The 56,286-nt window shown below is 65.4% G+C and carries 51 protein-coding genes and 1 tRNA gene (1 of these 52 only partly in view); 28 read left to right on the top strand and 24 right to left on the bottom strand.

Going from position 1 to position 56,286, the window contains the following annotated elements; genetic code table 11:
• The 3 genes in view from proS to SMD10_RS12205 are tightly spaced (each overlapping or abutting the next) and all read left to right on the top strand, a layout consistent with a single transcriptional unit that may run on beyond the window.
• Positions 1–465, top strand: partial view of a proline--tRNA ligase gene (proS, locus tag SMD10_RS12215; RefSeq protein ID WP_331685978.1) — the end only. The gene continues 864 nt to the left of window position 1, outside the view; the window shows 465 of its 1,329 coding nt (coding positions 865–1,329); the start codon falls outside the window, past its left edge; it ends in the stop codon at positions 463–465.
• Positions 455–1,753 carry a lipoprotein-releasing ABC transporter permease subunit gene (locus SMD10_RS12210; protein ID WP_331685977.1) on the top strand — a complete coding sequence of 433 codons (1,299 nt, stop codon included), beginning with the start codon at positions 455–457 and terminating at the stop codon, positions 1,751–1,753. Before proS ends, SMD10_RS12210 begins: the two co-directional genes overlap by 11 nt.
• On the top strand, positions 1,750–2,442 hold the full coding sequence (locus SMD10_RS12205) for an ABC transporter ATP-binding protein (RefSeq protein ID WP_331685976.1): 693 nt from the start codon (positions 1,750–1,752) through the stop codon (positions 2,440–2,442). The genes SMD10_RS12210 and SMD10_RS12205 overlap by 4 nt, the downstream gene beginning before the upstream one ends.
• 24 nt (positions 2,443–2,466) lie before the next feature.
• On the opposite strand, the gene SMD10_RS12200 is transcribed toward SMD10_RS12205, so the two are convergent.
• Positions 2,467–2,976, bottom strand: coding sequence for a heme-degrading domain-containing protein (locus SMD10_RS12200; protein ID WP_331685975.1), 510 nt, complete (start codon positions 2,974–2,976; stop codon positions 2,467–2,469).
• 650 nt (positions 2,977–3,626) lie between these two features.
• Between SMD10_RS12200 and dnaE the strand changes: the two genes are divergently transcribed.
• The gene (dnaE, locus tag SMD10_RS12195; protein WP_331685974.1) at positions 3,627–7,124 is read left to right on the top strand and encodes a DNA polymerase III subunit alpha; all 3,498 of its coding nucleotides are present in this window, start codon (positions 3,627–3,629) and stop codon (positions 7,122–7,124) included.
• 217 nt (positions 7,125–7,341) lie between these two features.
• Here dnaE and SMD10_RS12190 read toward each other — a convergent pair whose 3' ends face one another.
• Together SMD10_RS12190 and SMD10_RS12185 are read right to left on the bottom strand one after the other, a co-directional pair.
• A complete protein-coding gene (locus SMD10_RS12190) occupies positions 7,342–8,694 on the bottom strand; it encodes a DNA polymerase IV (RefSeq protein ID WP_331685973.1) in 1,353 nt (450 codons plus the stop codon).
• 85 nt (positions 8,695–8,779) lie between these two features.
• A complete protein-coding gene (locus tag SMD10_RS12185) occupies positions 8,780–9,079 on the bottom strand; it encodes a DUF3572 domain-containing protein (RefSeq protein ID WP_331685972.1) in 300 nt (99 codons plus the stop codon).
• Between the two features lie 138 nt (positions 9,080–9,217).
• Here SMD10_RS12185 and SMD10_RS12180 point away from each other — a divergent pair, with 138 nt between their 5' ends.
• Both SMD10_RS12180 and SMD10_RS12175 read left to right on the top strand, forming a co-directional pair.
• Complete coding sequence (locus tag SMD10_RS12180) at positions 9,218–9,589, top strand: response regulator (protein WP_331685971.1); 372 nt, start codon at positions 9,218–9,220, stop codon at positions 9,587–9,589.
• 10 nt (positions 9,590–9,599) lie between these two features.
• Complete coding sequence (locus tag SMD10_RS12175; protein WP_331685970.1) at positions 9,600–10,967, top strand: PleD family two-component system response regulator; 1,368 nt, start codon at positions 9,600–9,602, stop codon at positions 10,965–10,967.
• A gap of 329 nt (positions 10,968–11,296) precedes the next feature.
• On the opposite strand, the gene rpmG is transcribed toward SMD10_RS12175, so the two are convergent.
• The 5 genes from rpmG to topA form a co-directional block, all read right to left on the bottom strand.
• Positions 11,297–11,464 carry a 50S ribosomal protein L33 gene (rpmG, locus tag SMD10_RS12170; protein WP_331685969.1) on the bottom strand — a complete coding sequence of 56 codons (168 nt, stop codon included), beginning with the start codon at positions 11,462–11,464 and terminating at the stop codon, positions 11,297–11,299.
• A 294-nt stretch (positions 11,465–11,758) separates the two neighbouring features.
• Positions 11,759–12,958, bottom strand: a complete 1,200-nt coding sequence (locus tag SMD10_RS12165; protein ID WP_331685968.1) for an MFS transporter — start codon at positions 12,956–12,958, stop codon at positions 11,759–11,761.
• A 232-nt stretch (positions 12,959–13,190) separates the two neighbouring features.
• Positions 13,191–13,625 carry a DUF983 domain-containing protein gene (locus tag SMD10_RS12160; RefSeq protein ID WP_331685967.1) on the bottom strand — a complete coding sequence of 145 codons (435 nt, stop codon included), beginning with the start codon at positions 13,623–13,625 and terminating at the stop codon, positions 13,191–13,193.
• The gene (rnr, locus tag SMD10_RS12155) at positions 13,625–15,901 is read right to left on the bottom strand and encodes a ribonuclease R (protein ID WP_331685966.1); all 2,277 of its coding nucleotides are present in this window, start codon (positions 15,899–15,901) and stop codon (positions 13,625–13,627) included. Before rnr ends, SMD10_RS12160 begins: the two co-directional genes overlap by 1 nt.
• Positions 15,902–15,903: 2 nt before the next feature.
• Positions 15,904–18,615 (bottom strand): type I DNA topoisomerase, encoded by a 2,712-nt coding sequence (topA, locus tag SMD10_RS12150; RefSeq protein ID WP_331685965.1) that lies wholly within the window; start codon positions 18,613–18,615, stop codon positions 15,904–15,906.
• 245 nt (positions 18,616–18,860) lie between these two features.
• Between topA and SMD10_RS12145 the strand changes: the two genes are divergently transcribed.
• Positions 18,861–19,043, top strand: coding sequence for a hypothetical protein (locus SMD10_RS12145; protein WP_331685964.1), 183 nt, complete (start codon positions 18,861–18,863; stop codon positions 19,041–19,043).
• Here SMD10_RS12145 and dprA read toward each other — a convergent pair.
• Genes dprA through SMD10_RS12125 form a run of 4 tightly spaced genes read right to left on the bottom strand, consistent with a single transcriptional unit; the run spans position 19,029 to position 23,042 of the window.
• The gene (gene dprA / locus SMD10_RS12140; RefSeq protein ID WP_331685963.1) at positions 19,029–20,117 is read right to left on the bottom strand and encodes a DNA-processing protein DprA; all 1,089 of its coding nucleotides are present in this window, start codon (positions 20,115–20,117) and stop codon (positions 19,029–19,031) included. The genes SMD10_RS12145 and dprA overlap by 15 nt on opposite strands.
• 50 nt (positions 20,118–20,167) lie before the next feature.
• Positions 20,168–20,773: a glycerol-3-phosphate 1-O-acyltransferase PlsY gene (gene plsY, locus SMD10_RS12135; RefSeq protein ID WP_331685962.1), complete on the bottom strand. Its 606-nt coding sequence runs from the start codon at positions 20,771–20,773 to the stop codon at positions 20,168–20,170.
• Entirely contained in the window at positions 20,770–22,092 is a 1,323-nt protein-coding gene (locus SMD10_RS12130) for a dihydroorotase (protein ID WP_331685961.1), read from the bottom strand. The genes plsY and SMD10_RS12130 overlap by 4 nt, the downstream gene beginning before the upstream one ends.
• A complete protein-coding gene (locus SMD10_RS12125; protein WP_331685960.1) occupies positions 22,089–23,042 on the bottom strand; it encodes an aspartate carbamoyltransferase catalytic subunit in 954 nt (317 codons plus the stop codon). The genes SMD10_RS12130 and SMD10_RS12125 overlap by 4 nt, the downstream gene beginning before the upstream one ends.
• A gap of 163 nt (positions 23,043–23,205) precedes the next feature.
• Between SMD10_RS12125 and SMD10_RS12120 the strand changes: the two genes are divergently transcribed.
• A complete protein-coding gene (locus SMD10_RS12120) occupies positions 23,206–23,742 on the top strand; it encodes a hypothetical protein (RefSeq protein WP_331685959.1) in 537 nt (178 codons plus the stop codon).
• Between the two features lie 15 nt (positions 23,743–23,757).
• Complete coding sequence (locus SMD10_RS12115; protein ID WP_432757229.1) at positions 23,758–24,096, top strand: DUF6105 family protein; 339 nt, start codon at positions 23,758–23,760, stop codon at positions 24,094–24,096.
• Here the strand turns inward: SMD10_RS12115 and ruvX are convergent.
• A complete protein-coding gene (gene ruvX / locus SMD10_RS12110) occupies positions 24,045–24,527 on the bottom strand; it encodes a Holliday junction resolvase RuvX (protein WP_331685958.1) in 483 nt (160 codons plus the stop codon). The genes SMD10_RS12115 and ruvX overlap by 52 nt on opposite strands.
• 99 nt (positions 24,528–24,626) lie before the next feature.
• Between ruvX and SMD10_RS12105 the strand changes: the two genes are divergently transcribed.
• From SMD10_RS12105 to SMD10_RS12085, 5 genes are all read left to right on the top strand, one after another.
• Complete coding sequence (locus tag SMD10_RS12105) at positions 24,627–25,328, top strand: metal-dependent hydrolase (protein WP_331685957.1); 702 nt, start codon at positions 24,627–24,629, stop codon at positions 25,326–25,328.
• A 96-nt stretch (positions 25,329–25,424) separates the two neighbouring features.
• Positions 25,425–25,712, top strand: coding sequence for an Asp-tRNA(Asn)/Glu-tRNA(Gln) amidotransferase subunit GatC (gene gatC, locus SMD10_RS12100; RefSeq protein WP_331685956.1), 288 nt, complete (start codon positions 25,425–25,427; stop codon positions 25,710–25,712).
• A complete protein-coding gene (locus SMD10_RS12095; protein ID WP_331685955.1) occupies positions 25,712–26,221 on the top strand; it encodes a GNAT family N-acetyltransferase in 510 nt (169 codons plus the stop codon). Before gatC ends, SMD10_RS12095 begins: the two co-directional genes overlap by 1 nt.
• Before the next feature lie 15 nt (positions 26,222–26,236).
• Positions 26,237–27,718 carry an Asp-tRNA(Asn)/Glu-tRNA(Gln) amidotransferase subunit GatA gene (gene gatA / locus SMD10_RS12090; RefSeq protein ID WP_331685954.1) on the top strand — a complete coding sequence of 494 codons (1,482 nt, stop codon included), beginning with the start codon at positions 26,237–26,239 and terminating at the stop codon, positions 27,716–27,718.
• A gap of 16 nt (positions 27,719–27,734) precedes the next feature.
• On the top strand, positions 27,735–28,055 hold the full coding sequence (locus SMD10_RS12085) for a chorismate mutase (RefSeq protein ID WP_331685953.1): 321 nt from the start codon (positions 27,735–27,737) through the stop codon (positions 28,053–28,055).
• On the opposite strand, the gene SMD10_RS12080 is transcribed toward SMD10_RS12085, so the two are convergent.
• Positions 28,033–28,458 carry a DUF6455 family protein gene (locus tag SMD10_RS12080; protein WP_331685952.1) on the bottom strand — a complete coding sequence of 142 codons (426 nt, stop codon included), beginning with the start codon at positions 28,456–28,458 and terminating at the stop codon, positions 28,033–28,035. The two genes, SMD10_RS12085 and SMD10_RS12080, sit on opposite strands and share 23 nt — an antisense overlap.
• Positions 28,459–28,544: 86 nt before the next feature.
• Here SMD10_RS12080 and gatB point away from each other — a divergent pair, with 86 nt between their 5' ends.
• The 4 genes from gatB (at position 28,545) to SMD10_RS12060 (ending at position 31,475) form a co-directional block, all read left to right on the top strand.
• Positions 28,545–30,044, top strand: coding sequence for an Asp-tRNA(Asn)/Glu-tRNA(Gln) amidotransferase subunit GatB (gene gatB, locus SMD10_RS12075; RefSeq protein WP_331685951.1), 1,500 nt, complete (start codon positions 28,545–28,547; stop codon positions 30,042–30,044).
• Positions 30,041–30,523, top strand: a complete 483-nt coding sequence (locus tag SMD10_RS12070; RefSeq protein ID WP_331685950.1) for a GNAT family N-acetyltransferase — start codon at positions 30,041–30,043, stop codon at positions 30,521–30,523. Before gatB ends, SMD10_RS12070 begins: the two co-directional genes overlap by 4 nt.
• A gap of 82 nt (positions 30,524–30,605) precedes the next feature.
• Complete coding sequence (locus SMD10_RS12065) at positions 30,606–30,986, top strand: NADH:ubiquinone oxidoreductase subunit NDUFA12 (protein ID WP_331685949.1); 381 nt, start codon at positions 30,606–30,608, stop codon at positions 30,984–30,986.
• Between the two features lie 45 nt (positions 30,987–31,031).
• A complete protein-coding gene (locus SMD10_RS12060) occupies positions 31,032–31,475 on the top strand; it encodes a DUF2155 domain-containing protein (protein ID WP_331685948.1) in 444 nt (147 codons plus the stop codon).
• Here the strand turns inward: SMD10_RS12060 and aat are convergent.
• The 6 genes from aat to SMD10_RS12030 form a co-directional block, all read right to left on the bottom strand.
• Positions 31,412–32,083, bottom strand: a complete 672-nt coding sequence (gene aat, locus SMD10_RS12055) for a leucyl/phenylalanyl-tRNA--protein transferase (protein WP_331685947.1) — start codon at positions 32,081–32,083, stop codon at positions 31,412–31,414. The two genes, SMD10_RS12060 and aat, sit on opposite strands and share 64 nt — an antisense overlap.
• 7 nt (positions 32,084–32,090) lie before the next feature.
• Positions 32,091–33,443: an acetyl-CoA carboxylase biotin carboxylase subunit gene (gene accC / locus SMD10_RS12050; RefSeq protein ID WP_331685946.1), complete on the bottom strand. Its 1,353-nt coding sequence runs from the start codon at positions 33,441–33,443 to the stop codon at positions 32,091–32,093.
• 10 nt (positions 33,444–33,453) lie between these two features.
• Complete coding sequence (accB, locus tag SMD10_RS12045; RefSeq protein WP_331685945.1) at positions 33,454–33,930, bottom strand: acetyl-CoA carboxylase biotin carboxyl carrier protein; 477 nt, start codon at positions 33,928–33,930, stop codon at positions 33,454–33,456.
• Positions 33,931–33,962: 32 nt separating this feature from the next.
• Positions 33,963–34,406 (bottom strand): type II 3-dehydroquinate dehydratase, encoded by a 444-nt coding sequence (aroQ, locus tag SMD10_RS12040; protein WP_331685944.1) that lies wholly within the window; start codon positions 34,404–34,406, stop codon positions 33,963–33,965.
• A 184-nt stretch (positions 34,407–34,590) separates the two neighbouring features.
• Complete coding sequence (locus SMD10_RS12035) at positions 34,591–35,355, bottom strand: DsbA family protein (protein ID WP_331685943.1); 765 nt, start codon at positions 35,353–35,355, stop codon at positions 34,591–34,593.
• Positions 35,356–35,401: 46 nt separating this feature from the next.
• Positions 35,402–36,790: a M48 family metalloprotease gene (locus SMD10_RS12030; RefSeq protein ID WP_331685942.1), complete on the bottom strand. Its 1,389-nt coding sequence runs from the start codon at positions 36,788–36,790 to the stop codon at positions 35,402–35,404.
• A 212-nt stretch (positions 36,791–37,002) separates the two neighbouring features.
• Between SMD10_RS12030 and SMD10_RS12025 the strand changes: the two genes are divergently transcribed.
• Together SMD10_RS12025 and SMD10_RS12020 are read left to right on the top strand one after the other, a co-directional pair.
• Complete coding sequence (locus SMD10_RS12025; protein WP_331685941.1) at positions 37,003–38,151, top strand: pyridoxal phosphate-dependent aminotransferase; 1,149 nt, start codon at positions 37,003–37,005, stop codon at positions 38,149–38,151.
• 66 nt (positions 38,152–38,217) lie between these two features.
• Complete coding sequence (locus SMD10_RS12020; RefSeq protein WP_331685940.1) at positions 38,218–38,709, top strand: GNAT family N-acetyltransferase; 492 nt, start codon at positions 38,218–38,220, stop codon at positions 38,707–38,709.
• A 124-nt stretch (positions 38,710–38,833) separates the two neighbouring features.
• On the opposite strand, the gene SMD10_RS12015 is transcribed toward SMD10_RS12020, so the two are convergent.
• Entirely contained in the window at positions 38,834–41,632 is a 2,799-nt protein-coding gene (locus tag SMD10_RS12015) for an Rne/Rng family ribonuclease (RefSeq protein ID WP_331685939.1), read from the bottom strand.
• A gap of 610 nt (positions 41,633–42,242) precedes the next feature.
• On the opposite strand from SMD10_RS12015, the gene SMD10_RS12010 reads away from it, so the two are divergent.
• Both SMD10_RS12010 and SMD10_RS12005 read left to right on the top strand, forming a co-directional pair.
• Positions 42,243–43,475 carry an N-acetylmuramoyl-L-alanine amidase family protein gene (locus tag SMD10_RS12010; RefSeq protein WP_331685938.1) on the top strand — a complete coding sequence of 411 codons (1,233 nt, stop codon included), beginning with the start codon at positions 42,243–42,245 and terminating at the stop codon, positions 43,473–43,475.
• Between the two features lie 231 nt (positions 43,476–43,706).
• On the top strand, positions 43,707–46,163 hold the full coding sequence (locus SMD10_RS12005; RefSeq protein ID WP_331685936.1) for a penicillin-binding protein 1A: 2,457 nt from the start codon (positions 43,707–43,709) through the stop codon (positions 46,161–46,163).
• A gap of 85 nt (positions 46,164–46,248) precedes the next feature.
• Here the strand turns inward: SMD10_RS12005 and SMD10_RS12000 are convergent, their stop codons facing one another.
• A complete protein-coding gene (locus SMD10_RS12000) occupies positions 46,249–47,139 on the bottom strand; it encodes an ATP-binding protein (RefSeq protein WP_331685935.1) in 891 nt (296 codons plus the stop codon).
• 135 nt (positions 47,140–47,274) lie between these two features.
• Here SMD10_RS12000 and yajC point away from each other — a divergent pair, with 135 nt between their 5' ends.
• The 4 genes from yajC to SMD10_RS11980 all read left to right on the top strand — a co-directional run bounded on the left by yajC (position 47,275) and on the right by SMD10_RS11980 (position 51,560).
• Positions 47,275–47,583: a preprotein translocase subunit YajC gene (yajC, locus tag SMD10_RS11995; RefSeq protein WP_331685934.1), complete on the top strand. Its 309-nt coding sequence runs from the start codon at positions 47,275–47,277 to the stop codon at positions 47,581–47,583.
• A 129-nt stretch (positions 47,584–47,712) separates the two neighbouring features.
• Positions 47,713–50,283 carry a protein translocase subunit SecDF gene (gene secDF / locus SMD10_RS11990; RefSeq protein ID WP_331685933.1) on the top strand — a complete coding sequence of 857 codons (2,571 nt, stop codon included), beginning with the start codon at positions 47,713–47,715 and terminating at the stop codon, positions 50,281–50,283.
• A gap of 19 nt (positions 50,284–50,302) precedes the next feature.
• Positions 50,303–50,680: an Mth938-like domain-containing protein gene (locus SMD10_RS11985; RefSeq protein WP_331685932.1), complete on the top strand. Its 378-nt coding sequence runs from the start codon at positions 50,303–50,305 to the stop codon at positions 50,678–50,680.
• A gap of 31 nt (positions 50,681–50,711) precedes the next feature.
• Positions 50,712–51,560: a phytoene/squalene synthase family protein gene (locus SMD10_RS11980; RefSeq protein WP_331685931.1), complete on the top strand. Its 849-nt coding sequence runs from the start codon at positions 50,712–50,714 to the stop codon at positions 51,558–51,560.
• Positions 51,561–51,588: 28 nt separating this feature from the next.
• Here the strand turns inward: SMD10_RS11980 and trmFO are convergent, their stop codons facing one another.
• Positions 51,589–52,971 carry a methylenetetrahydrofolate--tRNA-(uracil(54)-C(5))-methyltransferase (FADH(2)-oxidizing) TrmFO gene (gene trmFO / locus SMD10_RS11975; RefSeq protein WP_331685930.1) on the bottom strand — a complete coding sequence of 461 codons (1,383 nt, stop codon included), beginning with the start codon at positions 52,969–52,971 and terminating at the stop codon, positions 51,589–51,591.
• A gap of 681 nt (positions 52,972–53,652) precedes the next feature.
• Positions 53,653–53,796 carry a DUF1127 domain-containing protein gene (locus tag SMD10_RS11970; protein WP_331685929.1) on the bottom strand — a complete coding sequence of 48 codons (144 nt, stop codon included), beginning with the start codon at positions 53,794–53,796 and terminating at the stop codon, positions 53,653–53,655.
• 370 nt (positions 53,797–54,166) lie between these two features.
• Here SMD10_RS11970 and SMD10_RS11965 point away from each other — a divergent pair.
• Positions 54,167–54,251 (top strand) — tRNA-Leu (locus SMD10_RS11965).
• A gap of 485 nt (positions 54,252–54,736) precedes the next feature.
• Positions 54,737–56,098 carry a trigger factor gene (gene tig / locus SMD10_RS11960; protein ID WP_331685928.1) on the top strand — a complete coding sequence of 454 codons (1,362 nt, stop codon included), beginning with the start codon at positions 54,737–54,739 and terminating at the stop codon, positions 56,096–56,098.
• Positions 56,099–56,286 lie beyond the last annotated feature (188 nt).

Genomic DNA, 56,286 nt, shown 5'->3' with positions numbered 1-56,286 from the left:
CATTTCGGCACCAAATACTCGGACCCGATGAAGGCCGTGGTGGCCGGCCCGGACGGCAAGGAGACGCCGGTCTACATGGGCTCCTACGGCATCGGCCCGTCGCGCCTGGTCGGCGCCATCATCGAAGCCTCGCACGACGACAACGGCATCATCTGGCCGAAATCGGTGGCGCCGTTCGACGTCGGCCTGATCAATATGAAGCCCGGCGATGCCGATTGCGACCGGCTCTGTGACGAGATCTACGGCAAGCTGGGCGCAGCTGGCCTCGACGTGCTCTATGACGACGTCGACGTGCGGGCCGGCGCCAAGTTCGCGTCCATGGATCTGATCGGGCTGCCGCTCCAGGTGATCATCGGGCCGCGCGGCGCCAAGGCGGGCGAGGTCGAGATCAAGGTACGGGCCACCGGAGAGCGACTGACGCTGCCGCTGGACGCGGCTCTCAATCGCGTTGCCGATGAGCACTGACGCGATTGTCGAAACGGCCGCGCCGGAGGTGAAGTCTCACCCCTTCGCGCGGTTCGAATGGATGGTGGCGGGGCGCTATCTGCGAGCCCGCCGGCGGGATGCCGGCGTTTCGGTGATCGCAGGCTTTTCTTTCGTCGGCATCATGCTGGGCGTGGCCGCCTTGATCATCGTCATGTCGGTGATGAACGGGTTTCGCGGCGAGTTGCTGACCCGCATTCTCGGCGTCAACGGCCATGTCATCATGCAGCCGATCGACACGCCGCTGACCGACTATGACGAAGTGGCCAAGCGCGTGTCGGCGGTCGATGGCGTCGACTATGCCGCGCCGCTGATCGAGGGGCAGGTGCTGGCCTCGGGCTCCGGCAGTGCAGGGACCGGGGCTCTGGTGAAGGGGCTGCGCGGCAGCGATCTCACCAAGCTGAAGCCGATCGCCGACAACGTCCAGTCCGGCTCGCTTGAGAATTTCGACGACAGCGGCGGCGTCGCCATCGGCAGTCGGATGGCGGCCAATCTGGGACTCGCCCAGGGCGATCGGATCACGCTGGTGTCGCCCGAAGGCGACGCCACGCCGCTCGGCATGGTGCCGCGGGTCAAATCCTATCCGGTGGTCGCGATCTTCGAGATCGGCCTGTCGGAATATGACGCGGCCTATGTCTATATGCCGTTTTCCGAGGCTCAGCTCTTCTTCAATCAGGAAGGACAGGCCCAGACGATCGAGATCTTCGTCGACAATCCCGACGATGTCGCTTCGCTTCAGGCACCGATCGAACAGGCGGCGGGACGGCCGAACTATACGGTCACCTGGCAGCGCCAGAACCAGTCGTTCTTCTCGGCGCTGGAAGTCGAGCGCAACGTGATGTTCATCATCCTGACGCTGATCGTGCTGGTGGCGGCGCTCAACATCATCTCCGGGTTGTTCATGCTGGTGAAGGACAAGGGGCGCGACATCGCCATCCTGCGCACCATGGGGGCGACGCGCGGCGCGGTCATGCGGGTGTTCCTCATCACCGGCGCCTCGATCGGCGTGGCGGGAACCGCCGCGGGGCTGGTGCTCGGCGTGCTGTTCTGCCTGAACATCGAAAACATCCGGCAGTTCTTCTCCTGGGTCTCCGGCACCACGCTGTTCGATCCTGAATTCTATTTTCTGAGCCGGTTGCCAGCAGAGGTCGATGCGCTGGAGGTCGTGGCCGTGGTGGCCATGGCGCTGGTGCTGTCCTTCCTGGCGACCCTGTTTCCGTCCTGGAAGGCATCGCGGCTCGATCCTGTCGAGGCTCTGCGGTACGAATGACCTCCACGAGCGCGCTTCGGCTCGACTGCGTCGAGCGCCATTATCGCGAAGGCGAGGGCCGGCTGACGATCCTCTCCGGTGCCGACTTTCAGATGGACAAGGGCGAAATGGTCGCCCTCGTCGCGCCGTCCGGGGCCGGAAAGTCGACGCTGCTCCATATCGCCGGTCTCCTGGAGCGGCCGGACGCGGGCGAGGTCTTCGTCAACGAGGAGCCATGCGGCACACTCGACGACGACCGCCGCACCGCGATGCGCCGCGAGGCCATCGGCTTCGTCTACCAGTTCCATCATCTGCTGCCGGAATTCTCGGCGCTGGAAAACGTCATGCTGCCGCAAATGATCCGCGGACTGCCGCGAAGCGTCGCGGCCGAGCGGGCGCGGCAGCTTCTCGACTATATGCGGATCGGCGCGCGGGCGGAGCATCGGCCGGCCGAACTCTCGGGCGGCGAGCAGCAGCGCGTCGCCATCGCCCGCGCCGTCGCCAACACGCCCTATGTTCTGCTGGCCGACGAGCCCACTGGCAACCTCGATCCGACAACGGCGGGCTATGTCTTCGATGCGCTGACGGCGCTCGTACGCCAGTCGGGCGTGGCCGCATTGGTGGCGACCCACAACCATGAGCTCGCCGCACGCATGGATCGCGCCGTGACGATCCAGGACGGCAAGATCGTTCCGCTTCAGATCGCCTGACCGGCCCCTTTTCCGCAAAACCGTTCAGCCTTCGGGCAGCGCCACCGTGTCCAGCGCGATGTCGAGGTGCTCGGCCAGCGCCCGCACCACGATCGCATGATCGTCGCGCTGCTTGAGACCTGAGACGGTCACGCACCCGACGATTCCGGCGCTGGCAACCCTGATCGGAAAGGCGCCGCCATGGGCGGCATAGTCGGCGTCGGCAATGCCGTAGCGTGCGGCCAGCGTGCTGCCCGTCCGCTGAAGATCGAGGCCGACGGCATACGAGCTGCGATAGAAGCGGGCGACGACCGCGCTCTTGCGCCGGACCCATTCGAGATTGTCGGGCTTGGTGCCGGCCAGCGCGGTGAAGAACAAGGGCTGGCCGAAACGGCGGACATCGATCGCGATCGGCAGGCCGGTGCCGAGGTCGCGCAGCCGGGTTCCCAGTTCCCAGGCCGTTTCCTCGTCGAACCTCGAAAACTGAAGCTCCTGTTCCTGCCGCGCGATCGCGGCGAGATCGCGTTCCAATGCGGCGCGGTTCTCTGGGGTCATGGCGATCGGGCTCCGTAATCTCTCGGTTCTCTGAGGCGTTCGCCGGTGCCAATCATATCCGGCCAGCTGAGGCAAGCTGAGGCCTCGGTCTTTGGCGACAACCATTCAAACGGCAGGGAGGACAATTCCAGCGGACAGCCGCTTGACGACCGAATGAAAATAGAACATAACAAGAACATAAGGAAAACGGAGTGAATATGATGACGATCGTCAAAGACATGGCTTCGCTGCTGGCCGTTTCGATGTTCCTGGTCAGTTTCTCCCTCGTCGCGGCTTCTCTTTAGGGCGCGCGCCCCGGCAAAGCAGGCCCGATACGGCTGCCCATAGGCGGGTCCGAGGGCCATCCAGTCGGCCCCGAAGCGGACTCTTCGCTGGCTGGCGTTGCCTCGTCGAAAGTGGTCGACACGGGCCTCTCGCGCTTCGGGTCGAGGATCGATCGCCCGCATTTCGGACGCTCTTCCGGTTAGAACAATTGTCCGGGCAGCCGGCGGTGCCATCGGTATGGGGCGGTTTCTTGTTGAAAGCCGTGCGCGAGCCCGGCGGCAGCCGGTGCCGGCTGCTATATCTCTTGGTTCGCGTGGGGCGTTCCGGAGCGGATTCATCCGTCGGCCGGAGTGCATCGCTTCCACGCTGCATGCCTACGGATGGAGATGTCGATGGACAATGCCGCCTCAGCCGTGTCGACGGGCGCGATATCGTCTCCGCGTTTCATCCATCTCAGGGTTCACAGCGCCTTTTCGCTTCTCGAAGGCGCCTTGCGCGTTGACCAGATCATCAAGCACGCCAAGGCCGACGGGGCGCCGGCGGTGGGCATCGCCGACACCAACAATCTGTTCGGCGCGCTGGAATTCTCGGAAAAAGCCGCCAAATCCGGCATCCAGCCGATCCTCGGCTGCCAGCTCGAGGTCGACTGGCAGGATGAAAGCGGGGAAGGACCCGGGCAGCGGGAGCGGGCAGGGCAGGCCGTCCATCCGCCGATGGTGTTCATCGCGGCGACCGAACGCGGCTATGAAAACCTCGTCGAGATTGTGTCGCTCAGTTATCTCGGCCATGACGGCGCCACGCGTCCGCATATCTCGGCCGACTGGCTGGACGGGCGGACCGAGGGGCTGATTGCGCTCACCGGCGGACCGCTGGGTCCGATCGGAACGGCGATCGCGGCGGGCAAGGGCGGGCTGGCGCGCGAACGGCTGGAGCGGCTGAAGGCGCTGTTCGGCGATCGCCTCTATGTCGAATTGCAGCGGCACGAGGGGCGCAGCCAGCGGGTCGAAGCCGAGACGGTGTCCCTCGCCTACGAGCTCGAACTGCCGCTTGTCGCCACCAACGAGCCGTTCTTCTTCTGCCCCGAGGACTTCGAGGCGCACGATGCGCTGATCGCGGTGGCCTCGAACAAGCTGGTGAGCCAGGAGGACCGGCGCCGGCTGTCGCGCGATCACTGCCTGAAGTCGCAGGCCGAGATGGCGATGCTCTTCGCCGACCTGCCGGAGGCGCTGCGGAACACCGTCGAGATCGCCCGGCGCTGTGCGTATCGCGCCCGCACCCGCAAGCCGATCCTGCCCCGCTTCGCCGGGGCCGATGCGGACCCCGACGAGGCGGAGAAGGCGGAAGCCGCGGAGCTGCGCAGGCAGGCCGCCGAAGGCCTGCAAAAGCGCCTTGCCTCGCACGGCCGGGCGCCGGGGACGAGTGAAGCCGACTATCACGAGCGGCTGGAATACGAATTGGGCATCATCGAGAAGATGAAGTTTCCCGGTTACTTCCTGATCGTGTCGGACTTCATCAAGTGGGCGAAGAGCCAGTCGATTCCCGTCGGCCCGGGCCGCGGCTCGGGCGCCGGCTCGCTGGTCGCCTATTCTCTGACCATCACCGACCTCGACCCGCTGCGCTTCTCGCTGCTGTTCGAGCGCTTCCTCAACCCGGAGCGCGTGTCGATGCCGGACTTCGACATCGACTTCTGCCAGGACCGGCGCGAGGAGGTGATCCGTTACGTCCAGGCCAAGTACGGGCGCGAGCAGGTCGGCCAGATCATCACCTTCGGTTCGTTGCAGGCCCGCGCCGTGCTGCGCGACGTCGGCCGGGTTCTGGAGATGGCCTATGGCCACGTCGACCGGCTCTGCAAGCTGGTGCCGGCCAATCCCGCGCACCCGGTAACGCTCGCCCAGGCACTGGAGGAAGAGCCTCGGCTTCAGGAGGCCCGTGAGAAGGAGGAGGTCGTCGACCGACTGATCTCCTATGCGCTGAAGCTGGAGGGGCTTTATCGCCACGCCTCGACGCACGCCGCCGGCATCGTCATCGGCGACCGGCCGCTGTCTCGCCTGGTGCCGATGTATCGAGACCCGCGCTCCGACATGCCGGTGACCCAGTTCAACATGAAGTGGGTCGAGCAGGCCGGCCTGGTGAAGTTCGACTTCCTCGGCCTGAAGACGCTGACCGTGCTGCAGCGGGCCGTCGACCTCATCCGGCGCCGCGGCATCGACATCAACCTGTCGACCCTGCCGCTCGACGACGCCAAGACCTACGAGATGCTGACCCGCGGCGAGACGGTCGGCGTATTCCAGGTGGAATCGGTCGGTATGCGCAAGGCGCTGATCGGCATGCGTCCCGACTGCCTGGAGGACATCATCGCGCTGGTCGCGCTCTACCGGCCAGGCCCGATGGAGAACATCCCGACCTACAACGCGCGCAAGCACGGCGAGGAGGAGGTCGAGATCATCCATCCGATGATGGAGCCGGTCCTCAAGGAGACCCAGGGCGTCATCATCTATCAGGAGCAGGTGATGCAGATCGCCCAGGTGCTCGCCGGTTATTCGCTCGGCGAAGCGGACCTGTTGCGCCGCGCCATGGGCAAGAAGATACGCGCCGAGATGGACAAGCAGCGCGTGCGCTTCGTCGATGGCGCCAAGAAGAACGGGATCGACAAGGCGCAGGCGAACACGATCTTCGACCTGCTCGCCAAATTCGCCGACTACGGCTTCAACAAGTCGCACGCCGCTTGCTACGCGCTCGTCGCCTACCAGACCGCCTTTCTCAAGGCCAACTATCCGGTCGAGTTCCTGGCGGCGTTGATGACGCTCGATTCGGGCAACACCGACAAGCTCAACGACTTTCGCCAGGATGCCCTGCGGCTCGGCATCGAGGTGGTGCCGCCCTCGGTGCAGACCTCGTTCGGAACTTTCGAGGTCGAGGGCAACCGGATCTTCTATTCGCTGGCGGCGATCAAGGGCGTCGGCGAGCATGCGGTCGAGCACATCGTCGCGAAGCGCGGCGACAAGCGGTTCAAGAGCCTGGAGGACTTCTGCGCCCGGATCGATCCGAAGATCGTCAACAAGCGCACCATGGAATTCCTGATCGCAGCCGGCGCCCTCGACTGCTTCGGCCAGGATCGGTCGCGGCTGATGGCCAATATCGAGCGGATGGCCGCCTATGCCCAGCGCCTTCACGACGGGCGGGCCACCGGCCAATCGGACATGTTCGGCCTTGCCGGGGGCGAACCGGAGCCGCTGCACCTCGCCGACGCGCCGCTGTGGACCTCCTCGGAGCGCTTGCTCAAGGAGTTCCAGGCGGTCGGCTTCTATCTGTCGGCGCATCCGCTCGACGAATATCGCGAGACCCTCAAGCGGCTGCGTGTACAGACCCACGCCGAAGTCGTCGCCAGCGTGAAGCGCGGCGCCAGCGCCGGCCGGCTGGCCGGCACGGTGACGGCGCGCCAGGAGCGCAAGACGCGCACCGGTGGCAAGATCGGCATCGTGCAGATGTCCGACCCGAGCGGCCAGTACGAGGTGGTGCTGTTTTCCGAAACGCTGTCGACCTATCGCGAGCAGCTGGAAGCCGGCGCGTCCGTCATCGTGACGGTTGCCGCGGAGGAGCGGCCGGAAGGCATCTCGCTGCGCGCCCAGTCGGTCCAGTCGCTGGAGGACGAGGCGGTGCGAATGCAGAAGGCGCTCAGGGTATTCCTGCGCGACGCGGCGCCGCTCAAGACGTTCCGCTCGCAGCTCAAGGACGGCGGCGACGGCGAGGTCTCGCTGATCCTGGTGCGTGACGAAGGCGAGCGTGAGGTCGAGATCGCGCTGCCGGGACGCTATCGGATCTCGCCGCAGATGGCGAGTGCCATCAAGGCGGCACCGGGCGTGGTCGACGTCGAGCTCGTCTGACGCAAGCGGGCCGACGGCAGGAATTGGGCGGCGGCTCAAGCGAACGGGCGCCTTGGCCATGAAGGCGACGGCGTGAGTCGTTTGGGCCGAGGTCGGATAGGACCCTGCGTTGCGATGTCGGCGGCCTCTATGCGGGGCCTGTTGCAGCAGGCGCCGCTCGCTTTCGGGGGCTTCCCCGGCGGGGCGACGGGAGTAGTCCAGAAAGGCCCGGCTCTAGCTATCGTTTCGGCGGCACGTCTCTAGCGCTTCCCTCGGTGCCCGGAGCATTCGATCCAGGCAGAGCCTCTGGTCTCGGTCCCGCCTCCGGCTTGAAGGTATAGCCTGTCTCGATCGCGCCGGTGCCATAGCGGTCGCGCAGCCGGTCCAGGGCTGCCTCCGCCTTGGCGCGCTTAGCCAGCGAAGGATCGACGAGATCGTCCGGATCGGCCAGCGACGACGGAGCGAAGCCGCTGCAGCCGATGCCGATCAGCCGGAAGGCGGTGCCGTCGATCTCGTGCGCAAGCAGCGAGCGGCCGACCTCGAAGATGCGATCGGCCAGGCGCGTCGGGTGTGCGAGCCTGCGGCTCCGCGTCCGTGTCTTGAAGTCGGCGGTCTTCAGCTTCAGCGTGATCTCGTGTGCGGCGAGGTTGGTGGCCTTGAGGCGACGCCCGACCGTCTCGCTCAGCTTCCGCAGCAGCGGTATCAGGTCCTCGGCCTTGCGCAGGTCCTTGTCGAAGGTCGTCTCGCCGGAAATGCTCTTGGTCGGGCGTCGCGGGTCGACCGAGCGGCTGTCGAGCCCGCGCGACAGCCGCGCCAGGCGCTGTCCGATGACGCCGTAGCGGCGCATCAGATCCTCTTCCTTCATCTCCTGAAGCTGACCGATAGTGCGCAGGCCGTCGCGTTCCAGCTGCCGGTCGAGAGCCGCGCCCACACCCCATATGGCGGTGATCGGCCGGGCCGCGAGAAAGGCGAGCGTCTCGGCACGGCCGATCACCGAAAAGCCGCGCGGCTTTTCGAGGTCGGAGGCCATCTTGGCCAGGAACTTGTTGTGCGACAGGCCGACCGACACGGTGACGCCGAATTCCGCCTGGATGGCGTTGGCGAGCAGGGCGAGCGTCATGGCCGGCGGCATCTTGTGCAGCCGTTCGGTGCCGGATAGGTCGAGGAACGCCTCGTCGATCGACAGCGGTTCGACCAGCGGCGTGATCGCCCGCATCTTTTCGCGGATGGCGCGCCCGACCTCCACGTATTTCGCCATGTTCGGCCGGATGACGACGGCCTCCGGACAGAGCTGCAGCGCCTTGAACATCGGCATGGCCGAGCGCACGCCGCTGATCCGCGCGATGTAGCAGGCGGTCGAGACGACGCCGCGACGGCCGCCGCCGACGATCACCGGCTTGGTGGCAAGCTCCGGTTTGTCGCGCTTTTCGATCGACGCATAGAAGGCGTCGCAATCGATATGGGCGATCGACAGGTCGAAAAGTTCGGCATGGCGCAGGACGCGCGGGCTGCCGCAGCGCTGGCAGCGGCCGACGCCTTTCGACTGGACCGTCATGCAATCGCGGCAGAAGCTTCGAAGGGACTGGCTCATCTCGATGGTTCGCGCCTGATCGAGATCCGATGCTACGTCAGCCCGATCCCAGAAGAAATCGATTCTGCCGCATCGTCCCGCAATCTCAGTCCTCGGTGACCCCGTATCCGTCGGCAAGCGCCGCTCGCGCCCGACGAACCACCTGCGGGTCGATTGCCGCATCGGCGGAGAAGGCCAGAAGCGTCGGCTCGTGATTGAGGAGAAAGTCGAGCAGGCCGGCAAAAAAGCCGGGCTCGCGCACGCGCGCTCTGAGCTGGTCGGCTTCGAGGCCGCTCAAGGCCAGGAAGCGACCGAGGAGCTGGGGATCGGACGCGACGAACTGCAATGCTCGCACGCCGACGAGTTCCGCTTCCTCGCGGTCGATGGGTGCATTCCGGTTCTGCATTGCCGGGTCTCTTTTGCCTCTTTGCCGCTTTCGGCGGCTCGATTCCGATTCGTAAATGAAAATGGGTTATGGTTCGACTATGCGGCGCCACAAAGGGCGATCCACAGACAGGATCGGTCTCACTCTGGAGGATCGCGGATGACCAAGACCGTGATGATCGTGGAAGATAACGAGCTGAATATGAAGCTCTTCCGCGATCTCATCGAAGCGCATGGCTATCGCACGGTGCAGACCCGCAGCGGCCTGACGGCCGTCGACCTCGCGCGCGAACATCGGCCGGACCTGATTCTGATGGATATCCAGCTGCCGGAGATTTCCGGCCTCGATGTCACCCGGCAGCTCAAGAGCGACAGCGAACTCCACAAGATTCCGGTGATCGCCGTCACTGCGTTCGCTATGAAGGGCGACGAGGAGCGAATCCGCAAGGGGGGGTGCGAGGCCTATATATCGAAGCCGATCTCGGTGGCGCCGTTCATCGCCATGATCAAGTCGTTCCTCGGCGACACTTGAGGAGGCCGGGATGTCGGGCCGCATTCTCGTTGTCGATGACGTTGACGCCAACCTTCGGCTGCTGGAAGCCCGTCTGACGGCGGAGTATTTCGATGTCGTCCTGGCGACGAGCGGCCCCGAAGCGTTGCAGATTTGCCAGAGCGAGCCGATCGATCTGGTGCTTCTCGACATCATGATGCCGGCCATGGACGGCTACGAGGTGTGCCGGCGACTGAAGGCCAATCCGAAAACCATGCATCTGCCCATCGTGCTGATCACGGCGCTGGACCAGCCGTCGGATCGCGTGATGGGGCTGGAGGCGGGGGCCGACGACTTCCTGACCAAGCCGGTCGGCGACCTTCAGCTGTTTTCCCGCGTGAAGAGCCTGACGCGGTTGAAGCGTCTGACCGACGAACTGCGCGTGCGCGCGGAGACCACCGTCGATCTGGTGTCGCGCTCGGACCTGATCGAACAGCTTACCAGCGCCGGTCGGGCCGGCCAGCTTCTCGTTCTCGATGAGAATGCCAAGGCGGCCGAGCGCCTGGCGCGGCTGCTGCGACGCGAGCACGCGGTGACGGTCATCGGTGGCGCCGACGAATTTCGCGAATCGGCCGCGATCGGCGGCCACGAACTGCTGATCGTCAATCTGACGGCGGAGGGTTTCGATCCGCTGCGGCTCGTCTCCCATCTGCGCTCGTCCGAGGCGACGCGGGCCGTTCCGATCCTTCTCGTCGCCGAGCTGCACGACGAACAGCGCGTCGCGCGGGCCCTTGAACTGGGCGCCAACGACTATCTGCTTCGTCCGGTCGACGGCAACGAGCTGTTGGCGCGCACCCGTACGCTGATCCGCCGCAAACGCTACGAGGATGGCCTGCGGCAGAGCCTCACCGAAACGATCGAGATGGCGGTGCGCGATCCGTTGACGGGCCTCTATAACCGGCGTTTCATGGAAAGCCACCTCGAAAAGGCGATCGCTCGCGCGCGACTCGACGGCAAGCCGCTGGCCGTGCTGATCGCCGATATCGACCACTTCAAGAAGATCAATGACGGTTGGGGCCACGACGCCGGCGACCTGGTGCTGAGACAGTTCGCCGCGCTGATCACGCAGACCCTGCGCGGCAGCGACCTGGCTTGCCGTTATGGCGGCGAGGAGTTCGTGATCCTGATGCCGGAGGCGGACGGGCGCGCGGCGCAGCTCATTGGCGAGCGGCTCCGGGCGAGCGTCGCGGAAACGGCGGTCGATCTCAAGGGAGAGCTGATCTCGATCACGGTGAGCGCCGGCTGCGCGGTCTTCAATCCTGCGAGCGACGATGCGTCGAGCCTGCTCAAGCGGGCCGATCAGGCTCTTTATGCGGCTAAGCGGGGAGGCCGCAATCGCGTGGTCGGAATGGCCGCGTAAGGCACTGAAATCCCAGCTTGCTTAACGGTTGTTTACCAAACATCCATGCTTTCGAAGTGATTCGTTGATTTTGTTCCTGTTTTGAGCGAGGCTAGAGCCACACAACAAGCCAAGGCGCTTGGCGAGTTACCCCATGGAATGCTCAGGTCCGCCGCATCTCCTGGGTCCCGTGGGGCGGCCGGTCGGTATCCCGATCATCGCGGTTTCCTCGTACCGCGTCGGGTATGCCGGCCGGCCACTTTTATTTGGACCTTCTCTACGCTCTCGCATCACCGAAAACAAAAACGCCGCCTCAAGGGCGGCGTTTGAGCATTCGGTCGTCGCGACGACTACTTGATCTTCGTCTCGCGAAATTCGACATGCTTGCGCGCGACCGGATCGTATTTGGTCTTCACCATCTTGTCCGTCATCGTGCGGCTGTTCTTCTTGGCTGTATAGAAGTAGCCAGTGTCAGCGGTGCTGAGCAGCTTGATCTTGATCGTTGTCGCCTTGGCCATCGTGTTCCATCCGCGGTGCGTCTTGAGGCGTCTTGTGATTAGCCGGCATCACGCGGCGCCTCTGTCATCCAAATTTGTCCGCATGAGCCCCGAAAGGACTTGCCTTGCCGGGATCATGCTTCGGGCTCCGCGAGTCGCCGACAGGCCGGACATCCGTACCGCAGCGCTTGCGCTTGAGTTTGAGGAGCGGCGGATCCGCCGCCGGCCGGACTACCGACCGACCAAACCAATCGGCGCCACCGGCGGGAGCCGATGACGCTTTGGCGGCGGACACTAGCGATCCCGCCAGCCAAGTCAAGTCCGGCGGCCACCAAACAGCAGCCTCAACAGCGTCAAAAGCAGGTAGGCGCTGAAAAAGAAGGCCAGGGCCCAGGCAAATCCACTGGGGCCGAAGGCGTCCATGGACGCGCCGATGGCTTGGGGCCCGAGCAGCATGCCGAGCGAATAGCAGAAGATGAAGGATGCGTTGGCCGCCGCCAGTTCGCCGCCGGACAGGCGCGAACCGAGATGGGTCAAACCCACGGTGTAGAGCCCGGCGACGACGCCACCCCAGACGAACAGCACGCAGGCCATGACCCACCAGTTCTCGATGAGCAGCGGCAGGCAGAGAGTGCCGCCGAGCCCGACGAAGGCGCACAGCGCCAGCAGCGATCGCCGATCCTTGACGCGGTCGCTGATGAGCCCGATCGGGATCTGCATCAGCACGTTGCCGAGGCCGACCGCACTGAGCAGCTGCGCCGCCTCGGCTTCGGAAAAGCCCACCCGGACGCCGAAGATCGGAAACAGGGCAAAACCGCCGGCTTCCACGGCGCCGAAGATAAGCACGGCGCCGGTCGCCGTCGGAACGGCGAAGAGATGGCGCCAAAAGGCGCCGCCGGTGCGCTCCGAGATCACCGGCTGCCTGTTCCACGCGAGGAGGAGGGGGATCGCCGAGGCGACGATGATGCCGGAGCCGACAGCGAAGGGCAGAATGCCGTCCGCGCCGAGTTGAGAGAACAGCCAAGGGCCGAGCGCAAACCCGAGCGACAGAACCGAAGCGTAGATGCCGAGGACCAATCCGCGGCGACCCGGCGGTGCGGCCGCGTTGATCCAGAATTCGGACAGTACGAAGAGCGCCGTGATCGAGAAGTGGAAGACGAGGCGCAGGGGAAACCACGTCCAGAACGGCACGAAGAAATAGAAGCCGAGGCCGGACAGGCTGGACAGCACGATCGCGATCAGCATGCTCATGCGCACGCCCAGGCGCCGCGCGATCGAGGTGACGAGGGGGGCGGCGATCAGCGAGGCGATGCCCGCCACCGCGGTGTTGGCGCCGATCAGCGTCGCCGGAATGCCGCGGCGCTCCAGGATGACGCTCAACAACGGAAGGCCCAGGCCGAGTCCGGCCCCCACGGCGGTGATCGAGGCGATGGCGGCGCTCGCCGACAGCCAGTCCACCGATTCGACTTCGCGCTTGGCGTCCTGGATCAGATTGTCCGGCGTGCTTTGTTCCATGTCCAGGCTCAGATCGTCTCCGGCGTTGCGACGCCATCTCGGCAGATTGAGAACGCTACGCGCGACTCGAAGGCCAAGCGACCTGCGGTCGCTCTACCATCCGAAGAACGATTCCGGCCAGACGCGACTGCCGGAAAAGCCGGGAAAATGAGGCGAACTTGATGGTGGATCGGCGTCGCCGGAAGCATTCCGGAAGCCGTGCATGCGTCGAAAGGACGATCCCGACGGACGATCAGCCGAGTTCGTCGGACGGCGCCGGCTCGTCTCCGCCGAAGCCGTGCATGCGCATGGCCCATTGGAGGCCGATCGTAGCCCCCTTCAGCGGGCGCAGCAGGGCCAGGCACATGGCCAGGGTGACGAGCGGCCAGACGATGCTGTGGACCAGCAGCGACCAGCCGAACAGGTCGTCGGCCGTCATGAACAGCCCGACCACCACATGCCCGACGATCAGGATCGTCAGATAGGGCGGCATGTCGTCGGCGCGGTGGTGATGGATCTCTTTGCCACAGACCGAGCATTCGTGCACGGTGGTGAGATAGCCGGCAAACAGCTTGCCTTCGCCACAACGCGGGCAGCGGCAGCGCCAGCCATTCGCCAGAGCGGGCCAGATCGGCCGCGCCGCCGGTGAGGCACCGAACACGGCTGTCGTGGGATTGCGATCGTCCATCATCGTCTCTTGCGCGGCTTGCCGGGTTTGGTCGCCTTGCCGACGCGCTTGCCCGGATGCGCCGGTTTGCGGCGGCGGGCCTTGTGGAACGATTGGGTGGAGCGGGGCAGTGCGCGCGGCTCGGTCAGCATTTCGAAGCGCATCGAGCCGGCCAGCGGAACGGCCTCGACCAAGCGCACCTCGACGCCGTCGCCCAAACGGTAGCCGCGTCCGCTGCGGTCTCCGATCAGCGTGTGGGCCGCCTCGTCGTAATGGAAGAATTCGCCGCCCAGTGTCGAAATCGGCACGAACCCGTCGGCGCCGAAGGTCGGCAGCGTGACGAACAGGCCGGCCTTGGTCACGCCGGTGATGCGGCCCTGAAAGCTGTCGCCGACACGGTCGGCCAGATGGTGGGCGATGAGCCGGTCAACGGTGTCGCGTTCGGCCGCCATGGCGCGCCGCTCGGCCCGCGAGATTTCCTCGGCGGTCGCTTCCAGGTTCTCCTCGTCCTCGCGGCTGAGACCGCCTTCTCCGAGATGCAGCGCGGTGACGAGCGCGCGGTGGACGACGAGGTCGGCATAGCGCCGGATCGGCGAGGTGAAATGCGCATAGCGCATCAGGTTCAGGCCGAAATGACCGATGTTGTTGGGCGAATAGGCGGCCTGGCTCTGCGAGCGCAGCACGACCTCGTTGACCAGGCTTTCGTGCTCTCCCGCCTTCACCTGGCGCAGGATACTGTTGAAATGCGAGGGGCGCAGCGTTCCCGCATTGGCCAGCGAAATGTCGAGCGAGCGCAGAAAGTCGCGCAGCGATTCGAGCTTGGAGAGCGACGGCGCGTCGTGGGCGCGATAGATCAGTGCCTGGCGGCGCTCCTCGAGCGTCTCGGCGGCGGCCACATTGGCCTGGATCATGAATTCCTCGATCAGCCGGTGGGCGTCGAGGCGCTCCGGCACGACCACGCGATCGATTTTACCGACTTGGTCGAGGACGATCTTGCGCTCGGGCAAATCGAGATCAAGCGGCTGGCGGCGGTCACGGGCTTCCTTCAGGACGGCATAGGCGTTCCAAAGTACGCGCAGATGCGCCACCACCTCGGGCTCGATATCGTTCGCCGCACCATCGATGGCCGCCTGCGCCTCCTCATAGGCGAGCTTGGCGCGGCTCTTCATCATCACGCGGTGGAAGCTGTGGCGGCGCTTGTCGCCCTGGGCGGACATCGTCATGCGCACCGCCAGGGCAGGGCGCTCCACGCCCTCCTTCAGCGAGCAGAGGTCGTTGGAAATCCGCTCGGGCAGCATCGGCACCACCCGATCGGGAAAGTACACCGAGTTGCCGCGCGTCAGCGCCTCGCGGTCGAGCTTGGAACCGGGGCGGACATACCAGGCGACGTCGGCGATCGCCACGGTGACGACGAAGCCGCCCGGATTGCCCGGATCGTCGTCCGGGGCCGCGTAGACCGCGTCATCGTGATCCTTGGCGTCCGCCGGATCGATGGTGACGAGCGGCAGCGCGCGCCAGTCCTCGCGATTCTCCATGGTGGCGGGGCCGGCCGCTTCGGCTTCGGCCAGAACGCCTTGCGGGAAAATGTGGGGAATGCCGTGAGCATGCAGTGCGATGGTCGAGATCGCCCGCTCGCTCTTCATCGAGCCCACCACCTCGATCACCGTGGCGAAGGGCAACCCGGCGCGCCGCTGGCGCCCGGGCTCGACTTCCACCAGATCGCCGTCGACGGCGCCGGCCGCGTCGCCGGGCGCGACGGCATATTCGAGCTGGCGGCGCTCGACCGGCTCGACGCGTCCTCCGCCTCCGGGCATCGAACGGAAGACGCCGAGCGCGACGTTGGAGCGCTTTTCCAGGACACGAATGACGCGGGCGATCGGGCCTTCCGGATCGTCCGGGCTGAGGCGGGCCAGGATGCGGTCGCCGATCCCGGCGGCCGGCCCCGAATCGCGCTTCTGACGCACGGAAAAGCGTGGCCTGTCGCCTTGCTCCGCTTCGTCCCAGCCCGACGGTTCGGCCAGCAGGCCGCCGTCCTCGTCACGCCCGCGGATCTCCAGAACGGTGACGCCGGGCAGTGCGCCCGGCTGGGCATAGCGTCTGCGGCCGCCCTCGATGACGCCCTCGGCCTGGAGGTCAGCCAGGATGTCCTTGAGCGCCAGCCGATCTTCGCCCTTGGCTCCGAACGCCTTGGCGATGTCGCGCTTGCTGGAGCGCGAGGGATTGGCGGCAATGAAGCGAAGAACCTCTTCCCGCGTCAGTCCGGGGCGTGTCCCGATCGCTCTCGCCCGCCGCGCCACGTCTAGTCGCCGTCCCAGGGGGCGGTGTCGGAGGGAGCCGATGCGGTCTTCTTGCCCGCGCTCTTGGAGGCGGCGACCTTCTTCTTCGGCGCGGCTTTCTTCGGCGCGGCCTTGGTCTCGCTCTCCTCGGCGCCGTTCGCCGTCTTGGCCGTCTTCGACTTCGAAGCCGCAGCCTTCTTGGCCTTCGGCTTGCCCTTGCCGGTCTTCTCGGCGCGCTCGTTGAGAAGAGCGATCGCCTCTTCCAGCGTCACGCTGGCGGGCTCCTTGCCGCGCGGCAGCGTGGCGTTGATCTTGCCGACATTGACATAGGGGCCGAACCGGCCGCTGCGCACGGTGATCTCGCCGCCGAAGTCGGGATGTTCGCCCAGCGTCGCGATCGCCGCGGGCTTGGCCCGGCCGCCACCGCGTTCCTTCTTTTCCGCAATCAGGCTGACAGCCCGGTTGAGGCCGACGGTGAAGACGTCGTCGATCGATTCGAGGTTGGCGTAGGTGCCGTCGTGCTGCAGGAAGGGGCCATAGCGGCCGAGTCCCGCGGTGATCGGCTTGCCGCTTTCCGGATGCGTTCCCACCTCGCGCGGCAGGTTGATCAGCCGCAGCGCCTTCTCCAGGTCGATATCGGCCGGCGCCCAACCCTTGGGCAGCGACGAGCGCTTGGCCTCCTTGCCTTCGCCGCGCTGCACATACGGGCCGAAACGGCCCGAGCGCAGCGTCACCGCCTCGCCGGTGTCGGGATCGATGCCCAGCTCCTGCGGGCCGTCGGAGCCGGCGTCGCCATTGTCGTCCGCGGCCAGGCTCGTCCCGAGCTGCCGCGTGTAGTTGCACTCCGGATAGTTGGAGCAGCCGACGAACGCGCCGTAGCGCCCCAGCTTCAGGCTGAGCTGGCCCGCGCCGCACCGCGGACAGGCGCGAGGATCGGTGCCGTCCTCGCGCGGCGGAAAGACGAGGGGCGCGAGTTCCTCGTTGAGCGCGTCGAGAACGTCGGAGACCCGAAGCTCCTTGGTGCCGTCGACATGGCCGGAAAACTCGATCCAGAAATCGCGCAGCACGTCCTTCCAGGACAGTTCTCCGGCGGAGATGCGATCGAGTTTTTCTTCCAGATCGGCGGTGAAGTCGTATTCGACGTAGCGCTCGAAGAAGTTCTGCAGGAAGGCGGTGACGAGGCGTCCCTTCGCTTCCGGCAGCAGCCGGCGCTTTTCTTCGACGATATAATCGCGATCGCGCAGCGTCTGCAGGACGGCGGCATAGGTCGATGGACGGCCGATGCCGAGCTCCTCCATCTTCTTGATGAGAGAGGCTTCCGAATAGCGCGGCGGCGGCTCGGTGAAGTGCTGCGAGGCCTGAATGGCCTTGCGCGCCAACGCCTCGGCCGGGCTCATCGCCGGCAGCCGGGCCGAATCCTCGTCGTCCTCGCCATCGTCCTTGTGGTCGATATAGGCGGCGATGAAGCCGTCGAATCGGACGACCGAACCGGTCGCGCGCAACAGTGCCGTCTTGCCGCTGCCTTCGGCATCGATCTCCACGGTGGTGCGCTCGATGTCGGCCGACGCCATCTGGCTCGCGATGGCGCGCTTCCAGACCAGATCGTAGAGGCGGAGCTGGTCGCGATCGAGAAACCGCTCGACATCCTTCGGAGCCCGTGCGAAGGCGGTGGGGCGAATCGCCTCGTGCGCCTCCTGGGCGTTCTTGGCCTTGGTCGAGTAATGCCGCGGCTTCTCGGGCAGATAGCGTTCGCCGAAGCCGGCGCCGATGGCCTGGCGCGCTTCGGTGATCGCCTCCGGCGCCATCTGCACGCCGTCGGTTCGCATATAGGTGATGAGACCGACCGTCTCGCCGCCGAGCTGGATGCCCTCGTAGAGCTTCTGCGCCACGGACATGGTGCGCGAGGCGGAAAAGCCGAGCTTGGCGGAGGCCGCCTGCTGCAGGGTCGAGGTGGTGAAGGGCGGTCCGGGGTTCCGCTTGGTGGGTTTCGCCTCGACACTCGACACGCGGAAGGCCGCGTTCTCCAGCATCGTGCGGATGGCGGTGGCGTCGTCGCCGTTGTTGATCGACAGACGCTGCAGCTTCTTGCCGTCGAAGGCGGCGAGATTGGCCGTGAACTCGTCGCCGCGCGGCGTCGCGAGGCGGGCGGCGATCTGCCAGTACTCTTCCGGCTTGAAGCGCTCGATCTCGGCTTCGCGGTCGCAGACCAGACGCAGGGCGACCGACTGGACGCGGCCGGCCGAGCGGGCGCCGGGCAGCTTGCGCCACAGCACCGGCGACAGGGTAAAGCCGACGAGGTAGTCGAGCGCGCGGCGTGCCAGATAGGCGTCGACCAGAGGCTCGTCGATCAGCCGCGGATTTGCCATCGCGTCGGTGACCGCCTGCTTGGTGATGGCGTTGAAGACGACGCGCGAAACCGGCTTCTTGCCGAGCGCTCGCTTCTGCCGCATCACTTCCAGCACATGCCAGGAGATGGCCTCGCCCTCGCGATCCGGGTCGGTGGCGAGAATCAGCGATTCGGATTCCTTCAAGGCCTGGGCGATCTCGCTGAGGCGTTTCTGGGAAGGCTTGGCCACCTCCCAGCTCATGGCGAAATCCTCGTCCGGGCGAACCGACCCGTCCTTGGGAGGAAGGTCGCGCACGTGGCCATAGGAGGCGAGAACCTTGTAGTTCTTGCCGAGATATTTGTTGATCGTCTTCGCTTTTGCAGGCGACTCGACGATGACCAGATCCATATGCGGTGGGTCCCAGACCAGTGGTATGCGGAAAGGCTGATACGTTCGACGGCCGGTGCCGGCAGGTAGCTGCCGTCGACCGCAAGCGCTCACATGGACAGTGCGAGCCGGCCGGTCAAGCCCGATCGCCGATCCGAGCGTTTCACGTATTGCAACCAATCATGCAAATATCCTAAATATTGCAACCTTAAGGTTTATGAGGCTATCGCCGATTGCTCATGAGCCTGCGATCGCCGCGAGGAGCCATGCATACCAGTGACTCGGATGAGGACGAAATTGCAAAACTCGAATATGTTCACGATTTGCTCGATGAGCTGAAAAAACTGGTCGGATCTCGTACGTTGCTCGAATTTCTGATCGACATGGCTCGACAGGAGGCGGTCGCGACAGTCCGGCAACTCAACCTGGATGTCTCAAAAAAGGAGTGAGATGCGACCGTCCAAATGCCGTTCGAGCCGGCCCGCGAGGTCGAGTTCGAGCAGCACCAGCTGCGCCAGGGCCGGGCGCAATCCTGATTGTTCCAGGATCTCATCCACCGCCACGGGGGTGACCCCGAGCAGTTCGACGATTCGGCCGCGATCTTCCTCGGCCGGGTCTTCGTCGGCAATCGCCGCTTCGGGTTCGCTGAGGCTCAATTTCGTCTGCATCGACAGGCGGCCGTCGAGAGGGCGCAGCGCCTCGACGACGTCGGCGGCCTCGGTGACGAGGATGCCGCCCTGCTTGAGCAGCTTGTTGGTGCCGCCGGCGCGAGGGTCGAGCGGCGACCCTGGTACGGCGAAGACGAGCCGCCCCATTTCGGCGGCGAGCCGTGCGCTAATAAGCGAACCCGACCGCTGTGCTGCCTCGACGACGACAAGGCCGAGAGCGAGGCCTGCGACGATTCGGTTGCGCCGTGGAAAGTCGGCCGCGCGGGGCTCCCAGCCAAACGGCATTTCGGAGACGAGGCATCCGTCGGCGCTGTCGACGATCTGGCGCATCAACGGCTTGTTTTCGGGCGGGTAAGGGCGATCGAGACCACCGGCCATGACGCCGATCGTGCCCGAGGCGAGGCTGGCTTGATGGGCCGCCGCATCGATGCCGCGGGCGATGCCGGAGACCACGACGAAGCCGGCGCGGCCGAGCTCTTCGGCCAGTATGCGGGTCAGCTTGAGTCCGGCCAGCGAGGCATTGCGCGCGCCGACAATCGCCACCGCGGGCCGGCTCAGCGATCCCGTCGAGCCCATCACGGCGAGCACCGGAGGCGCTTGCTCGAAGCTGCGCAGGATGGCCGGGTAATCGGGCTCGCCGAGGCAGACGAAACGCGCTCCGAGGCGCACCGCCGTCGCCATTTCGGCTTCCGCTGCCTCCAGACTGGCCAGGCGGATGCGCCGCTTGGCACCGCCGCGTGCGGCCAGATCAGGCAGGGCGGCGAGGGCCGCCTCGGCACCGCCGTAGCGGTTGATCAGCATGCGGAAAGTGACGGGGCCGACATTGTCGCAGCGGATCAGTCGCAGCCAAGCCAAGCGCTGGGCATCCGACAGGCGGAGGCTCGCGGATGCGGCCTCCCGGCCGGTCACCCCTTGGCTCTGATCTTGCCCTCCGTGCCGGCGACCAGGCGGCGGATGTTGGCATGATGCCGAACATAAACCAGCACCGTCAGGCAGCCGGCGAGCCAGGCCGCCTCCGTTTGTCCGGACCAGACGAAGAACACCGGCACCAGCAGCGTCGCGGTAAGCGCGGCCAGAGAGGAATAGCGGGTGATGAACGCCACGGCGAGCCAGACGGCGCCGAAGACGACGACGCCCCAAGGCGCAAAGCCGAGCAGCACGCCGATATAGGTGGCCACGCCCTTGCCGCCCTTAAAGCCGAGCCAGACCGGAAACAGGTGCCCGATAAAGGCGCCGAAGCCGGCTGCGGCGGCCGGCCACACGCCCCACTGCCAGGCGATCAGAACCGGCATGGTGCCCTTCAGCACGTCGGCCACGAGCGTCAGGAAGGCCATCAGCTTGTTGCCGGTCCTCAGCGCGTTGGTCGCGCCGATATTGCCGGAGCCGATCTTGCGGATATCGCCGAGCCCGAACGCCTTGGCGAGCAGCAGGCCCGACGGAATCGAACCGAACAGATAGCCGACCACGAGCGCCACGGTCGGAAGGATCCAGCCGCCGGCAAGCTCGGTCATCGGCGGGCCTCGGGGTCGGGCGTGGCAGAGAAAACGGTGCGGCCGGCCACCAGCGTGCGCAGCACCTGACCCTGAAAGCGCGCGTCCTCGAAGGGGGTGTTCTTGGAACGCGAGTGGATCCGGTCGACGGAAAACAGGAAGGGCGCGTCGAGATCGACCAGGATCAGGTCAGCCACCTTGCCCGGCTGCAGCGTGCCGCGATCGATCTGCAGCAATCGGGCGGGCGCCGATGTCATGGCCTCGATCAGCCGCGACAGCGACAGCGACCCTGCGTGATAGAGCCGCAGGGCAGCTGGCAGCAGCGTTTCCAGCCCGATCGCCCCGACCTCGGCTTCCGAGAACGGATGACGCTTGCCGTCGACGTCGTGCGGGTCGTGGGCCGAAACGATGATGTCGATGGTGCCGTCGGCCACCGCCTCGACCATGGCAAGGCGGTCGTCTTCGCTGCGCAGCGGCGGCGACAGGCGAAAGAAGGTGCGGTATTCGCCGACGTCGTTCTCGTTGAGCGTCAGATGATTGATCGAGGTGCCGGCGGTCACCGCGGCGCCGGCGACCTTGGCCCGGCGAATCACCTCGGCCGACGGTCCGACGGATATCTTGGCGGCATGGTAGCGGCAGCCGGTTAGCCGGGCGAGACGCAAATCGCGCTCCAGCGGAATGATCTCGGCCTCGCGCGGCACGCCGGACAGGCCCAGCCACGAGGCCAGAAGGCCCTCGTTCATGACACCCGCGCCGGTCAGCTGCGCATCCTGCGTCTCGTGCATGACCAGCCCGCCGAAGTCGCTGGCATAGGTCATGATCCGCCGGAGCAGCGCCGGGTTGGACAAGGTTTTGCGCCCGTCGGTGAACACGCGGACACCCGTTTCGGTCAAGAGGCCGATTTCCGTCATCTCCTCACCGGCCAGGCCCCTTGTCAGGGCGGCGGCGGGATGGACATTGACCAGTGCGGTCTCGCGGGCGGTGCGCATGACGAATTCCGCCAGCGCGACGCTGTCGATCGCCGGATGCGTGTCCGGCATCATCAGGAGGCTGGTCACGCCGCCGGCTGCAGCTGCGGCACTCGCCGAATGAATGGTCTCGCGATGCTCGCCGCCCGGCTCGCCGATGAAGACCTGGGCGTCGACGAGCCCTGGCAGGACGGCAAGACCCCGCGCGTCGACAATCTCGGCGCCGTCGGGCGCGCCCTGTCCGCGGGCGTCCGTGCCGGACGCGACGATCACGCCGTCCTCGACGATCACCGTCCCGACTTCGTCGAGCCCGCGCGACGGATCGACGATCCGGGCGTTCTCTATGGCAAGCGGGCGAGCGGTTCCGGTCATCGCGCGGCCTCCGAATGGCCGACGAGGGTTTCCATCACGGCCATGCGGACGGCCACCCCCATCTCGACCTGTTCCTCGATCACGCTCTGCGGACCGTCGGCAATGTCAGAGGCGATTTCCACGCCGCGGTTCATCGGCCCCGGGTGCATCACGAGGGCATCCGGTTTGGCGTGACCCAGCTTCGTGGCGTCGAGCCCGTAATAGCGGAAATACTCCCGCACCGAAGGCACGAACGAGCCCTCCATGCGTTCGCGCTGCAGCCGCAGCATCATCACCACGTCGGCGTCGGCCAGCCCGTCCTCCATGCGGCGGAAAACCTCGACCCCCATGGCCGCGATGCCACTCGGCAGCAGCGTCGAGGGGCCGATGGCACGCACGCGGGCACCCAGCGCGTTGAGCAGCAGGATGTTCGAGCGCGCAACCCGGCTATGCAGGATGTCGCCGCAGATCGCGACGGTGAGCCGGGCGATGCGGCCCTTGTGGCGCCGGATCGTCAGCGCGTCGAGCAGCGCCTGAGTGGGGTGCTCGTGCGCGCCGTCGCCGGCGTTGACCACCGAACATCCGACCTTGCGTGCCAGCAGGGCGACGGCGCCGGCCGCATGATGACGCACCACCAGAAGATCCGGCTGCATGGCGTTGAGCGTCATCGCCGTGTCGATCAGTGTCTCGCCCTTCTTGAGAGACGAGTTGCCGACGGACATGTTCATCACGTCGGCGCCGAGCCGCTTGCCGGCGAGCTCGAAGGACGACTGGGTGCGTGTCGACGGTTCGAAGAACAGATTGATCTGGGTCCGCCCCTTGAGTGCCGATTTCTCCTTCTCGAGGGAGCGGGAGACGGCGACCTTGGCAGCGGCGAGATCGAGCAGCGCCTCGATCTCCTGGGGCGACAAATCCGCAATGCCCAGGAGATGGCGATGCCGGAAAGGCGGGAGGGGGGCGGGCGCGCTCATATTGGAACTTGGCTATAGGAGAAACCACAACGGGCGACAAGCACGATCGAAGCTATCCACACCCGACGCGCATTAACCATGAGCCGGGCTTTCGCTTGCGCCGGGTGAACCGGACGACGACATTGCCGTTTAGGATTTCTTAAGCAATCCGAGGACGGGCCGAATGAAACGACTGCCGAGCACCCTTGCTGCCAGTGCGTGGCTGGGCTTTGCCGGCGGTTTCTGCCTGGTCCAGCTGTTGCAGGTGACGGGGTTGGCGGGCCTTTTGCCGTTCTCGCCATCCCCTGCATTCACGGCCATGCTCGCTACGACCGACGGGGCCGCACCGATCCATCGACTCATCAGTCTCGCGTTGTCGCTGGGTTTGTGCGCGTCGCTCGTCTCGGGTCTCGTGCTGCTTCACGGCAAACGTCGAGGCGCCGAGGCCGGCGGAGAGACGGCGGTCGCCCTTGCGTTCGCCGCCTTGTCCGCCATGGCCCTTGCGACCGCGGTGACCGGTCTCCCCATCGGCCCGTTCCAGCATGCAGGGAGCAGCCTGATCACCGCCTTCGTGGTGAGCTTCGCGGCGCTCGGCTTCGACCATCTGGTCTCCGAACCCGACGGCGAGGAGGATTCGGAGGCGTTTCTCGAGGCGATCTCCACGATCGCCGCCGGCATGGCACGCCAGACGCGGCTCTATACGCAGCCTCGCCATGATTGAGAGGACGGTGCCGCGGTGATTCGAAGCCTTCTGATCTTCTGGCTTGCGCCGGTCGGCTTCTTCTGGGGATGGTATTTCCTGTCGCTGAATGACCTCAGCTTCGGCATGTTCTTCTTTTCGCGGGAGCTGCATGACCGGGTGTTTGCGGTCTACGGCGCCATTTTGGGCGTCGAACCCGCTGCGATCCCCGGCATGGTGGCGGATGCCTTGTTCTACGACAGCTTTCTGGTGCTCGGGTTGGTCGCTTTCCGCAAGCGGCGCGCCATCGTCCAATGGATCAAGCAGCGGCGAGGGGCGCAGGATCAGGAGCCCGCGACGCGGGACAATGCGGCGAGCCTGTCCAACGCCCCCTGAAGGATGAAGGAGGCGGCAGCCGAATCGATTCGCTCGCTGCGCTTTTTGCGCGAAACATCCGCCTCGATCATGCCACGCTCGGCCGCGACGGTGGACCACCGTTCGTCCCAAAGGGCGATGGAGCGGTCGGTGAGCCGGACCAGATTGCGGACGAAGGCGCGCGTCGACTGCGCGCGCGGTCCCTCGCTGCCGTCCATGTTGAGGGGCAACCCGATGACGATCGCGCCGCAACGCTCCTGATCGAGAACCGAGAGCAGGGCGGCGGCGTCCTTGGAGAACTTGGTGCGCCGAATCACCGGGCGAGGCGTGGCGAATCGCAAGCCGAGGTCGGACACGGACAGACCGATGGTCTTGGTGCCGAGGTCGAGCCCGGCAATCACCGTTCCTTGCGGCAAGCCGTCCGGCAGCGCTGAAATGTCCACGAGGCTCATCTGCGATCCTTCCGCGCGGGCCGCCTTGACCGATCGGCTCCCGCCCTCACTTAGGCCATAGGCCGTCAGGCACAGCGGGACAAGGAAGGGACAGTCGTCATGCAGATCACCTATTTCGGCCATTCGGCGTTTCGTATCGAGACCGGTGCGTCGGTCATCCTCATCGATCCGTTTCTGAGCGGCAATCCGCACTTCAACGGCAGCGCTCAGGACGCTTCGGCCGGCGTCACCCATATCGTGTTGTCGCACAGCCACTCGGATCACGTCGGCGATACCGTCGACATCGCGTCGAAGACCGGCGCCAAGGTCGTCGGGACCTTCGAACTCGTGACCTGGCTCAAGGGCAAGGGCGTCCCCAATATCGAACCGCTCAACACCGGCGGAACGGTACGGTTCGACGATTTTTCGGTGACGCTCACCCAGGCCTTCCATTCCTCGTCCAACACGGACGACGACGGCAAGCCCGTCTATCTCGGCATGCCGAACGGTCTGGTGCTGCACTTCACCGACGGGCCGACCGTCTACCACATGGGCGACACCGACATCTTTTCCGACATGGCGATCATCGAGGAACTGCACCGGCCGAAGATCGGCATGGTGCCGGTGGGCGACCGGTTGACCATGGGCGGCGCGGTGGCCGCGCTCGCCTGCCGGCGCTACTTCCATTTCGACACGATCGTGCCGCTCCATTGGGGCACCATGCCGATCCTGGACGCCTCTCCGGCCAAGTTCGTGGAGGCGATGGAGGGCGACGCCCACAAGGTGCTGCAGCCGACGATCGGCGAACCCTTCGAGGTGTGAGGCAGCAGACCGCCAGACCTGCCGCGAGCGCAATTGCGCGAGGTCCGGCCGCCCGCTATAGCGGGACGACCCTCGACGAGACCTTAAAGGAGCATCATGTCCGTCGACATTGATACCGTTCGCCGTGTCGCCCGCCTGGCCCGCATCGCGGTCACCGATGCCGAGGCCGAAGCCATGCAGGGCGAGCTCAACGCCATTCTCGGCTTCGTCGAGCAGCTCGACGAGGTCGACGTCGCGGGCGTCGAGCCGATGACCTCGGTGATCCCCACCGAGATGAAGAAGCGCCAGGACGTGGTGACGACCGGAGAAATCGCCGAGGACGTCGTCGCCAATTCGCCTGCCAGCGACGACCATTTCTTCATGGTGCCCAAGGTCGTCGAGTGATGGGCGCGGGCGAGGTCGTCATCACCGTCGAGACGCCGCTTCAGGACGACGTCGCGCTTCTGGTCGCTGAACTCGATGCGGCGATCAGCGCTCAGGCGCCCGGTACGCCCGACGACTTCAACTTTCGCCTGACCGCCGAGGACATGGCGGGCGCCGATACGACCGTCTGGGTCGCCCGGATCGACGGGCAGGCGGTCGGATGCGGCGCGCTTCGCCTGAAATCGGGTGGCGATTACGGCGAGGTCAAGCGCATGTATGTGCGACCGGCCTTTGCCGGTCGCGGTATCGGTGGCCGGATCCTGGCGACGATCGAAGCGGCGGCGCGCGATGCCGGTGCCGGATATCTGATGCTGGAAACCGACGAGAACTATGGCGCGGCCTGTCGCGTCTACCGGCGGGCGGGCTTTCGACCGCGCGGTGCGTTCGGCGAGTATCCCGACAACCCCTATTCGCTTTTTATGGAAAAGCGGCTGGAAGCGCCTCAGCGCCGTTCCGCCGCCCTGGCTTGAAGCAAAACGAGCACGATGACGGATCTGACTTCCCTTACGATCGCCGAGGCGCGGACCAAGCTCCGGGCCAAGGAGTTCAGCGCCCTGGACCTGACCGACGCCTATCTTGCGGCGATCGACCGGGCCAACGAGATGCTCAACGCCTATGTCGTGGTGACGCCGGACCAGGCGCGCACCATGGCCAGGGCGTCCGACGAAAAGCTCGGCAAGGGCGAGGGCGGAGCACTGGAAGGCATCCCGCTCGGCATCAAGGATCTGTTCGCCACCCAGGGCGTGCACACCCAGGCCGCCAGCCACGTGCTCGACGCCTTCAAGCCACCTTACGAATCGACCGTGACGAGCAATCTGTGGGCCGATGGCGCCGTCATGCTCGGCAAGCTCAACATGGACGAGTTCGCCATGGGCTCGTCCAACGAGACGAGCTATTACGGCCCGGTCAAAAGCCCGTGGCGCCGCAAGGGCTCCAATCTTGATCTGGTGCCGGGCGGCTCCTCAGGCGGTTCGGCCTCGGCGGTGGCTGCCCACCTCTGTGCCGGCGCGACGGCGACCGACACGGGCGGCTCGATCCGCCAGCCAGCGGCCTTTACCGGCACGGTCGGCATCAAGCCCACCTATGGCCGCTGCTCGCGCTGGGGCGTCGTCGCCTTCGCCTCCTCTCTCGATCAGGCGGGGCCGATCGCCCGCGACGTGCGTGACGCCGCGATCATGCTCAAGTCGATGGCCTCGGTGGACGACAAGGACACGACCTCGGTCGACCGACCGGTGCCCGACTACGAGGCGGCGATCGGCCGCTCGGTGAAGGGGCTGAAGATCGGCGTGCCGAAGGAGTACCGGGTCGACGGCATGCCGTCCGAGATCGAGGCGCTCTGGCAACAGGGCATCGCCTGGCTGCGCGACGCCGGCGCCGAGATCGTCGACGTGTCGCTGCCGCACACCATGTACGCGCTGCCGGCCTACTACATCGTGGCGCCGGCCGAGGCCTCGTCGAACCTCGCGCGCTACGACGGCGTCCGCTACGGCCTGCGGGTGCCCGGCAAGGACATCATCGACATGTATGAAAAGAGCCGGGCCGCCGGCTTCGGCCGCGAGGTCAAGCGCCGCATCCTGATCGGCACCTACGTGCTGTCGGCGGGCTATTACGACGCCTACTACCTCAAGGCGCAGAAGGTGCGCACGTTGATCAAGCGCGACTTCGAGACGGTGTTCGACAGTGGCGTGGACGCGCTGCTGACGCCGGCGACGCCGTCGGCGGCCTTCGGCATCGCCGATCAGGAGATGAATGCCGATCCGGTGAAAATGTACCTGAACGACATCTTCACCGTGACCGTCAACATGGCCGGCCTGCCGGGCATCGCCGTGCCGGGCGGGCTGTCGGCGGAGGGCACGCCGCTCGGCCTGCAGATCATCGGCCGCCCCTTCGACGAGGAGACGCTGTTTTCGACCGCTCACGTGATCGAGCAGGCGGCCGGCCGCTTCGAGCCGACGCCCTGGTGGTGAACGGACGGGGTATCTGATGAGCGGATCGGACAAACGAGCGCCTGAAGACTGCACCTCGATGGAGGAACTGCGCGCCGAGATCGATCGGGTGGACGACGCGCTGTTCGACCTCTTTGCCGAGCGCATGACCTATATCCACCGCGCTGCCGAGTTGAAGGCGGGCATCGGCCTGCCGGCCAACATTCCGACGCGGGTGGACCAAGTGGTCGAAAACGCCCGGCGCCGGGCCGCCGCCCACGGGCTGGCCCCGGAGCTCTATGGTTCAATCTGGGAAAAGATCGTGGAAGCGGCGATCGCCGAGGAAGAGCGGCGGCTCAATGGGAAGGCGGAGCAATAGCGGCCATGGACGCGGCGGTCGTCGATTCCGGTCCGTCGACGTTTGCGGCGCTCGCGGCCACCATCAAGAGGTTGGCGTTGGGACAGAACCCGGGAGCGCACGCCGCCTTGGCGCGCCAGCGCAGCCAGGCCCGACACTCCCGCTTTCGCGCGCAGACACGGCAATTTTCAGCCGCGTGCCGCAACATCGGGCCACGCATTAGGGACGCCGTTGAATCGGCGCCGACGGTGCGCATCATGCGAGACAAGAGATGAGGGCGACGGCGCAAGCGCCGAAACAGATCGGACAATACCACGGCCTGTTCCTGTCGAGCATTGCGGATCGGCGAACGATAGTCATTTCGCGTCGGCCGCGGCTTGATCAGAATCAAGCCTGTCGTCGACATGATCATCGGTTCGGCCAAGCGATGCGCTCTTCGTGCCAACGACCTTGAACACCCTATTCGTTTCCTCTAGCGATTTTTTTGAATGATCCGCAGCAAGGCGCGCCATGAGCATCGTTGACACCCGTACCCCGGACCCGAAGAGATTCATCGCCGGCGCCACCGGCGATTGGGAGATCATCGTCGGCATGGAGGTCCATGCCCAGGTGATCAGCAAGTCGAAGCTGTTTTCCGGTGCCTCCGCCGAATATGGCGGCGACCCCAACGAGCACGTCTCGCTGGTCGACGCGGCGATGCCCGGCATGCTGCCGGTGATCAACGAGGAATGCGTTCGCCAGGCGGTGCGCACCGGCCTCGGCCTGAAAGCGAAGATCAACCATCGCTCGGTGTTCGACCGCAAGAACTACTTCTATCCCGATCTGCCGCAGGGCTATCAGATCTCCCAGTACAAGGACCCGATCGTCGGCGAGGGCAAGGTCATCGTCTCGGTCGGTCCGGATTCCAAAGGTGAATTCGAGGACGTCGAAGTCGGCATCGAGCGCCTGCATCTGGAGCAGGACGCCGGCAAGTCTCTGCACGACCAGCACGCGACCATGTCCTATGTGGACCTGAACCGCTCGGGCGTGGCGCTGATGGAGATCGTCTCCAAGCCCGATATGCGCTCGGCCGACGAGGCCCGCGCCTTTCTGACCAAACTGCGCACGATCCTGCGCTACCTAGGCACCTGCGACGGCAACATGGACGAGGGCTCGATGCGCGCCGACGTGAACGTGTCGGTTCGGCGTCCGGGCGGCGAGTTCAATACTCGGTGCGAGATCAAGAACGTCAACTCGATTCGCTTCGTCGGTCAGGCGATCGAATCGGAGGCCCGGCGGCAGATCGCGCTGATCGAGGACGGCGGCGCGGTCGATCAGGAAACCCGGCTGTTCGACCCGGCGAAGGGCGAGACGCGGGCGATGCGCTCCAAAGAGGAGGCGCACGACTACCGCTATTTCCCCGATCCGGACCTTCTGCCGCTGGAGTTCGACCAGGCCTTCGTCGATGCGCTGGCCGAGGGCCTGCCGGAACTGCCCGACGAGAAGAAGGCGCGGCTGATGAAGGACGCCGGCCTGTCCGCCTATGACGCCTCGATTCTCGTTTCCGAGAGTGCAGTGGCGGGATTCTTCGAGGAGGTTGCCAAGGGGCGCGACGCCAAGCAGGCGGCGAACTGGGTGATCAACGACCTGCTGGGCGCCTTGAACAAGTCCGGCAAAGGCATTGAGGACACACCGGTTTCAGCCGATCAGCTCGGCGCTATCCTCGATCTCATCCGAGACGGCACGATCTCCGGCAAGATCGCCAAGGATCTGTTCGAGATCGTGTGGACCGAGGGCGGCGATCCCAACGAAATCGTCGAAAGCCGCGGCATGAAGCAGGTGACCGACACCGGTGCCATCGAAAAGGCGGTGGACGAGGTCATCGCCGCCAATCCGGACAAGGTCGAGCAGGCCAAGGCCAAGCCGACGCTGGCCGGCTGGTTCGTCGGACAGGTGATGCGGGCAACCGGCGGCAAGGCCAATCCGCAGGCCGTCAATGCGCTGGTGAAGAGCAAATTGGGTCTTGAATGACGCCAACCATCCGCCCGGCGACTCCTGACGATCTCGAGGCGGTGCGCAGCCTGCTGCGCGAGACGTGGCATGCGACCTACGATGCCATCTATGGCGCCGAAACGGTGGAGCGGCTGACGGGCGAGTGGCATTCGATCGAGGCGATGAAGGGCAGGCTGGCTCGTCCCCGGGCAAGCTTCCTCCTGGCCGAGGATGAAAGCGGTCTTGCCGGCATGGCCTTCGCAGCGCTGGAAGAAGAGGGCATTCTGACGCTCTACCAGCTCTACGTGCGACCCGACGCCCAGCGCCGGGGCATCGGCAGCCGGCTCCTGCGCGCCGTGCATCAGGCGTTTGGAGGCCATTCGCGGGTTCGCGTCGAGGTCGAGCCGGCCAATCGGGGCGCCGTCCGCTTCTACGAGAAGCATGGCTTCGAGCCGCTGGGCATGGTTCGCGGGAGCGCCGACGGCGTCAGCGTGATCGCCATGGAAATGCTGGAATGAGTCCGCAGCGGTGCGCGGTCATTCGGGTGGACATTTCGAGCGGCCCGGCTCATAACGCACGCCGGACCCGAGGAAGAGACCGATGAAACAGTTGCTGATTCAGATCCTCACCTGGTGGAACGGCCAGACGATCGGTACCCGCTTCTTCACCTGGCGCGCCGGACAGCGCGTCGGCGAGGACGAGTTCGGCAACATCTACTATCAGACCAAGGGCGGCGAACGCCGCTGGGTGATCTACAACGGCGAGGCCGAGGCCTCGAAAATCCCGCCGGGCTGGTGGGGCTGGATGCACCATCGCTCGGACCTGGCGCCGCCTCAGGAGAACTACAAGCCGAGGCCGTGGCAGAAGCCGCATATCGAGAATTTGACGGGCACGAGCCGCGCCTACCGGCCCAAGGGCTCTCTGCTCAGTCCCGAGCATCGGCCGCGCGTCACCGGCGACTACGACGCCTGGACGCCCTGACCCGAACGGCCCGCCACAAATCCGACAGGTCTTGATGGTGGGTAGATGGCGCTTCTGCCGACAAACGCCCGTAGAGAGACCGTCGTGACCTTCCCGCGCCTTATCGTGTTCGCCGCCGCCATTGCCGCGCTGGCTTCAACGCCGGCCGCCGCCGAACGGATCGACAACAAGGTCGCGGTCTTCTCCGGCCTGGACAAGATCACCGGGCGGATCATCTCCTTCGACGTCTATATCAACGAGACGGTGCAGTTCGGTGCGCTCCGCGTGACGCCGCGCGCCTGCTATTCGCGTCCGTCGACGGAAACGCCGAAGACCGACACCTTCGTGGAAGTCGACGAGATCACGCTCGACCGCAAGATCCGGCGCATCTTCACCGGCTGGATGTTTGCTGATTCGCCCGGCCTCAACGCCGTCGAACACCCGGTCTACGACGTCTGGCTCAAGGACTGCAAAATGGACTCCGACGTCCCGCCGCCGTCGGCCGGATAGAACGTCGCTTCGCGGGCGATCCCCTGTTCGAGCAGGCCCTGATAGTCGTCGCGCGGAATCTCGACGGCACCGAAGCCTGCCAGATGAGCGGTCAGGAACTGGGTGTCGAGCAGCGTGAAGCCGCCGCGCCGGAGCCGATCCCATAGATAGACGAGGGCGACCTTCGAGGCGTTGGTCTCGCGTGAAAACATGCTTTCGCCGAAGAACACGCTGCCCAGGCTGACCCCATAAAGTCCGCCGACCAAAGCGCCGTCGCGCCAGGCCTCGACCGAATGGGCGTGACCGCGATGGTGGAGCGCGATGTAGAGGTCGCGGATCTCGGCGTTGATCCAGGTCTGCCGACGTCCCGGAGCGGGCTCGGCGCAGGCGTCGATGACGGCAGGAAAGGTCGTGTTGAAGCGAACGTCGAACGGCGTGCGGCGGATCACCTTCCTCAGGCTGCGCGAGACATGGAAGGCGTCGAGGAAAATAACACCACGCTCCACCGGATCGATCCAGTGAAGCCCCGGCTGATCGGCGCTTTCGGCCATCGGGAAGATGCCGCAGGCATAGGCCTTGAGCAGGATCGCAGGGGTGATCCGAAAGCTTTGGTCCGCCGGCCTCGCCATGCCGCCGTCAGTCCGCAGCGCGGGCGTGTGACAGGAAGTGTTCCAGCCAGTGGATGTCGTAGTCGCCGCGGGCGATGTCTTCGTTGTCGATCAACTCGCTGAACAGCGGAATGGTCGTCTTCACACCGTCCACGACGAGTTCGTCGAGCACACGCCGCAGGCGCATCAGGCATTCCTGGCGATCGCGGCCGGCAACGATCAGCTTGCCGATCAGGCTGTCGTAGAAGGGCGGGATCAGATAGCCCTGATAGACGCCCGAGTCGACGCGGACGCCGAGACCGCCCGGCGGGTGGTAATGGGTGATGCGGCCGGGCGAGGGGGCGAACGTCACCGGGTCCTCGGCGTTGATCCGGCATTCGATGGCATGGCCGTGGAAGGTGACCTCGTCCTGGGTCAGGGATAGGCCGTCGCCGGCTGCCACCCGCAGCTGCTCGTGGACAAGGTCGAGCCCGGTGATCGCCTCGGTCACCGGATGCTCGACCTGCAGCCGGGTGTTCATCTCGATGAAGTAGAATTCCCCGTTCTCATAAAGGAACTCGATAGTGCCCGCACCGCGATAGCCCAGCCCGCGCATCGCCTTGGCGCAGATGTCGCCGATCCGCTCGCGCTGCTCGTCGGTGAGCGCCGGCGAACGCGCCTCTTCCCAGACTTTTTGGTGGCGCCGCTGCAGCGAGCAGTCGCGTTCGCCGAGATGGATGGCGTTGCCCTGGCCGTCGCCGAACACCTGGACCTCGATATGGCGCGGCTTTTCCAGGTATTTCTCGATATAAACGGAATCATCGCCGAAGGCCGCTCCGGCCTCGGACTGCGCCGTCTGTATAGCGGTCGGCAGTTCGGCGGCGTTGCGCGCCACCTTCATGCCCCGGCCGCCGCCGCCGGCCGCTGCCTTGATCAGCACCGGATAGCCGATTTCGGCGGCGATACGCGCCGCCTCACGCTCCTCGGTGATCGCTCCGGCCGAGCCCGGCACGACGGGGATCCCCAGTTCCACGGCCGTCTTCTTGGCCTGGATCTTGTCGCCCATCACGCGGATATGTTCGGCGGTCGGGCCGATGAAGGTGATGTTGTGCGCTTCGAGGATCTCGGCAAACCGCGCGTTTTCCGACAGAAAGCCGTAGCCCGGATGCACCGCGTCGGCACCGGTGATCTCGCAGGCGGCCAGGATCTGCGGGATGTTGAGGTAACTGTCGCGCGAGGGCGGCGGGCCGATGCAGACGCTTTCTTCGGCGAGGCGGACATGCATGGCGGTGTTGTCGGCCGTCGAATGCACGGCCACGGTCGAGACGCCCAGCTCCTTGCAGGCCCGCAGGACGCGTAGCGCGATCTCGCCGCGATTGGCGATCAGTACCTTCTTGAACATGGCTACGGCCTTATCCGATGACGACGAGCGTCTCGCCGTATTCCACAGGCTGGGCATTCTCGACGCAGATGCGCTTGATCTTGCCGCCGCGTGGTGCCGGAATCTGGTTCATCGTCTTCATCGCTTCGATGATCAGCAGCGTCTCGCCCTCGGCGACGGTCTGCCCCACCTCCACGAAGGGTTTGGCGCCCGGTGCCGGAGACAGATAGGCCGTTCCGACCATGGGAGAGGGAACCGCACCCGGCTCAGGACCGCTCGCGGCCGCCGGCTGGCTCTTCGCCGCCTCGGCAAGCTCCGGCTGTGCTGCCGCGGGCATGCTCTGCAGCTGCGCCGCCGGGTACATGGCGGGCAGGGCCTCTACCTGGCGGGACAGCCTTATGCGGACCGTACCCTGCTCAATCTCGATCTCCGTGAGACCGGCCTCGTCCAGAATACCGGCCAGCTCGCGAACCAACGACGGATCGACGGTCGTTTCTTTATTGGGCATTGTCTCCCTTCCGGTCACAAAACGCGCCTAAACTAGTCGCCCCGCGCATGCGAGGCGAGCGCCGCGATCGCCAATTCATAGCCGATCGAGCCGAGGCCGCATATCATGCCTGTAACCGCCGGGGCAGTCAGGCTTCGGTGTCTAAATGATTCGCGGGCGTGAATGTTCGACAAGTGGACTTCGACCGCCGGCTTATCGAAGCTGCGAAGCGCATCGTGAAGCGCGACGGAGGTGTGACCGTAGGCGCCGGGATTGAGGACCAGCCCGGCGGCACGGTCGGTTGCTTCCTGGATCCAGTCGACGAGCACGCCTTCATGGTTGGACTGGCGGAATTCCAGCGAAAACCCGTGGTTTTGCGCAGCCTTGGCGCAGCGTGCCTCGATATCCGCCAGCGTCTCCGTGCCGTAGATTTCGGGCTCGCGGCGGCCCAACCGGTTGAGGTTCGGACCGTTGAGGACGAAAATGATCGGAAGCATCGGCGGGTACGACCCTGCGAAGGTTTCGGAAATCGGCGCTGCGAAATTCCGCCGGGGTATAAACTGCAACAGCCTCGGGTGGAAGATGCGCCGGGCGGGGCGCGTCGGACGGGCGACAGCCGATCGTTCGGGCGCTGTGCGCGAAACGACGGCTCGTCGTCCGCTTTGTCTGCGGCGGTGCGGTTCAGCAGGTGGTGCTGTCGCACTGCCTCACATTGGCGATCTTCTGGGCCAGGCTGTGAAAGCCCACGGCGCCCGGCACAATCTCGTCGGCAATGATGTAGGCGGGCGTTCCGTTGATGGCGAGCTGATGGGCGAGCTGCAGGCTCGCGGTCAGCTCGCTGTCGATCTCCGGATCGGCCATCGCGGACTTCAGCCCGGCCTCTTCGATGCCCAGATCGCTGGCCACCTCAAGCGCGCGATCCTCGTCGACGAGACCTTTGGAGCCGAGCAGCTCGCGATGGAAATCGCCGTATTTTTCGGGTGCGATCTTCTGCACGGCGAGACTGACGCGGCTCGCCGCCTGCGACTGTTCGGAGAGTATCGGCAGTTCTCGCAGCACGAAACGCAGCTGCGGATCGCTGTCGAGAAGCGAGTTCATCGCCTCCAGTCCTCGTTTGCAGAAGCCGCAATTGTAGTCAAAGAACTCGACGACGGTGACGTCTCCCTCGGGATTGCCGAGAACGGCGCCGGCCGGGACCGCCGTGAGCTGGTCCGACAGCGCCGTGAGCGCAGTTTTCTGGGCTGCGGCCTGCTGCTCGGCCTGCCGGCTTTCAAGAACCTGAAAGGCCTCCACGAGGACTTCGGGATTCTCGACCAGATAGTCCCGCACGATCGTCTCGATGTCGCGCTTCTGGTCGTCGCTAAAGCCGTCTTCGGCGCGGACTTGGGCCGGCCAGGCGGCGAATAGGGCCGCGGCCGCGGCGATCGGCATGATCAGGCGTTGCACCAGGGTCGTCTCCTCTTGCGACAACAGGGCGGCCGAGCCGGGCCGCTCAATCCTTCTTGTCGGTCTTGGTTTCTATAATATCCTGGGCCTGACGCCAAAGCGGCGATCCGGCCTTGAGCTTTTGCTGGGCCCGGGCGGCGAAGACCTTGGCTTCGGTGAACGAGCCGGCGCGCCAGTACCCTTCTGCGGTCGCCAGTTCGGCGGCGCCGACGTCGCCGATCCGACCATAGGCCATGGCGAGGAAGCGGTAGGCGATCGAATTGTCCGGATCGCTTTGCAGGCCCTTGCGGATCAGCTCGACGGCCTCCTGCATCTTCGCCGGATCGCCGCCGGTGACCAGCGCCTCGCCGATCTCGGCCTGAACGATGCCGGACTGCGATTTGTCGAGGCTTGCGGCCTTGCGGTAGGCGGCCGCCGCTTCGTTGGCGCGACCGGCCTCCATCAGAACCTCGCCGCGCATCTCGTGCAGCCAGGGGTTCTGGGGGTCGAGCCGGATCAGGTCGTCGAACTTTGCAAGCGCTTCGCTGGGCGAACCTCCAAGATGGGTGGCGATCGCGTCGCCATAGCTCGCCGCGAAGCTGTAGGGCTCGCGGGAAAAGGCTCGGCGGACGGCGATCGCTCCGCCCGTATAGGCCGCGATCTTGGCGCGGGCGAAGTCGTGGCGCTGCTGAAGCAGCGGATCGTCCTTCTTGTCGTAATAGGGGCTCTCCTTGGCAGCGGTTTCCAGGAAGGTCAGGCGATCCTGGGGAAGGGGATGCGACGACAGATAGGTGTCGGAGCTGCTGCCGACGAAGAGCCTGTTGCGGACCAGGTTCTCGAAGCTGTCGAGAAGACCCTTGGGCGATTGCTTGGTCTTTTGCAGGTAGGTGAGCGCGGCGCGGTCGGCCGTCGTCTCTTCGCCGCGCTGATAGCGCAGAAGCAGACGATGGGCGAAGTCGGCGCCGCCGGAGTAAAGCCCGGCGCCAGCCCGCGCAATGCCTGATTGTCCGGATGCGGCGCCGGCGGCCGCCACGCCGACGCCGAGCAGCCCGGCGACGATGGCGATGGTCTGCGAGCGCTCGAGCTGCTCGCGCAACTGCTGCTGGTGGCCGCCCGCCAGATGGCCGATCTCATGCGCCAGCACGCCGATCGTCGCGTTGGGGCTTTCCGAATCGAGAATCGTGCCGAGGTTGATGAAGATTCGGCGGCCTGCCACGAAGGCGTTGAACGAGGTGTCGTTGACGAGCACGACCTCGATGCCCGAGCGCGACAGCCCCGCGGCGCCGAGCAGCGGCTTGACATAGTCGGTGATCAGGCTCTCGATCTCGGCGTCGCGGACGATGGGAAGGTTGCGTTTGCCCTGCGCCGCGTGCGAAGTCGTCGGCACGATCGCCAGCGTCAGCGCGACCAGTGACGAGACAAAGCGCATCTTGAAGCGGCGCAACGGACAATTCATGCTGACGGTCCAGACGCTGTGGGTCTTTTCAGAATTCGATCCGCGCTCGATCAGCCGCGGCGGTCGCGGGCGGCAGCGTCGTATCGGCACGCTTTTCCGGCGATTGTGAGGCGCCGGTGCATCGACGGTCCGCGCTTGATCTACCCTTGCGGCATCGGGACAATCAAGAGTCGGCGCGATCGAGGAGTTTCGATTTGAATGAATCCCGTTGGATGAAGGCATCGCTGCGCTCGTCTGTCGATCCGTTCCGCGCCATGGACGTCATGGCCAAAGCCAATCAGATGGCGGCCGCCGGCGAACGAGTCATATCGCTGGCCGTGGGCCAACCCGCCGCGCCGGCTCCGAGCCTTGCCATCGGTGCCGCCCGAGCCATGCTGGAGCATGGCAGGATCGCCTATACCGACGCGCTCGGGCGGATGGAACTGCGTGAGCGCATCGCACGCCACTATGGCGAGAGATACGGCCAGTCGATCGGAGCGGAGCGCGTCATGGTGACCACCGGCTCGTCGGCCGGTTTCAATCTGGCCTTCATCGCGGCCTTCGACCCCGGCGATCGCGTCGCCATCGCCGCGCCGGGCTACCCCGCCTATCGCAACATCCTGAAAGCGCTGGGGCTGGAGCCGGTGGAGATCGAGGTCTCGGTCACGGACGGCTACGTGCTCGATGCCGACCGGCTTGCGGCCGAGCATGCGCTGAAGCCGCTGCAAGGCGTGTTGATCGCGAGCCCGTCCAATCCGACGGGAACGGTGACACCCCGCGAGACGCTGCGCGAACTCATCGCCTTTGCCGATCGCGAAGGAATCCGGTTCATCTCCGACGAGATCTATCATGGCCTGGTCTATGGCGAGGCGGAAGCGACGGCGCTGGAGTTTTCCGACAGTCCGATCATCGTCAACTCGTTTTCCAAATACTACTGCATGACGGGCTGGCGCGTCGGCTGGCTGGTGCTGCCGCCGAGCCTGGTGCGCGCGGCCGAGCGGCTCGGCCAGAACCTCTACATCTCGGCGCCGGAGCTGTCGCAGGCGGCTGCGCTCGCCGTCTTCGACGCCACGGACGAGCTTGAGTCGATCAAGGCGGGCTACCGGCAGAACCGCGACCTGATGATGGAACGCCTGCCGCAACTCGGCTTCAGCCAGATCGCGCCGATCGACGGAGCGTTCTATGCCTATGCCGCGATCCCACCCGGGCAGGGGACGGCCAGCGAGTGGTCGGCCCGCCTCCTTGAACAGGCCCATGTCGCCTTGACCATGGGCGTCGACTTCGATCTTCGCCGCGGCGAGGCGTTCGCACGATTGTCGTATGCCTGCAGCCATGCCGAACTGGTCGAGGCGCTCGATCGAATCGCGGCGCAGCTGGCGTAGCGCGCCCTGGGAGGACCAAAGTCGGTCATGGCGATAGCTCTTGCCCCGATTCGAACGCCGCGTCTGGTGCTGCGGGCGCTGGAAAACGTCGATCTCGCGGCCGTCTTCCGCATCCTGTCCTGTCCGATCACCACCCGCGACGTGACGTGGCGCAAGGATTCGATGGATGAAGCCGCCGCTTGGCTCGACCGCCGTATGCGGTGTGAAGCCGCGCACGGCTACAGCATGTGGGCGATGGAGGCGGAAACGGCCGAAATATCAGGGCTGTGCGGATTTTTCAGCAGCCCGGACGGCTGGTTGGAGCTCGGCTATGTCGTTTTTCACGAGCAGCAAGGGCGCGGCCTGGCGTCGGAAGCCGCAAACGCCGCGGTCGCTGCGGCGCAAGCCGCGGGACGCCGCGTATTCGCCACCATCCGACAGAACAATCACGCCTCGATCCGGGTCGCCGAAAAAGCGGGCCTGCAGCGAACCGACGAGCGTGTTGCTGTCCGGCCGGACTTGCTGATGTTTCGCTCTCCGGGCGGCGAGACGCCGAGGCAGAAAATCCCGGACGGCTGACGGCGACGGAGCGTCCGCCGCCTTCGAACAATCGGAAGCCGCGTCAGCGCCCGGGACGCAAAGACAAGGCCTGCAAGGATCGCGCCCTGCAGGCCTTTTTACTTTCAGGCTTTTCTGCCGTTGCTCAGAAGAACCCGCGCCGCGACCACCAGCCGGTCCGCTTCGGCTTCTTGTCCGCGTCATCCTCGCCGGTGCCGGTGAACGTGATCTGCGGCTCGCCCGAGGGGGGCTGCTCGGTGGTCTCTTCCGCCGGAGCGGCCGGGCTTTCATCCTCTTCGGCTGACGCAGGGGCCGACTCGTCAGCCGCGTCTGCCGTCTCGCTCACGGCCGGTTCGATGGCCGGCGCCTCGATCGGTTCGGCCGGAGTGGTATCGGCCGATACGGCGACGTCCGCCGTTTCGGCGGCCGGCGTTGCCTCAGTGTCCGCTACAGCGGCGCTAGCGCCTTCCGAAGGCTCGTCGTCGGGCGATGGGGTCGCCGTCTCGCTCTCGAAGGCACTCTCGGCGACCGGTTCCTGCATCGCGCCGCCTTCCGCATCGTCATCGGAGGCTGCGACAGCGGGCTGGTCGTCCGAGGAGGGGCTTTCGGAGTCGCCCTGTCCATCGCGATTCTTGCGACCACCGCGCCGACCGCGCCGGCGCCGCCGACGGTTGCGGCCGCCCTGGTCGTCGTCCTGGGCGTCGTCGCTGTCGGCGTCGGAGTCCATTTCGTCCTCTGCCGTGTTGCTCGATCCGTCCTCGCTCTCGGACGCCGCGGACCGGTCGTCCTGATCGCGCCGCCGCTTGCTGCGCCGCCGCTTGCGCTTGTTGCGCGAGCCGTTGTCGCCATTGTCGCCGTCGTCGTCCTGCTCGGCGGCGGTGTCGAGCGTCTCGTCCTCGTCGACATCCTCGGCGACCACCGTCTCGGGATGGACATGGCTGGTCACCAGCTCGGACTTCACCGCCTCCGCGCCATGCTCGATGACGACCGACTGGCGGCCGGCGCTGTCGTCGGCCTGGATGATGATCCGCACGCCGTGATGGGCTTCGAGCTCGCCGATCGTGCCGCGCTTTTCGTTCAGGACGTAGAGCGCGGTTTCGGCCGGCACCTTGACCACGAGGTCATGGTCGGAGTGCTTCTGCAGATGCTCCTCGATCGAACGCAGGACGTGCAGCGCCAGCGAGGAATTGGAGCGCACGTAGCCGGCGCCCTCGCAGTGCGGGCAGATCTGGGTGGTCGACTCCAGCACGCTGGCGCGGATGCGCTGGCGGCTCATCTCCATCAGGCCGAAATGCGAGATCCGGCCGAGCTGGATGCGCGCCCGGTCGTCCTTCAGGCAATCCTTCAGCTTCTTCTCGACGGCGCGGTTGTTGCGCTTTTCCTCCATGTCGATGAAGTCGATGACGATCAGGCCGGCGAGATCGCGCAGCCGCAGCTGGCGCGCGACTTCCTCGGCAGCTTCCAGATTGGTCTGGAATGCCGTGTCCTCGATCGAGTGCTCGCGCGTCGAGCGGCCCGAGTTGACGTCGATGGCGACCAGCGCCTCGGTCTGATTGATGATGATGTAGCCGCCCGATTTCAGCGTCACGTGCGGCTGAAGCATGCGGTCGAGCTGGGCTTCGATGCCCTGGCGGGCGAAGATCGGCGTCGCATCGCGATACGGCTGCACCACCTTGGCCTGGCTCGGCATCAGCATCCGCATGAAGTCCTTGGCTTCGCGGTAGCCATCCTCGCCGGCGACCAGGATCTGGTCGATGTCGCGATTGTGGAGGTCGCGGATGGAGCGCTTGATCAGGCTGCCTTCCTCATAGACCAGCGCCGGCGCGGTCGAGGAGAGGGTGACCGTGCGCACCGTTTCCCACAGCCGCATCAGATAGTCGTAGTCGCGCTTGATCTCCGGCTTGGTCCGGTTGGCGCCCGCCGTGCGCAGGATGATCCCCATCCCCTGCGGCACTTTAAGATCGCGCGCCATCTCCTTGAGACGCTTGCGGTCTGCCGGGTTGGTGATCTTGCGCGAGATGCCGCCGCCGCGCGCCGTGTTCGGCATCAGAACCGAGTAGCGGCCGGCGAGCGACAGGTAGGTGGTGAGCGCCGCGCCCTTGTTGCCGCGTTCTTCCTTGACGACCTGCACCAGCAAGATCTGCCGGCGCTTGATCACCTCCTGGATCTTGTACTGGCGACGCGGCTTCGATTGCCGGGTCGGCACCTCCTCCATGGCGTCCTCGGCGCCGACTTCGTCGACCTCCTCGGCCTCGTCGTCGCTGTCCTCGTCGCTATTGGACTTCGCCGTGGATGCGCGGGAGCGCCGGCCGCGGCGGCGACCCGACGGGCGTTCCGCCTCGTCGTCTTCCGACGGCTTGTCAGCCTCTTCGCTGCCGTCGTCGTCGTCCGTCATATCCTGGGAATCGTCGGCTGCGGTCTGCGGCGCGTCGTCGCTCGCTGCTTCGGGCTCGCCGTCCGTGGCGTCCGCCTCGACAGCGGTTTCCGTGGACGCGTCCTCACCCGACTCGTCGGAGTTTACGGCCTCGGCGATCGTCTCCTCGGTCGCTGCCGCGGCTTGCGCCGGCTCCTTCTTGGACGAACGGCGGGATCGCCGGGCGGGCTTGGCCGGCTTGGCTTCCTCCGCGGGCTCGCTGTCCTCGTCCTCCTGGACGCGCGCCAGCTCTTCCTCGATCAGCGCCTGCCGATCGGCCACCGGGATCTGGTAATAGTCCGGATGAATCTCGCTGAACGCCAGAAAACCGTGCCGGTTGCCGCCATAATCGACGAAGGCCGCCTGCAAAGAGGGTTCGACGCGGGTTACCTTGGCGAGATAAATATTGCCTTTGAGCTGCTTCTTATGTTCCGACTCGAAGTCGAATTCTTCAATTCTGTTGCCCTTGACGACGACCACCCGGGTTTCTTCCGGATGGGAAGCGTCGATCAGCATTTTGTTGTTTGCCATGCAGGATGAGCTCCGGGACATATGCTCCCCGGTGCCGGCCGGCCTGGGGCGCCGGTCTGCGGTCGGAGGGAGGCTTGTCCGCAATGGGCGTACCGCTTTCGCTTCGATGCACGACGTCGCGCGGCGGGCCGCCTGCAAGGCCCATTGCCCTGCGAGATACGATCCGACGTTCGATGGTGACTGGCAACACGGTGAACAACCCGTAACGATATGGTGGCCACCCATGGGGCAACCGATGAAAACACGCCGCCGTCCTGCGTTCCAGCGGACGGCACGGCTGAAACTTGCTCGAGGATCGCTCCCGCGAACGCAAGAAATCTTGCAAGAGGCCCGAAGATTGGCGATCCCGTCACAGCGGGCGCCCTCAATCGCGAATCGGAGAACTCCTCCGGCGATCCGAGCGCGTCACCGACAAGAACCGTCTCGGATGAGACACCTCAGCCTCACTTCCGCTTTTATGATGAGCCAAGAGAAGAAACAAGTGCAAAGCGAAACAGCGCCTCGTCTTGGAGACATGAAGCTCCAGTCTCGGGCAAGCGCCGACATTTCTTAAACAAGGACCTCTTGCAGTCGATTCGCGAACGAACCGCACGAGCCGATGCCAGACCGCATGACCCATCGAATCATATTTCCCCGCCGTCCGGGCCTGCCGCCGCTGATGGTGGTTCTGATCGCGCTGGCGGCCGCCCTGGTGGCTGCTCGACCTCTGCCGAGCCTGGCCGCGGCGGACGCCACGATCGTCACCGACCTGGCTCTTTCGGCTGAGGACGACGGTTTTACAGGCCGGTTCGCGGTGCAGGGCGATGCGAAGGCGCGGCTCATTCTGATGCGCCATCCCGACCGGATCGCCGTCGACTTTCCCGAGACGCTGTCGGCCGCGGGCGATGCGGCGATGCCCGAGAATCCGCTGGTCGACAAACTGCAGCAGGGGCTCGTTCCGCCGGATCGCTATCGCTTCATCTTCTATCTGAAGCATCCGGTCACCGCCGACCTGAAGCCGGTAGAGGACGATCCGTCGGCCTTGTCGTTGACGCTCACCCCGGCCACCGAGGCGGAATTCCAGGAGGCGTTCGCCCGCCAGACGATCCGGCCGGTGACGTTGGAGGCGGACGACGGCGTGGCCGACGAAGGCCGCCGTTTCACCGTCGTCGTCGATCCGGGCCATGGCGGCATCGACACCGGCGCGATCGGCAAGAAGGACGGAACCCAGGAAAAGGACATCAATCTGGCGTTCGCGCTGGTGCTGCGCGATGCTTTGGAAAAGACCGGCGAAATCGACGCCGTGCTGACGCGCGAGACGGACAAGTTCATTCCCCTGTCCGAACGCGCGGAATTCGGCCGCCGGGCCGGAGCCGACCTCTTCATCTCGGTCCATGCCGATTCGATTCGCTATGCCGATCTTCGAGGCGCGACCGTCTATACGCTGTCGGCCAAGGCATCGGATGCTCTCGCCCGCCAAATCGCGGCCAGCGAGAATGCCGCGGACCGGTTTGCCGGTCCGGAATGGCAGCAGGAGCAGCCCGAGGTGTTCGATATTCTCCTGGACCTCACCCGGCGCGAAACCGAGGCGTTTTCGGAGCGCTTCGCGGACGATCTGGTCGACACGCTGCGCACCCACGACGTGCGGCTCATCAACAATCCCAAGCGGTCCGCCGGATTTCGTGTCCTAAAGGCGCCGGATGTTCCTTCGGTTCTGGTCGAACTCGGCTACCTGTCGAACGACCAGGACGAGAAGCTGCTGGCCTCGGATGAATGGCAGGAAGGCACGGCAGCCGCGATCGCCGATGCGGCGCTGACGTTTCTGGAGCATCGCTCGGCTCTCGCCGACCTTCAGAAGAACTAGACGAAAGACGGTTGTTGCGCTTCGGCCACAGGTGCTAGAGACGGGCGCTGCATCGGGGGCGCAACCACGCCGTTGCCGTATTCCTGAGGCAAAACAGCAATATGTTATTGGGGTCGCGGACTGGTCGCGACCGGTAGACGGAGGGTACGTCCCTCGTCGACACTGCACCGGCGCTTGAATGCGGCTTCGGTTGGAGCGGGCCCGAACGCGGGCGATGTGGATGGAGAGTTCATGATCAGGCTGATCGGATACATCTTCGGGATCGGAACGATCTTCGCACTGATCGCCGCCGCTGGGGTGGCCTGGTACGTCCATGCCCTGACCAAGGAACTTCCCGACTATCAGGTGCTGGCCGAGTACGAGCCGCCGGTGACGACGCGTATCCACGCGTCCGATGGTTCGCTGATGGCGGAATACGCCAAGGAGCGCCGGCTGTTCCTGCCGATCCAGGCGATTCCGACCCGCGTCAAGGACGCCTTCCTGGCGGCCGAGGACAAGAGCTTCTACAGCCATCCGGGCATCGACGTTTTCGGCCTGGCCAGCGCAGTGATGACGAACATCCAGAATCTCGGCACCGATCGCCGGCTGGTAGGCGCGTCCACCATCACCCAGCAGGTCGCCAAGAACTTCCTTCTGACCGCCGACCGGACGATCGACCGGAAGATCAAGGAAGCCGTGCTGTCGCTGAGGATCGAGCAAGCCTACTCCAAGGATCAGATCCTGGAGCTCTACCTCAACGAAATCTTCCTGGGCTTCGGCTCCTATGGCGTGGCGGCGGCGTCGCTCGCTTATTTCGACAAGTCGGTCAACGAGCTGTCCATCGCGGAGGCCGCCTATCTCGCGGCTCTGCCCAAGGCGCCGAACAACTATCATCCGTTCAATCACAGGGATCGGGCGATCGAGCGGCGCAACTGGGTCATCGACCAGATGGCCGAAAACAAGTTCATCACCGCCGATGAGGCCACCGAGGCGAAGGCGCAGCCGTTGGATATCCATCCGCGGCCGTCCGGCACCTATCTGTTCGCCGGCGAATATTTCACCGAGGAGGTACGGCGCGAGATCATCGACCGCTACGGCGTGGATGATCTCTACGAGGGCGGCCTGTCCGTCCGCACGACGCTCGATCCCAACCTTCAGGTGGAGGCGCGCAAGGCGCTCCAGCATGGCCTCATCAAGTTCGACGAGGCGAGGGGATATCGCGGCGCCTACAAGACGGTCGAGGTCGGCACGGATTGGGGCGAGTCGTTCGGCGATATCAAAGGTTTCGCGGACGTGCCGGAGTGGCGCCTCGCCGTGGTGCTGGAGGCCGATCACGGCAGCGCGACCATAGGATTGGAGCCAGAGCGGCAGGTCAGCGGCGAGCTCAGTGACGAGCGCACGCTCGGCAAGATTGCGCTTTCGGATATGAAGTGGGCGCTGCATCTGAACATCGACGGCAACCGCCGCAACGTCGGCGGTGCCGACGACGTGCTTTCGCCCGGCGACGTGGTCTTCGTCGAGAAGAAGGCGGATGGCGACGGCTATCTGCTGCGGCAGCCGCCGAAGGTACAGGGTGCGTTGGTCGCGATGGATCCGCACACCGGGCGGGTGATGGCCATGTCCGGCGGCTTTTCCTTCGATCAGTCGGAATTCAACCGGGCCACGCAGGCCTATCGCCAGCCGGGCTCCTCGTTCAAGCCGTTCGTTTATGCCACAGCGCTTGACAACGGCTACACGCCGGCCTCGGTCATCCTCGACGCGCCGATCTCCATTTCGGATGGCAGGGGAGGCGTTTGGGAACCGTCCAACTACGGCAACGAGGCGCCTGCCGGCCCATCGACCCTGCGCTTCGGCATCGTTCACAGCCGAAATCTTATGACCGTGCGGCTCGCACAGGCGGTGGGTATGGACCTGGTCGCCCAATACGCGGAAAAATTCGGCCTTTACGATCATCTCAAGCCATACTTGCCGATGGCGCTTGGAGCGGGCGAAACGACGGTCCTGAGGATGGTCTCCGCCTATTCGGTGATCGCCAATGGCGGTCGCTCGATCGCGCCCTCATTGATCGACCGTATTCAGGATCGTTACGGAAAGACGATCTACAAGCATGACAATCGCCAATGCGAGGACTGCAACGCGACAGACTGGGAGAACCAGCCTGAGCCGGAACTGGTTGAAAATCGCGAGCAGGTGCTCGATCCGATGACGGCCTATCAGATCACCTCGATGATGGAAGATGTGGTCCAACGGGGTACGGCGACGGTCGTGCGCCAACTCGGCGTCCCGGTCGCCGGCAAGACGGGGACGACCAACGACGAGAAGGATGCCTGGTTCGTCGGCTTCACGCCCAATCTCGTTACAGGCGTCTTCATTGGCTACGATCAGCCCACACCCATGGGGCGGGGCGCGACCGGCGGCGTGTTGGCAGCGCCCGTTTTCCTCGACTTCATGCAAGACGCGGTCAAGGGGGAGCCCGTCGTCGATTTCCAGATGCCGGAGGGCATGACGGTCATGGCTGTCGACCGCACCACCGGCATGGCGGCCAGCGGCAGTGGCTCCAATGTCATCATGGAAGCTTTCAAACCTGGTACCGGCCCGTCGGACACCTACGCCGTCATCGGCGACAGCCCGGTAGGCGAGGGCTTCTCGGCCAGCGTCTCGCAACAGACGCAGGAAGCGATCTCGCAGGGAGCGGGCGGCCTGTTTTAACGGCCGGCCATTCACCGTTCAGAGTCATCACGGTCCGGAAGGCAGCGCCTTTCGGACCGTGTCGTTTGGTCCGGCGCGATCTCGTTCAAGCGTCGCGCGGAGCGTCCGACAAGGTCCGGCCCAGCCGTCCGGCCAGATCCTGGACATACTGCCAGGCCACGCGGCCCGACCGGCTGCCGCGCGTGGTGGCCCATTCCAGCGCCTCGCCTCGGATCTCGGCGAAATCGATCGGCAGGTGGTGGGCGTCGAGATAGCCCTCGACCATGGCGAGGTAGTCGTCCTGGCTGCAGTTGTGAAAACCCAGCCAGAGGCCGAAGCGGTCGGACAGGGAGACCTTTTCCTCGACCGCCTCGTGCGGGTTGATGGCGGTGGAGCGCTCGTTCTCCATCATGTCGCGCGGCAGAAGGTGTCGTCGATTCGAGGTGGCGTAGAACAGCACGTTGTCCGGCCGGCCCTCGACGCCACCTTCCAGCACAGCCTTCAGCGACTTGTAGGACGTGTCATTGCCGTCGAAGGACAGATCGTCGCAGAACAGCAGGAAGCGGTAGGGGGCCTGTCGCACGATCTGCAGCACGGCCGGCAGCTCGGCGATATCCTCGCGATGGATCTCGATCAGCTTGAGAGCCGGCGCGCCGGGATCGCGGCTGTCGTTGACCGCGGCATGAACCGCCTTGACCAGCGACGACTTGCCCATGCCGCGGGCGCCCCACAGGAGCGCATTGTTGGCGGGCAGCCCGCTGGCGAAACGCCGTGTGTTGGCGAGCAGGATCTCGCGACAATGGTCGATCGCCTTGAGCAGGCCGATCTCCACCCGGCTGACGCGCGATACCGGCGCGAGTCTTGCCGGAGGCTCGAATACGAAACAGTCGGCGGCATCGAGATCCGCAGGCGGCGGCGCGGCGGGGACGAGCCGTTCCAGGCTGACCGCGATCCGCTGCAGCGTCTGGTGAAATTGGATCGCTACGTCTCTGTCCATGCCGGTCTCCAGCGGTTGGCGCGCATCGGGAGTCACCGTGCGGCGCCGCTTCTGTTGCATTCACACCCACCGTTCGTATATTCCGCGCACCACGTAAAGGCCCGCGCTGCGGGGTTGTTTTTCAAGGAGTGTTCGATGAATGCTGGCTCGGGGGCGGAAGCCTTCTCGATGATCATCCCCTTCGTGCTGGTCTTCGTGATCATGTATTTCCTGATCATTCGGCCGCAGCGCACCCAGGTGAAGAAGCGCGAGGAGATGCTGAAGGCGATCCGCCGCGGTGACACGATCGTGACCGGCGGCGGCGTGATCGGCAAGGTGACCAAAGTCCTGGACAATGGCGAACTGGAAGTGCAGATCGCCGAGCAGGTCAAGGTGCGTGTTCTCCAGGGCATGGTGAGCGACGTCCGGGTGAAGGGCGAGCCCGCCGCGGCGAACGCGAAATAGGCGAGCGCCCCGCGCGTTTCTGCCGAATGCACGGCGCGGCGGCCGGTGAGCGGTCGCGCCGACCGACAATGATGAACGACGAACCTGCCGGGCCGGTGGCGCCGGGCGGTCGGTATTTTCGGATCTCCGATGCTTTATTTTTCGCGATGGAAGACCGTCCTCATCTGGCTGACGATCCTCGCCGGTGTGGTGTTGGCGGCGCCGAACCTGTTCACCCGCGAGCAGCTTTCTTCGCTGCCCTCCTGGGTGCCGCAGGATCAGGTGACGCTCGGTCTCGATCTCCAGGGTGGCTCCTACATCCTGTTGGAGGTCGATCGTGCGTCGCTGATCGCGGAACATCTGCAGACGCTGCGTGACGACGCCCGCCAGGCGCTGCGCGATGCGCGCGTCGGATATACCGGACTGGGCACCAGCGGAAATGCCGTGGAGGTCACGCTTCGCGATACGTCCGAAATCGACGCGGCGCGCGAGGCGCTGAGTGCACTGGCGCAGCCGGTCTCGGGCGGTCTGCTGGGCGGCGGCTCGATCACCGAAGTCGAAATCTCGCAGCCGCAATCGGGCACCTTCCGCCTCGGCCTGACCGATCAGGGCATCGACTATCGTGTGTCCTCCGCGGTCGACCAGTCGATCGAGGTGGTGCGGCGGCGCATCGACGAACTCGGCACGACCGAGCCGCAGATCCAGCGCCAGGGCACCGACCGGATCATGGTCCAGGTGCCGGGCCTGCAGGATCCCGCACGCCTGAAGGCGCTGCTGAATCAGACGGCCAAGCTCACCTTCCGGCTCGTCGATCTCACGGTTTCGGGGGACGACGTGGCGCGCGGCGCAACCCGCGTGCCGGCCGATTCCGAACTGCTCTACACGGCCGACGACAACCAGCCGATCGTGGTCAAGCGACAGGTGATGGTGTCGGGCGAGAACCTGACCGACGCTCAGGCCGGATTCAACAGCCAGACCAACGAAGCCGTGGTGAACATCCGCTTCGATACCCGCGGGGCGCAGCGCTTCGGCGCGGTGACACAGCAGAACGTGGGGCGGCCCTTCGCCATCGTGCTCGACAACAAGGTGCTCTCCGCGCCCAACATCCGCGAGCCGATCCTGGGCGGCCAGGCGCAGATTTCCGGCAGTTTCACCACTCAGACGGCCAACGATCTCGCCGTGCTGCTGCGCGCCGGCGCGCTGCCGGCGACGCTCAACATCATCGAAGAGCGGACGGTCGGTCCGGGCCTTGGTGCCGACTCGATCGCTGCCGGCGAGATGGCCGGCATCATCGGCGCCATCCTGGTCGTCGTCTTCATGCTGGCGGCCTACGGCTTCCTCGGCGTCATCGCCAACATCGCACTGATCGCCAACGTGATCCTGCTGATCGCCATCCTCTCGGTGATCGGGGCGACGCTGACGCTGCCGGGCATCGCCGGCATCGTGCTCACCATCGGCATGGCGGTCGATTCCAACGTGCTGATCTACGAGCGCATCCGCGAGGAGCACCGCAAGGGTCAACCGATGATCCCGGCGATCGCCACCGGCTTCCAGCGGGCCTTGGCGACGATCATAGACGCCAACATCACGACGCTGATCGCTGCGGTGATCCTGTTCTTCCTGGGCTCCGGTCCGGTGCGCGGCTTCGCCGTGACGCTGGCGATCGGTATCGTCACCACGGTGTTCACCGCCTTCACGCTGACGCGCTGGCTGGTGGCCGAGTGGGTGCGCCGCCGCCGGCCGAAGGAACTGCCGCGTCAGTACGTCCGGCTGGTGCCGGAGGTGACGCGCATTCCCTTCATGAAGGTGCGTTTGCAGTTCTTTGCCGTATCGCTGGTGCTCTGCGCACTGTCCGTCGGCGCGCTGGCCACGGCCGGCCTCAATTTCGGCATCGACTTCACCGGCGGCTCACTGATCGAGGTGCAGGCCAAGCAGGGCGATGCGGACGTCGGCGATATCCGTCAGCGGCTGGGTGAGGTCGGACTGGACGACGTTCAGGTGCAGGAATTCGGCACGCCCGACGAAGCCTTGATTCGAATCGGCGCCCAGGACGGCGGCGGCGACGCGAGCCAGGTCGCCACCGTCAACGCCGCTCAGGATGCCCTGTCGGCGGATTATGATTTCCGGCGCACCGAGGTCGTCGGCCCGACCGTATCCGGCGAACTTGCCTGGGCGGGCACGATCGGCGTTCTCGCCTCGCTGTTCGCGATCCTCGTCTATATCTGGTTCCGCTTCGAGTGGCAGTTCGCCCTCGGCGCGATCATCTGTACCGTCAACGACGTCATCCTGACGCTCGGCTTCCTCGTGCTGACGCAGCTCGAGTTCAATCTGTCGAGCATCGCGGCGATCCTGACCATCGTCGGCTATTCGCTAAACGACACCGTCGTCGTCTACGACCGGGTGCGCGAGAACCTGCGCCGCTACAAGCGGATGCCGCTCGGCCAGCTGCTCGACCTGTCGGACAACGAGATGCTGTCGCGCACGACGCTGACCTCGCTGACCACGCTGCTGGCGCTCGCGGCGCTGTTCTTCTTCGGTGGCGAGGTAATCCGCTCCTTCGTGGCGGCCATGCTCTTCGGTGTCTTCATCGGCACGGGCTCGTCGATCTTCGTGGCGGCACCGGTGCTGATCTTCTTCAAGCTGCGGCCCGTCGACGTCATGCCGCCGGCGGCCGACGACGCACCGGCCGGTGGCGAGGCTGCCGGCGCGGGCAAGGCATAGGCGGCCGGCCGGCTCGATCATGGAGATCCGCGAAGCACACTTTCCGGGACGCGCGCCGATCGATGCCTATGGCAACGGCGGTTTCCGCTTCGCGGAGATGTCGCACCGCGGGTCGCTGCTGTGCCTGCCATCCGGCGTCTACGGATGGGATGCGACGCAGGAGAACCCGTTCTCCGGCGAACGCCTGATGAAGATCTTCGAGGAAGCGGAACAGATCCGGTTTCTGATCTACGGCACCGGCACCGATCTTCGGCGTGTGCCGGCCGCTCTGGCGGACCGGCTGCGGCAGGTGGGCATCTCCTGCGATCCGATGTCGACGGGTGCGGCGGTCAGGACCTTCAACGTGATGCTGGCCGAGAACCGCCCGGTCGCCGCGGCGCTGATCGCCGTCGATTGACGGACGCGCGTCGATCGCGACACCATTGGCCATGAGCATCGACTATCAACCGAGCGAGACGCTGGTTCGCGACGAGGATCCCGACCGTTTCCTGTCGACCTTGTTCGCTCCGCAAGACCGGCGCTCCCATCTCAACGCGCTCTACGCCTTCAACATCGAGACGGCGAAGGTGCGCGAGCGCGTCAGCCAGCCCTTGCCCGGCGAAATCCGGTTGCAATGGTGGCGCGACACGATTGCCGGTGCGCCGGATGGCGCCGGCGAGGCAGGGCAGGGCAATCCGCTGGCGGCGGCGTTGATCGACACGATCCGACGCTTTCATCTGCCACCGGACAGCTTCGACCGCTTCGTCGAGGCCCGAATCTTCGATCTCTATGACGATCCGATGCCGGACCGGCATGCTTTCGAGAGCTATGCCGGAGAAACGGCGGCGTCGTTGATCATGCTCGCGGCGATGGTGCTCGACCGGCAGGCTGCGCCACAGGCTGCGGAAGCCGCCGGCCACGGCGGCGTGGCGCAGGTCGCGGCGGGCGTGCTGCGGCTTCTGCCGCTGCATCGCAGCCGCGGACAGATCTTCATCCCGGCGGATATACTGGAGGCGGCCGGCTGCCAGCCGGAGGCCCTGCTCGGCGGCGATCCCGTGGCCGGCGAACGCGCGGTGGCGGCGATGGCCGCCTTCGGGCGCGAGCATCACCGGCGCTTCATCGACGCGTTCGGAGGGCTGCCCAGGAGCCTGCGCCCGGCCTTCCTGCCGGTGCTGATGACGGGCCGTTATCTCGACCGGATCGAGGCGGATGGCGGGACGGTCCTGACAAGGCCGAGCGCGGGGGGCGGCCCCTTCGTCCGGCTCTGGACCTATTGGCGGGCCATGCGCAGGTCTTGAGGCGCGGCGATCGCCTTTATGACACCTGCTACGTACCGAGCCAGGCGGCGAAGTCGGTCAGCGCGCGGTTGGCCAGAGCCTGCTTCTTGGCCACCGCCTTCTCCTTGCCGCGGAAGCGGCGACCCTCGGGGCGCGGCACCTCGACCGGCGGAAACAGGCCGAAATTGACGTTCATCGGCTGGAAGGAACGCTTGCCGCCTTCCTCCTCGGTCGACAGATGGCCGCCGGTGATGTGCGCGAGCAGCGCTCCCATGGCTGTCGTCGCAGGAGGCGGCGCAATCGTCGTGCCGCGCGCCTCGGCGGCGGCGAAACGGCCGGCCAGCAGACCGACGGACGCCGATTCGACATAGCCTTCGCAGCCGGTGATCTGGCCGGCGAACCGCAGCCGGGGCACGGCCTTGAGGCGCAGCGTGCCGTCGAGCAGGTCGGGCGAATTGAGGTAGGTGTTGCGATGCAGCCCCCCCAGGCGCGCGAACTCGGCGTTCTCGAGGCCCGGAATCATCCTGAAGATGCGTGCCTGCTCGCCGTATTTCAGCTTCGTCTGGAAGCCGACCATGTTGTAGAGGGTCCCCAGCGCGTTGTCCTGGCGCAGCTGCACCACGGCATAGGGCTTGACGTCGGGATCGTGCTGGTTGGTCAGGCCCATCGGCTTCATCGGACCGTGCCGCAGCGTCTCCACACCGCGCTCGGCCATGACCTCGATGGGCAGGCAGCCATTGAAATAGGGCGTGCCCTCCCATTCACGGAATTCGGTCTTGTCGCCGTCGATCAGCGCCTGGACGAAGCGTTCGTATTGATCCTTGTCGAGGGGGCAGTTGACGTAGTCCTTGCCGGTGCCGCCTGGGCCGACCTTGTCGTAGCGCGACTGGAACCAGGCCTTGTCGAGATCGATGGTTTCGAAATGGACGATCGGCGCGATGGCGTCGAAAAAGGCGAGCGAGTCGGTGCCGGTCGCCTGGCGCACGGCGTCGGCCAGCGACGCCGATGTCAGCGGTCCGGTGGCGATGATTGTTTGACCCCAGTCCTCGGGGGGCAGGCCCTCGACCTCTTCACGGCGCAGTTCGATCAAGGGATGGGCCTCGATCGCCGCCGTCACCGCACCGGCAAATCCTTCGCGGTCGACCGCCAATGCGCCGCCGGCCGGTACCTGGTGCGCATCGGCCGAGCGCATGACCAGCGAGCCGGCGAGCCGCAGTTCGGCATGCAGCACGCCGACGGCGTTCGACTGAGCATCGTCGGAACGAAAGGAATTGGAGCAGACGAGTTCGGCGAGCGAATCGCTCTTGTGGGCGTCGGTCGCGCGATGCGGCCGCATTTCGTGGAGCACCACCGGCACGCCGGCCTCGGCGATCTGCCACGCCGCTTCGCTGCCGGCGAGGCCGCCGCCGATGATATGGATCGGTTTTGTCATGCCCGCGCTTGTAGCGCATCGCGCGCCGGAAAGAAGGGCGGTGGGCGCGGAAAATCGAGCCAAGGCCGCAGGCGGTTGTGAAAGGGCTGCAGAAACGACAACGCCTGCCGGGGGAGGACCGGCAGGCGCTGCTTGAATGTCTGCGGTGGGAGGAGAATCCGCAGACCGGGCTTCGCTTCGGTCCGGGAGGAGGAAAGACCTTGGCGAAGCTTGAACTGAGCGCCTGTCGGGGGAGGATCCGACAGGCGCTTTGGGTGCCCGCGGTGGGAGGAGGATCCACGGGCATTTTCGCAACGGGCCTGGGAGGAGGATGGCCCATGCGAACTCTGAAACTGGGCACCTGTCGGGGGAGGATCCGACAGGTGCTTTGGATGCCCGCGGTGGGAGGAGGATCCACGGGCGTTTTCGCAACGGGCCTGGGAGGAGGATGGCCCATGCGAACTCTGAAACTGGGCACCTGTCGGGGGAGGATCCGACAGGTGCTTTGGGTACCCCGCGGTGGGAGGAGGATCCGCGGGTGTTTTCGTATTGGCCCGGGAGGAGGTAGGCCGTTACGAATTCCCAACTTGGAGACCTATCGACCGGTGCCGACGGGTCTGAAAGGCGACCTGCGAGGGAGGAGGTTCGCAGGTCAATCGCATCGGCCCGGGAGGAGGTGGGCCTTTGCGAAACGGTAACCGCTTAGCGGCTGGCGCGGCGTGCGACCGACCGGATCTCGGTGCGGGCGATGCCCAGATCGTCGAGATCGCGCTGCGAAAGCCGGTTCAACTCGTTGCAGGTCTCACGATAGCGGCGCCACGAGCTATAAGAACGAAGAAGGTTCATTGTTCCACTCCAGTGTTCAAATCGATTGAATGCCTGAGCACTCATCCTTGTTTGTTGGCAGTAACCTATGCCCGATCCGGCCCCCGTGGTAGCCGGGAAGCCGCATGGCAGCTTTGCGGATCGTGCATTGCAGCGCAGCGCTCAAGATGCAGGCGAATCAATGGCTTGCGCTCGCTGACCGCCAACCGGCGAATGGCCGAAGCCGGTCACGCATCGTTGCGCTTTGAAAGCTTCGGAGAGATTTGCCGCAATCGCGCGGACGTACTGGTATGGCGGAAGGCCGCAGCTTTCGAAGGAATGCCCTTTGAAGGCATGCCGGACGGATGATATAGACCGCCGCGTTTCCCGGCGTTGGCCCGGGGCCGCGCATGCGGGTGTGGTGAAATTGGTAGACACGCAGGATTTAGGTTCCTGTGGCGTAAGCCGTGGGGGTTCAAGTCCCTCCACCCGCACCAGCGCGATCGGGTCATACCGGCCCTCGCAATATACGGGCGTCCACCGCGGCATATAATGCGGCATATAATAATGCCGCCGAGAAGCCCTGTCGGAGGTCGCCTCGGGAGCCGACCACCACTTGTACCTCAGCAGCTCGATCGACCCGCCGGTCGTGCCGCCACCTCGTCGTCCGTCCAGGTCGGACCTTCCGGCACGTCGCCGATCGTGGATCGCGTGGACGGGAAAACGCCGGGGCTGAGTATCATTGGTCCCGCCGTCACGCGGCCGACATCATGATCGCGCCGCGGTCCCGCCTGACCTCTTGCGAGGAGTCACCCCTTGCTCTACAAGGCCCGCCAACCGGGGGAACAGGAGCTCAGTTCCTGTGGCGACAGCTGTGGGGTTCAAGTCCCTCCGTTCGCACCAGGTCGCCTTCTCCTTTCATCATAATCGGGATGCGGTCAGGCAACGCACCCAGGCACTATAAAGAAGTAGGTTGGGAACAATGCAGGTTACGGAAACCAAGGCCGAAGGACTGAAGCGCGAGATCGAGATCGTCGTGCCGGCTTCGGACCTTGAGGAGCGGCTGCAGAAGCGTCTGGACGACGCCAAGGGTCAAGTGCGCTTGAAGGGTTTCCGGCCCGGCAAGGTCCCGATGGCGCATATGCGCAAGATGTACGGCCGCTCCATGATGGCCGAGATCGTCAACCAGATCCTGAACGAGACGCCCCGGTCCGTGATCGCGGAGCGCAACGAGCGCTCGGCCATGCAGCCCGAGATCGGCATGACGGAAGACGAGGCCGAGGCCGAGAAGGTGCTCTCCGGCCAGTCCGACTTCCGCTTTACGCTGTCCTACGAAGCGCTGCCGACCTTCGAATTGAAGGAGACAGACGGCATCGCGGTGGAACGGCCGGTGGTCGAGATCCCCGACGAGGAAGTCGAGGAGCAGGTCAAGCGGATCGCCGAGAACGCTCGCACCTACGAGCCGAAGGAGGGCCCGGCCGAGGAGGGCGACCGCGTCACCATGGATTTCGTCGGCAAGATCGACGGCGAGCCCTTCGAGGGCGGGGCGGCCGAGAATTCGAACCTGGTGCTTGGCTCGGGCCAGTTCATCCCCGGCTTCGAGGACCAGCTCAAGGGCGTCTCCGCCGGCGAGGACAAGACGGTCGAGCTCACCTTCCCGGAAGACTATCCGGCGGAGCATCTGGCCGGCAAGGCGGCCACCTTCGAGGTCAAGGTCAAGGAAGTCGGCAAGCCCAACGATCTGGAGCTCAACGACGATCTCGCCAAGCAGATGGGCATCGAGTCGATCGACCGGCTGCGCCAGGTCGTGCGTGAGCAGATCGAGAGCCAGTACGGCCAGATGACGCGCCAGAAGGTGAAGCGTCAGCTTCTGGACGCACTCGACGAGCAGTACGACTTCGACCTGCCCGAGAAGCTGGTCGAGGCCGAATTCAACAACATCTGGACCCAGGTGACCCGCGAACTCGAGCAGGCGAGCAAGACCTTCGAGGACGAGGACACCACCGAGGAGAAGGCGCGCGAGGAATATCAGCGCCTGGCATCGCGTCGTGTCCGTCTCGGGCTCGTGCTCTCGGCCATCGGCGAGAAGGCCGAGGTCCAGGTGCGCGACGAGGAGATGCAGCGGGCCCTGATGGACCAGGTTCGCCGCTATCCCGGACAGGAACAGCAGATCTACGACTACTTCCGCCAGAACCCGGAGGCGATCGCCAGCCTGCGCGCGCCGATCTATGAGGAGAAGGTCGTCGACCACCTTCTCACGGTGATTTCGGTCACCGACAAGACCGTCAGCAAGGAAGAGCTGATGAAGGAGGACGAAGACGCCGAGACTGCGCTCGCCTCGTAACGGCACTTGCGGCAGAGCGTCGCGGACGATAATGGGGCCGGCTAACCATGCCGGCCTTTTTTTTCATCGAAAAAAACCTCCACCTCTGGTGGAGGAGCAGATGGGTTCGACACCGTATAAAAGAAACCTCCGTGCTTGAGCCACGAAGTGGGCAAGAGCGGAGGTCATAGTGGACGATAACCATCTAT

The sequence above is a fragment of the Consotaella aegiceratis genome, assembly GCF_036541425.1.
Classification (GTDB): domain Bacteria; phylum Pseudomonadota; class Alphaproteobacteria; order Rhizobiales; family Rhizobiaceae; genus Consotaella; species Consotaella aegiceratis.
The sequence above is the reverse complement of the archived record's forward strand: the minus strand, read 5'-3'. Positions and strand labels throughout refer to the sequence as shown.

What these genes read in the sequence shown, in the direction of transcription:
- SMD10_RS12210 (WP_331685977.1), top strand. Translation starts at nt 455, where the DNA reads ATGAGCACTGACGCGATTGTCGAAACGGCCGCGCCGGAGGTGAAGTCT.
- SMD10_RS12205 (WP_331685976.1), top strand. Translation starts at nt 1,750, where the DNA reads ATGACCTCCACGAGCGCGCTTCGGCTCGACTGCGTCGAGCGCCATTAT.
- SMD10_RS12200 (WP_331685975.1), bottom strand. Translation starts at nt 2,976, where the DNA reads ATGACCCCAGAGAACCGCGCCGCATTGGAACGCGATCTCGCCGCGATC.
- dnaE (WP_331685974.1), top strand. Translation starts at nt 3,627, where the DNA reads ATGTCGATGGACAATGCCGCCTCAGCCGTGTCGACGGGCGCGATATCG.
- SMD10_RS12190 (WP_331685973.1), bottom strand. Translation starts at nt 8,694, where the DNA reads ATGAGCCAGTCCCTTCGAAGCTTCTGCCGCGATTGCATGACGGTCCAG.
- SMD10_RS12185 (WP_331685972.1), bottom strand. Translation starts at nt 9,079, where the DNA reads ATGCAGAACCGGAATGCACCCATCGACCGCGAGGAAGCGGAACTCGTC.
- SMD10_RS12180 (WP_331685971.1), top strand. Translation starts at nt 9,218, where the DNA reads ATGACCAAGACCGTGATGATCGTGGAAGATAACGAGCTGAATATGAAG.
- SMD10_RS12175 (WP_331685970.1), top strand. Translation starts at nt 9,600, where the DNA reads ATGTCGGGCCGCATTCTCGTTGTCGATGACGTTGACGCCAACCTTCGG.
- rpmG (WP_331685969.1), bottom strand. Translation starts at nt 11,464, where the DNA reads ATGGCCAAGGCGACAACGATCAAGATCAAGCTGCTCAGCACCGCTGAC.
- SMD10_RS12165 (WP_331685968.1), bottom strand. Translation starts at nt 12,958, where the DNA reads ATGGAACAAAGCACGCCGGACAATCTGATCCAGGACGCCAAGCGCGAA.
- SMD10_RS12160 (WP_331685967.1), bottom strand. Translation starts at nt 13,625, where the DNA reads ATGGACGATCGCAATCCCACGACAGCCGTGTTCGGTGCCTCACCGGCG.
- topA (WP_331685965.1), bottom strand. Translation starts at nt 18,615, where the DNA reads ATGGATCTGGTCATCGTCGAGTCGCCTGCAAAAGCGAAGACGATCAAC.
- SMD10_RS12145 (WP_331685964.1), top strand. Translation starts at nt 18,861, where the DNA reads ATGCATACCAGTGACTCGGATGAGGACGAAATTGCAAAACTCGAATAT.
- plsY (WP_331685962.1), bottom strand. Translation starts at nt 20,773, where the DNA reads ATGACCGAGCTTGCCGGCGGCTGGATCCTTCCGACCGTGGCGCTCGTG.
- SMD10_RS12130 (WP_331685961.1), bottom strand. Translation starts at nt 22,092, where the DNA reads ATGACCGGAACCGCTCGCCCGCTTGCCATAGAGAACGCCCGGATCGTC.
- SMD10_RS12125 (WP_331685960.1), bottom strand. Translation starts at nt 23,042, where the DNA reads ATGAGCGCGCCCGCCCCCCTCCCGCCTTTCCGGCATCGCCATCTCCTG.
- SMD10_RS12120 (WP_331685959.1), top strand. Translation starts at nt 23,206, where the DNA reads ATGAAACGACTGCCGAGCACCCTTGCTGCCAGTGCGTGGCTGGGCTTT.
- ruvX (WP_331685958.1), bottom strand. Translation starts at nt 24,527, where the DNA reads ATGAGCCTCGTGGACATTTCAGCGCTGCCGGACGGCTTGCCGCAAGGA.
- SMD10_RS12105 (WP_331685957.1), top strand. Translation starts at nt 24,627, where the DNA reads ATGCAGATCACCTATTTCGGCCATTCGGCGTTTCGTATCGAGACCGGT.
- gatC (WP_331685956.1), top strand. Translation starts at nt 25,425, where the DNA reads ATGTCCGTCGACATTGATACCGTTCGCCGTGTCGCCCGCCTGGCCCGC.
- SMD10_RS12095 (WP_331685955.1), top strand. Translation starts at nt 25,712, where the DNA reads ATGGGCGCGGGCGAGGTCGTCATCACCGTCGAGACGCCGCTTCAGGAC.
- gatA (WP_331685954.1), top strand. Translation starts at nt 26,237, where the DNA reads ATGACGGATCTGACTTCCCTTACGATCGCCGAGGCGCGGACCAAGCTC.
- SMD10_RS12085 (WP_331685953.1), top strand. Translation starts at nt 27,735, where the DNA reads ATGAGCGGATCGGACAAACGAGCGCCTGAAGACTGCACCTCGATGGAG.
- gatB (WP_331685951.1), top strand. Translation starts at nt 28,545, where the DNA reads ATGAGCATCGTTGACACCCGTACCCCGGACCCGAAGAGATTCATCGCC.
- SMD10_RS12070 (WP_331685950.1), top strand. Translation starts at nt 30,041, where the DNA reads ATGACGCCAACCATCCGCCCGGCGACTCCTGACGATCTCGAGGCGGTG.
- SMD10_RS12065 (WP_331685949.1), top strand. Translation starts at nt 30,606, where the DNA reads ATGAAACAGTTGCTGATTCAGATCCTCACCTGGTGGAACGGCCAGACG.
- SMD10_RS12060 (WP_331685948.1), top strand. Translation starts at nt 31,032, where the DNA reads ATGGCGCTTCTGCCGACAAACGCCCGTAGAGAGACCGTCGTGACCTTC.
- aat (WP_331685947.1), bottom strand. Translation starts at nt 32,083, where the DNA reads ATGGCGAGGCCGGCGGACCAAAGCTTTCGGATCACCCCTGCGATCCTG.
- accC (WP_331685946.1), bottom strand. Translation starts at nt 33,443, where the DNA reads ATGTTCAAGAAGGTACTGATCGCCAATCGCGGCGAGATCGCGCTACGC.
- accB (WP_331685945.1), bottom strand. Translation starts at nt 33,930, where the DNA reads ATGCCCAATAAAGAAACGACCGTCGATCCGTCGTTGGTTCGCGAGCTG.
- aroQ (WP_331685944.1), bottom strand. Translation starts at nt 34,406, where the DNA reads ATGCTTCCGATCATTTTCGTCCTCAACGGTCCGAACCTCAACCGGTTG.
- SMD10_RS12030 (WP_331685942.1), bottom strand. Translation starts at nt 36,790, where the DNA reads ATGAATTGTCCGTTGCGCCGCTTCAAGATGCGCTTTGTCTCGTCACTG.
- SMD10_RS12025 (WP_331685941.1), top strand. Translation starts at nt 37,003, where the DNA reads ATGAAGGCATCGCTGCGCTCGTCTGTCGATCCGTTCCGCGCCATGGAC.
- SMD10_RS12015 (WP_331685939.1), bottom strand. Translation starts at nt 41,632, where the DNA reads ATGGCAAACAACAAAATGCTGATCGACGCTTCCCATCCGGAAGAAACC.
- SMD10_RS12010 (WP_331685938.1), top strand. Translation starts at nt 42,243, where the DNA reads ATGACCCATCGAATCATATTTCCCCGCCGTCCGGGCCTGCCGCCGCTG.
- SMD10_RS12005 (WP_331685936.1), top strand. Translation starts at nt 43,707, where the DNA reads ATGATCAGGCTGATCGGATACATCTTCGGGATCGGAACGATCTTCGCA.
- SMD10_RS12000 (WP_331685935.1), bottom strand. Translation starts at nt 47,139, where the DNA reads ATGGACAGAGACGTAGCGATCCAATTTCACCAGACGCTGCAGCGGATC.
- yajC (WP_331685934.1), top strand. Translation starts at nt 47,275, where the DNA reads ATGAATGCTGGCTCGGGGGCGGAAGCCTTCTCGATGATCATCCCCTTC.
- secDF (WP_331685933.1), top strand. Translation starts at nt 47,713, where the DNA reads ATGCTTTATTTTTCGCGATGGAAGACCGTCCTCATCTGGCTGACGATC.
- SMD10_RS11985 (WP_331685932.1), top strand. Translation starts at nt 50,303, where the DNA reads ATGGAGATCCGCGAAGCACACTTTCCGGGACGCGCGCCGATCGATGCC.
- SMD10_RS11980 (WP_331685931.1), top strand. Translation starts at nt 50,712, where the DNA reads ATGAGCATCGACTATCAACCGAGCGAGACGCTGGTTCGCGACGAGGAT.
- trmFO (WP_331685930.1), bottom strand. Translation starts at nt 52,971, where the DNA reads ATGACAAAACCGATCCATATCATCGGCGGCGGCCTCGCCGGCAGCGAA.
- SMD10_RS11970 (WP_331685929.1), bottom strand. Translation starts at nt 53,796, where the DNA reads ATGAACCTTCTTCGTTCTTATAGCTCGTGGCGCCGCTATCGTGAGACC.
- tig (WP_331685928.1), top strand. Translation starts at nt 54,737, where the DNA reads ATGCAGGTTACGGAAACCAAGGCCGAAGGACTGAAGCGCGAGATCGAG.